The organism is Siccirubricoccus soli, from assembly GCF_024178315.1.
Classification (GTDB): Bacteria; Pseudomonadota; Alphaproteobacteria; order Acetobacterales; family Acetobacteraceae; genus Siccirubricoccus; species Siccirubricoccus soli.
This window is the reverse complement of sequence record NZ_JAMZIK010000016.1, coordinates 1-55851: the sequence shown is the minus strand read 5'-3', so window position 1 is coordinate 55851 and position 55851 is coordinate 1. Positions and strand designations below refer to the sequence as shown.

At 68.1% G+C, this 55851-nt stretch carries 55 protein-coding genes, 1 tRNA gene and 2 pseudogenes (1 of these 58 only partly in view); 30 read left to right on the top strand and 28 right to left on the bottom strand.

Annotated elements, in window-relative coordinates:
• Together NJ376_RS03145 and NJ376_RS03140 are read right to left on the bottom strand one after the other, a co-directional pair.
• Positions 1–837 carry the 5' portion of a phage terminase large subunit family protein gene (locus NJ376_RS03145; protein ID WP_252951776.1) on the bottom strand. Its footprint begins 1134 nt before the window's first position, so only the first 837 of its 1971 coding nucleotides appear in the window; its start codon is at positions 835–837; its stop codon lies off the left edge, out of view.
• The gene (locus NJ376_RS03140; RefSeq protein ID WP_252951775.1) at positions 837–1415 is read right to left on the bottom strand and encodes an elements of external origin; all 579 of its coding nucleotides are present in this window, start codon (positions 1413–1415) and stop codon (positions 837–839) included. Before NJ376_RS03140 ends, NJ376_RS03145 begins: the two co-directional genes overlap by 1 nt.
• A gap of 122 nt (positions 1416–1537) precedes the next feature.
• Here NJ376_RS03140 and NJ376_RS03135 point away from each other — a divergent pair, with 122 nt between their 5' ends.
• Both NJ376_RS03135 and NJ376_RS03130 read left to right on the top strand, forming a co-directional pair.
• A complete protein-coding gene (locus tag NJ376_RS03135; RefSeq protein WP_019015876.1) occupies positions 1538–1774 on the top strand; it encodes a hypothetical protein in 237 nt (78 codons plus the stop codon).
• Between the two features lie 98 nt (positions 1775–1872).
• Positions 1873–2727 (top strand): DUF3489 domain-containing protein, encoded by an 855-nt coding sequence (locus tag NJ376_RS03130; RefSeq protein ID WP_230450841.1) that lies wholly within the window; start codon positions 1873–1875, stop codon positions 2725–2727.
• Positions 2728–2742: 15 nt separating this feature from the next.
• On the opposite strand, the gene NJ376_RS03125 is transcribed toward NJ376_RS03130, so the two are convergent.
• The 17 genes from NJ376_RS03125 to NJ376_RS03045 all read right to left on the bottom strand — a co-directional run bounded on the left by NJ376_RS03125 (position 2743) and on the right by NJ376_RS03045 (position 18294).
• Positions 2743–4011, bottom strand: coding sequence for a site-specific DNA-methyltransferase (locus NJ376_RS03125; protein WP_230450840.1), 1269 nt, complete (start codon positions 4009–4011; stop codon positions 2743–2745).
• Positions 4001–5497: a site-specific DNA-methyltransferase gene (locus NJ376_RS03120; protein ID WP_252951774.1), complete on the bottom strand. Its 1497-nt coding sequence runs from the start codon at positions 5495–5497 to the stop codon at positions 4001–4003. Before NJ376_RS03120 ends, NJ376_RS03125 begins: the two co-directional genes overlap by 11 nt.
• A gap of 338 nt (positions 5498–5835) precedes the next feature.
• Positions 5836–6885 carry a DUF4917 family protein gene (locus NJ376_RS03115; RefSeq protein WP_252951773.1) on the bottom strand — a complete coding sequence of 350 codons (1050 nt, stop codon included), beginning with the start codon at positions 6883–6885 and terminating at the stop codon, positions 5836–5838.
• A 54-nt stretch (positions 6886–6939) separates the two neighbouring features.
• Positions 6940–7488, bottom strand: coding sequence for a hypothetical protein (locus NJ376_RS03110; protein ID WP_252951772.1), 549 nt, complete (start codon positions 7486–7488; stop codon positions 6940–6942).
• A 257-nt stretch (positions 7489–7745) separates the two neighbouring features.
• Positions 7746–8249: a Panacea domain-containing protein gene (locus tag NJ376_RS03105; RefSeq protein ID WP_252951771.1), complete on the bottom strand. Its 504-nt coding sequence runs from the start codon at positions 8247–8249 to the stop codon at positions 7746–7748.
• Positions 8246–8848 (bottom strand): hypothetical protein, encoded by a 603-nt coding sequence (locus NJ376_RS03100; protein WP_252951770.1) that lies wholly within the window; start codon positions 8846–8848, stop codon positions 8246–8248. The genes NJ376_RS03105 and NJ376_RS03100 overlap by 4 nt, the downstream gene beginning before the upstream one ends.
• Complete coding sequence (locus tag NJ376_RS03095; RefSeq protein ID WP_252951769.1) at positions 8838–9065, bottom strand: hypothetical protein; 228 nt, start codon at positions 9063–9065, stop codon at positions 8838–8840. The genes NJ376_RS03100 and NJ376_RS03095 overlap by 11 nt, the downstream gene beginning before the upstream one ends.
• On the bottom strand, positions 9062–9586 hold the full coding sequence (locus NJ376_RS03090) for a crossover junction endodeoxyribonuclease RuvC (protein WP_252951768.1): 525 nt from the start codon (positions 9584–9586) through the stop codon (positions 9062–9064). The genes NJ376_RS03095 and NJ376_RS03090 overlap by 4 nt, the downstream gene beginning before the upstream one ends.
• A 496-nt stretch (positions 9587–10082) precedes the next feature.
• The gene (locus NJ376_RS03085) at positions 10083–12716 is read right to left on the bottom strand and encodes a VapE domain-containing protein (RefSeq protein ID WP_252951767.1); all 2634 of its coding nucleotides are present in this window, start codon (positions 12714–12716) and stop codon (positions 10083–10085) included.
• On the bottom strand, positions 12713–14035 hold the full coding sequence (locus NJ376_RS03080; protein ID WP_252951766.1) for an ATP-dependent DNA helicase: 1323 nt from the start codon (positions 14033–14035) through the stop codon (positions 12713–12715). The genes NJ376_RS03085 and NJ376_RS03080 overlap by 4 nt, the downstream gene beginning before the upstream one ends.
• On the bottom strand, positions 14032–14808 hold the full coding sequence (locus NJ376_RS03075; RefSeq protein WP_252951765.1) for a hypothetical protein: 777 nt from the start codon (positions 14806–14808) through the stop codon (positions 14032–14034). The genes NJ376_RS03080 and NJ376_RS03075 overlap by 4 nt, the downstream gene beginning before the upstream one ends.
• A 7-nt stretch (positions 14809–14815) precedes the next feature.
• Positions 14816–15274, bottom strand: coding sequence for a DUF6511 domain-containing protein (locus tag NJ376_RS03070; protein WP_252951764.1), 459 nt, complete (start codon positions 15272–15274; stop codon positions 14816–14818).
• 7 nt (positions 15275–15281) lie between these two features.
• Complete coding sequence (locus tag NJ376_RS03065; RefSeq protein WP_252951763.1) at positions 15282–16013, bottom strand: hypothetical protein; 732 nt, start codon at positions 16011–16013, stop codon at positions 15282–15284.
• A 3-nt stretch (positions 16014–16016) separates the two neighbouring features.
• Entirely contained in the window at positions 16017–16853 is an 837-nt protein-coding gene (locus tag NJ376_RS03060) for an ATP-binding protein (protein WP_252951762.1), read from the bottom strand.
• Complete coding sequence (locus NJ376_RS03055; RefSeq protein WP_252951761.1) at positions 16853–17341, bottom strand: hypothetical protein; 489 nt, start codon at positions 17339–17341, stop codon at positions 16853–16855. The genes NJ376_RS03060 and NJ376_RS03055 overlap by 1 nt, the downstream gene beginning before the upstream one ends.
• Complete coding sequence (locus NJ376_RS03050) at positions 17341–17682, bottom strand: hypothetical protein (RefSeq protein WP_252951760.1); 342 nt, start codon at positions 17680–17682, stop codon at positions 17341–17343. The genes NJ376_RS03055 and NJ376_RS03050 overlap by 1 nt, the downstream gene beginning before the upstream one ends.
• Before the next feature lie 33 nt (positions 17683–17715).
• Positions 17716–18294, bottom strand: a complete 579-nt coding sequence (locus tag NJ376_RS03045) for a sigma factor (RefSeq protein WP_256476110.1) — start codon at positions 18292–18294, stop codon at positions 17716–17718.
• A gap of 300 nt (positions 18295–18594) precedes the next feature.
• Between NJ376_RS03045 and NJ376_RS03040 the strand changes: the two genes are divergently transcribed.
• The 6 genes from NJ376_RS03040 to NJ376_RS29120 all read left to right on the top strand — a co-directional run bounded on the left by NJ376_RS03040 (position 18595) and on the right by NJ376_RS29120 (position 22982).
• Positions 18595–19332 (top strand): ImmA/IrrE family metallo-endopeptidase, encoded by a 738-nt coding sequence (locus tag NJ376_RS03040; RefSeq protein ID WP_252951758.1) that lies wholly within the window; start codon positions 18595–18597, stop codon positions 19330–19332.
• Positions 19329–19610: a helix-turn-helix domain-containing protein gene (locus NJ376_RS03035; protein ID WP_252951757.1), complete on the top strand. Its 282-nt coding sequence runs from the start codon at positions 19329–19331 to the stop codon at positions 19608–19610. The genes NJ376_RS03040 and NJ376_RS03035 overlap by 4 nt, the downstream gene beginning before the upstream one ends.
• 5 nt (positions 19611–19615) lie before the next feature.
• Positions 19616–20287 carry a hypothetical protein gene (locus tag NJ376_RS03030; RefSeq protein WP_252951756.1) on the top strand — a complete coding sequence of 224 codons (672 nt, stop codon included), beginning with the start codon at positions 19616–19618 and terminating at the stop codon, positions 20285–20287.
• Between the two features lie 255 nt (positions 20288–20542).
• Positions 20543–21058: a DUF2924 domain-containing protein gene (locus NJ376_RS03025; protein WP_252951755.1), complete on the top strand. Its 516-nt coding sequence runs from the start codon at positions 20543–20545 to the stop codon at positions 21056–21058.
• On the top strand, positions 21055–22407 hold the full coding sequence (locus NJ376_RS03020) for a recombinase family protein (RefSeq protein WP_252951754.1): 1353 nt from the start codon (positions 21055–21057) through the stop codon (positions 22405–22407). Before NJ376_RS03025 ends, NJ376_RS03020 begins: the two co-directional genes overlap by 4 nt.
• The gene (locus NJ376_RS29120) at positions 22404–22982 is read left to right on the top strand and encodes a hypothetical protein (protein WP_370287798.1); all 579 of its coding nucleotides are present in this window, start codon (positions 22404–22406) and stop codon (positions 22980–22982) included. Before NJ376_RS03020 ends, NJ376_RS29120 begins: the two co-directional genes overlap by 4 nt.
• Here NJ376_RS29120 and NJ376_RS03010 read toward each other — a convergent pair.
• Positions 22883–23677, bottom strand: coding sequence for a hypothetical protein (locus tag NJ376_RS03010; RefSeq protein WP_252951753.1), 795 nt, complete (start codon positions 23675–23677; stop codon positions 22883–22885). The two genes, NJ376_RS29120 and NJ376_RS03010, sit on opposite strands and share 100 nt — an antisense overlap.
• Positions 23678–23766: 89 nt before the next feature.
• On the opposite strand from NJ376_RS03010, the gene NJ376_RS03005 reads away from it, so the two are divergent.
• From NJ376_RS03005 to NJ376_RS02990, 4 genes and pseudogenes are all read left to right on the top strand, one after another.
• Complete coding sequence (locus tag NJ376_RS03005) at positions 23767–26007, top strand: DNA methyltransferase (protein ID WP_256476113.1); 2241 nt, start codon at positions 23767–23769, stop codon at positions 26005–26007.
• On the top strand, positions 26000–27229 hold the full coding sequence (locus tag NJ376_RS03000; protein WP_252951751.1) for a DUF262 domain-containing protein: 1230 nt from the start codon (positions 26000–26002) through the stop codon (positions 27227–27229). The genes NJ376_RS03005 and NJ376_RS03000 overlap by 8 nt, the downstream gene beginning before the upstream one ends.
• A complete protein-coding gene (locus NJ376_RS02995) occupies positions 27226–28320 on the top strand; it encodes a HEPN domain-containing protein (RefSeq protein WP_252951750.1) in 1095 nt (364 codons plus the stop codon). The genes NJ376_RS03000 and NJ376_RS02995 overlap by 4 nt, the downstream gene beginning before the upstream one ends.
• Before the next feature lie 35 nt (positions 28321–28355).
• Positions 28356–28699: pseudogene (locus NJ376_RS02990) on the top strand (transposase); the annotation flags it as partial.
• Here the strand turns inward: NJ376_RS02990 and NJ376_RS02985 are convergent.
• Together NJ376_RS02985 and NJ376_RS02980 are read right to left on the bottom strand one after the other, a co-directional pair.
• A complete protein-coding gene (locus NJ376_RS02985; protein ID WP_252951749.1) occupies positions 28666–29772 on the bottom strand; it encodes a hypothetical protein in 1107 nt (368 codons plus the stop codon). The pseudogene NJ376_RS02990 and the gene NJ376_RS02985 overlap by 34 nt on opposite strands.
• A gap of 119 nt (positions 29773–29891) precedes the next feature.
• Entirely contained in the window at positions 29892–30584 is a 693-nt protein-coding gene (locus NJ376_RS02980) for a hypothetical protein (protein WP_252951748.1), read from the bottom strand.
• Positions 30585–31387: 803 nt separating this feature from the next.
• Between NJ376_RS02980 and NJ376_RS02975 the strand changes: the two genes are divergently transcribed.
• Positions 31388–34213, top strand: coding sequence for a hypothetical protein (locus NJ376_RS02975; RefSeq protein ID WP_252951747.1), 2826 nt, complete (start codon positions 31388–31390; stop codon positions 34211–34213).
• A 168-nt stretch (positions 34214–34381) separates the two neighbouring features.
• On the opposite strand, the gene NJ376_RS02970 is transcribed toward NJ376_RS02975, so the two are convergent.
• A complete protein-coding gene (locus NJ376_RS02970; RefSeq protein WP_252951746.1) occupies positions 34382–35080 on the bottom strand; it encodes a recombinase family protein in 699 nt (232 codons plus the stop codon).
• Between the two features lie 185 nt (positions 35081–35265).
• On the opposite strand from NJ376_RS02970, the gene NJ376_RS02965 reads away from it, so the two are divergent.
• The 8 genes from NJ376_RS02965 to NJ376_RS02930 all read left to right on the top strand — a co-directional run bounded on the left by NJ376_RS02965 (position 35266) and on the right by NJ376_RS02930 (position 42527).
• A complete protein-coding gene (locus tag NJ376_RS02965) occupies positions 35266–35613 on the top strand; it encodes a hypothetical protein (RefSeq protein ID WP_252951745.1) in 348 nt (115 codons plus the stop codon).
• The gene (locus NJ376_RS02960) at positions 35610–37031 is read left to right on the top strand and encodes a hypothetical protein (RefSeq protein ID WP_252951744.1); all 1422 of its coding nucleotides are present in this window, start codon (positions 35610–35612) and stop codon (positions 37029–37031) included. Before NJ376_RS02965 ends, NJ376_RS02960 begins: the two co-directional genes overlap by 4 nt.
• A gap of 328 nt (positions 37032–37359) precedes the next feature.
• Positions 37360–37539 (top strand): hypothetical protein, encoded by a 180-nt coding sequence (locus tag NJ376_RS02955; RefSeq protein WP_252951743.1) that lies wholly within the window; start codon positions 37360–37362, stop codon positions 37537–37539.
• Positions 37532–38194 carry a hypothetical protein gene (locus tag NJ376_RS02950; protein ID WP_252951742.1) on the top strand — a complete coding sequence of 221 codons (663 nt, stop codon included), beginning with the start codon at positions 37532–37534 and terminating at the stop codon, positions 38192–38194. Before NJ376_RS02955 ends, NJ376_RS02950 begins: the two co-directional genes overlap by 8 nt.
• Positions 38181–38765: a hypothetical protein gene (locus NJ376_RS02945; RefSeq protein WP_252951741.1), complete on the top strand. Its 585-nt coding sequence runs from the start codon at positions 38181–38183 to the stop codon at positions 38763–38765. Before NJ376_RS02950 ends, NJ376_RS02945 begins: the two co-directional genes overlap by 14 nt.
• Entirely contained in the window at positions 38765–38929 is a 165-nt protein-coding gene (locus NJ376_RS02940; RefSeq protein ID WP_252951740.1) for a hypothetical protein, read from the top strand. Before NJ376_RS02945 ends, NJ376_RS02940 begins: the two co-directional genes overlap by 1 nt.
• A gap of 47 nt (positions 38930–38976) precedes the next feature.
• The gene (locus NJ376_RS02935) at positions 38977–41292 is read left to right on the top strand and encodes a hypothetical protein (RefSeq protein WP_252951739.1); all 2316 of its coding nucleotides are present in this window, start codon (positions 38977–38979) and stop codon (positions 41290–41292) included.
• 659 nt (positions 41293–41951) lie between these two features.
• Entirely contained in the window at positions 41952–42527 is a 576-nt protein-coding gene (locus NJ376_RS02930) for a hypothetical protein (protein WP_252951738.1), read from the top strand.
• A 151-nt stretch (positions 42528–42678) separates the two neighbouring features.
• On the opposite strand, the gene NJ376_RS02925 is transcribed toward NJ376_RS02930, so the two are convergent.
• Positions 42679–44127: an ATP-dependent nuclease gene (locus NJ376_RS02925; protein WP_252951737.1), complete on the bottom strand. Its 1449-nt coding sequence runs from the start codon at positions 44125–44127 to the stop codon at positions 42679–42681.
• A 1461-nt stretch (positions 44128–45588) separates the two neighbouring features.
• Between NJ376_RS02925 and NJ376_RS02920 the strand changes: the two genes are divergently transcribed.
• The 4 genes and pseudogenes from NJ376_RS02920 to NJ376_RS29110 form a co-directional block, all read left to right on the top strand.
• A complete protein-coding gene (locus NJ376_RS02920) occupies positions 45589–46035 on the top strand; it encodes a hypothetical protein (protein WP_252951736.1) in 447 nt (148 codons plus the stop codon).
• Positions 46032–46472, top strand: coding sequence for a hypothetical protein (locus NJ376_RS02915; RefSeq protein ID WP_252951735.1), 441 nt, complete (start codon positions 46032–46034; stop codon positions 46470–46472). Before NJ376_RS02920 ends, NJ376_RS02915 begins: the two co-directional genes overlap by 4 nt.
• Positions 46469–47353, top strand: a complete 885-nt coding sequence (locus NJ376_RS29115; RefSeq protein ID WP_370287795.1) for a helix-turn-helix domain-containing protein — start codon at positions 46469–46471, stop codon at positions 47351–47353. The genes NJ376_RS02915 and NJ376_RS29115 overlap by 4 nt, the downstream gene beginning before the upstream one ends.
• Positions 47236–48147: pseudogene (locus NJ376_RS29110) on the top strand (tyrosine-type recombinase/integrase); the annotation flags it as partial. The gene NJ376_RS29115 and the pseudogene NJ376_RS29110, both read left to right, overlap by 118 nt.
• A gap of 170 nt (positions 48148–48317) precedes the next feature.
• Here the strand turns inward: NJ376_RS29110 and NJ376_RS02910 are convergent.
• Together NJ376_RS02910 and NJ376_RS02905 are read right to left on the bottom strand one after the other, a co-directional pair.
• A tRNA-Gly gene (locus tag NJ376_RS02910) sits at positions 48318–48392 on the bottom strand.
• 382 nt (positions 48393–48774) lie between these two features.
• Positions 48775–49053: a DUF6476 family protein gene (locus NJ376_RS02905; protein ID WP_252951734.1), complete on the bottom strand. Its 279-nt coding sequence runs from the start codon at positions 49051–49053 to the stop codon at positions 48775–48777.
• On the opposite strand from NJ376_RS02905, the gene NJ376_RS02900 reads away from it, so the two are divergent.
• From NJ376_RS02900 to NJ376_RS02885, 4 genes are all read left to right on the top strand, one after another.
• Positions 49028–50038 carry an RluA family pseudouridine synthase gene (locus NJ376_RS02900; RefSeq protein WP_252951733.1) on the top strand — a complete coding sequence of 337 codons (1011 nt, stop codon included), beginning with the start codon at positions 49028–49030 and terminating at the stop codon, positions 50036–50038. The genes NJ376_RS02905 and NJ376_RS02900 overlap by 26 nt on opposite strands.
• Positions 50039–50269: 231 nt before the next feature.
• Positions 50270–51151, top strand: coding sequence for an RNA polymerase sigma factor RpoH (gene rpoH / locus NJ376_RS02895; protein ID WP_252951732.1), 882 nt, complete (start codon positions 50270–50272; stop codon positions 51149–51151).
• A 172-nt stretch (positions 51152–51323) separates the two neighbouring features.
• Complete coding sequence (locus NJ376_RS02890) at positions 51324–51821, top strand: VOC family protein (protein WP_252951731.1); 498 nt, start codon at positions 51324–51326, stop codon at positions 51819–51821.
• A gap of 166 nt (positions 51822–51987) precedes the next feature.
• Positions 51988–53619, top strand: coding sequence for a peptide chain release factor 3 (locus NJ376_RS02885; RefSeq protein ID WP_252951730.1), 1632 nt, complete (start codon positions 51988–51990; stop codon positions 53617–53619).
• Here the strand turns inward: NJ376_RS02885 and NJ376_RS02880 are convergent.
• Positions 53582–54013 carry a DoxX family protein gene (locus tag NJ376_RS02880; protein ID WP_252951729.1) on the bottom strand — a complete coding sequence of 144 codons (432 nt, stop codon included), beginning with the start codon at positions 54011–54013 and terminating at the stop codon, positions 53582–53584. The two genes, NJ376_RS02885 and NJ376_RS02880, sit on opposite strands and share 38 nt — an antisense overlap.
• A gap of 194 nt (positions 54014–54207) precedes the next feature.
• Between NJ376_RS02880 and NJ376_RS02875 the strand changes: the two genes are divergently transcribed.
• Positions 54208–55269 (top strand): lipase family protein, encoded by a 1062-nt coding sequence (locus tag NJ376_RS02875; protein WP_252951728.1) that lies wholly within the window; start codon positions 54208–54210, stop codon positions 55267–55269.
• A gap of 52 nt (positions 55270–55321) precedes the next feature.
• Here the strand turns inward: NJ376_RS02875 and NJ376_RS02870 are convergent.
• Positions 55322–55851, bottom strand: a 530-nt coding sequence (locus NJ376_RS02870; RefSeq protein WP_305879959.1) for a Bug family tripartite tricarboxylate transporter substrate binding protein, incomplete at its 5' end; no start/stop codon positions are given.

The following is a 55851-nucleotide window of genomic DNA, read 5'->3' as shown; positions in this document are numbered from 1 at the left end:
GTCGCAGTCCTCGCAGAGGTAGCGCGCCGTCTCCGGGTGACCCTCCTCCCAGACCAGCCGCTCGAATCGGAGATGCTGGCCGTGGCCGCAATGCGGACAGGGCACGAAGTAGCGCCGTTGGTCTGTCGCCAGGTACTCACGCTCGATCCGCGACAGCCCGGCGATGGTCGGCGTGCTGACCAGCAGCATCTTGCGCCGCCAGCCGAAGGTCCGCGCGCGCGCCTCGGCCAGCGCGATCGGGTCGCCCTCGCCCTCGACGTCGCCGGGATAGGCGTCGATCTCGTCCAGAAACAGGAAGCGCGCCGACATCGACCGCAGGCCGACTGCGCTGTTGGCGCCGGTCATCACCAGTTGGCCGCCGGGGAACTCCTTCGAGAGCTGGCGATTGCCGCTGTCTCGCGAGCGGGCCGGCGCGACTCGCTCCCGGATCGCCGGTGTCTCCTCGACCAGCGGGTCGATGCGCTGGTCGGAGAAGCGCTTGGCGAGTTCCGTGGTCGGCTGCACCGCGAGCATCGGCCCCGGTGAGTGGTGGATGACGTAGCCGATCCAGTTGTTGCCGCACTCGGTGCCGCCGACCTGGGCGCCCTTCATGAAAACGACACGCCGAGCGGGATGCGCCGGCGACAGCGCGTCCATGATCTCGCGGAGGTAGGGCGTGCGCGCGGTGCGCCAGGGCCCCGGTTCGGCAGAGCCGCGGCTGCCGAGCAGGCGATGCCGGTCGGCCCATTCCGACACAAGCAGCGCCGGCTCCGGCGCCATGCCGTCACGCCACGCCTGCAGTATTTCGGCGTCGCCCTCGAAGCGGCCGAGTTCGTCCAGCAGATGCTCCCCGACCATCAGCCGACGCTCACCCGGACGTCGTGCCGCTCAGCGAGGTGCTGGCGCAGCCGCGTGTCCATCATGGTCTGCAGCCGGTGCGCATCGAGCCCGAGCTCGGCTGCCATCTCTGCGGCGACGCGGGCGGGCCAGGCGAGGATGGCGTCCCGCTCCTCCTTGGCGAGCCGGTGCACGAGCAGGAGCGCGCGGGCCTTGTCGACCAGCTTGCCCTTTCGTTCGTCGAGCCGCAGCCGACGCTCCTGCGCCTTCAGGACCTCGTTCGCCGTGCGCGCATCGTGGAAGGTGTTCTGGGCGGCGCGCGGCAGCGGATCGGCCGCAGGTGGCATCGCGGCGACAGGCGGCGGCGATGCGGGCCGGGGTGCTGCCACTGCTGGCTGCACCAGACTCGCGGTCTTCCGGACGGGATCGCTGCTGTCAGCGAGCCGCGCCCGGACCTTCTCCACGTCCCAGGCGCCATCCGCCTCCGGCGCGATGCGGCCTGCGCGCTGCGCCTTCTGCAGCGCCGTGTGGGAGATACCGAGGCGGCGCGCCACCTCGCGCTGCGAGGCCACGCGGCCAGGCTGCGCGGTGGCGATCATGATGTGATCGAGACCCCTCGAAGAAAGCAATCGCCGTCGTGCCGATGGCGCTTGGCTCAGCCCCCGCCGCAGCGCGAATGGTCTGTCACGCGCGGAGCACCGCGCGCCAGACGGAGACGAAGATGACCGACCGCGAAGCCCGCGCCGCCCGCAATCAGCAGAAGAGCCTCGAAGCCTTCCTGCAGCAGAAGGCCCGCTTCGACGCGATGGTCGCCGAGCTTCAGCAGATGAGCGCAGACCACTTCGGCGCGGACCCCGAGGACGTCCTCTGGGGCAAGGCCGCGACGCTCGAACACTGGAACAGCCGACTGGCGAGCGTGACCGATTGCTACTTCAAGCGCGGCGAATTCGCCGAGTAGTGCGCGGCACACCCCGCCGCGGCCCCGACCGGCGCGCGCCGGCGGGGCTCCGGGCAGTAGGGGCCGATGGTCGGCACCCGACACCGGAGACCACCACGATGACGAAGCTTTCCGACACCCAGCGCGTGATCCTCAGCGCCGCCGCGCAGCACGAGATGGGCCTCGCCCGCGCGCCGAAGACCCTGCCGGCCGCCGCCCGCAACGCGGTATTCCGCAGCCTGATCAAGAACAACCTGCTGACCGAGATCAACGCCCCGCGGGAGCATGTCGGGCTGGGCTGGCGGCAGGACGAGGACGGCACCTGGATCGTGGCGCGCATCACCGACGACGGGCTGCGGGCCATCGGCATCGACCCGAACACGGACGACGCGCGCGAGGAGGACGAGCAGAGCGCCGAGGCCATCGCGCGCCGCAACGCCGAGCGCCGCGCCGCCGCGGAGGCCGCTGCACCGGTGGCCGACACGGCGCCCACGGGCGGGGAGGACGCGACGGAGCGGGATGGCCCCGCGGAGGACGCCGAACCCGCCCAGGGCGCGACCACGCCCGCCCCGCGCGCAAGCCTGCGCTACGCCGCCGCGGCGGTCCTGGCCGCCTGGGACGCCAGCCCGGCGCAGGACGCGACCGACAACCCGATCAGCCGCGCCATCGAGACCCTCCGCGCCGCCCTGGCCGGCAAGCCGCCCCGCGCCGCGCGCGAGCCCGGCGCGCCGCGCAAGCCGCGCGAGGGGACGAAGCAGGAGACGGTCCTGGCGATGCTCCGCCGCGAGGAGGGCGCGACCATCGCGCACATCTGCGAGGCGACCGGCTGGCAGCAGCACACGGTTCGCGGGTTCTTCGCGGGCCTCAAGAAGCGCCAGGGGATCGAGGTGCAGGTGCTGGAGCGGGTGCGCCAGGTCGGCCCGAACAAGGAGGGCGCGAAGGGGTCCTACACGGTCTACCACCTGCCGGCCTGAGGCGCGCCGCACCGATCACGCCGCCGCCTGCATGCCGCGGGCGGCGGCGATGTCGTCGAAGACCCGCTCCTCCCCCGCCAGCACGGCCGCACGGCCCGTGAAGGCCTGCCACCGGCGCACCGCGACATCGACATAGCGGCGGTCGAGCTCCATCGCGTAGCAGATGCGACTAATGGTCTCCGCGGCGATGATGGTGCTGCCGCTGCCGCAGAACGGCTCGTAGACGACTTCGCCCGGAGCGCTGTTGTTCAGCATAGGCCGCCGCATGCACTCCACTGGCTTCTGTGTGCCGTGCACCGTCGCCGCGTCCTCGTCGCCTCCCGCGCTGATCGGCCAGAGCGTTGCCTGGTCGCGCGCGCCTTGCCAGTGGCCGGTCGCACCCTTGCGCACTGCATAGAGGCAGGGCTCGTGCTGCCAGTGGTAGTCGCCTCGCCCGAGCACGAAGCGCGACTTCGCCCAGACGATCTGGCTCCGCACCGCGAAGCCCGCCGCCTCGAGGCTCTCGATCACCGTGCGCGCGTGCACGCCCGCGTGCCAGACATAGGCGACGTCGCCTGGGAACAGCGCCCAGGCGTCGCGCCAGTCGGCGCGGTCGTCGTTCGCCACCTTGCCGGTGCGCATCGTGGCCGAGACGCCCGCCTCATTCCGCCACTCGGGATCGTAGTTCACACCGTAGGGCGGGTCCGTGATCATCAGGTGTGGCCGCGCGCCGTCGAGCAGCCGCGCGACGTCCGCAGCGGAGGTGGCGTCGCCACAGAGCAGCCGGTGCGGGCCGAGCAGCCACAGATCGCCAGGCTGCGTGATGGGAGCCTCGGGCGGCTCTGGCGCCGGAGCGTCGGGATCCCCGCCAGGTGCGGCCGGGGCGTCTGACGCCGCCTCGTCCAGCAGCCGGTCGAGCGTCGCCCCGTCGAAGCCGATCAGCCCGAGGTCGAACTCGTCGGTGCGCAGCGCGCGCAGCTCGGCGGCGAGCAGTCCCTCGTCCCAGGTGGAGTTGAGCGCCAGCTGGTTGTCCGCCAGCCGGAACGCCCGCGCCTGCGCCTCGGTCAGGTGCCCGAGCCGGATCGCCGGCACCTCATCGAGGCCGAGCGCCTTGGCGGCGAGCACGCGGCCATGGCCGGCGATCAGCACGCCGGCGTCATCCACCAGCACCGGCACGTTGAAGCCGAACTCCCCGATCGAGGCGGCGAGCTGCGCCACCTGCTCGGTGGGATGGAGCCGGGCGTTCGCGGCGTAGGGCGCGAGCGCCGCCACAGGCATCATCTCGACGCGGAGATCAGGCAGCATCGGCCGGCGCCTTACCGCCCTGCTCGGGCGTTGCCTGAGGGCTCGTGCGCGCCGCGGCGACCGTGTCGTGGTCTCGTCCGTCCTCGGCCAGCGTCACCGGCAGGTCTGGGTGCAGCATCCGCCAGCGGGCGATCGCCAGGTCGACATAGGCCGGCGCGAGCTCAATGGCGCGGACGCGCCGACCCGTGCGCTGGCCGGCGAGGATGGTCGTGCCCGAGCCGCCGAAGGGCTCGAACACGACGTCGCCCTCGTCCGTGTAGGCGCGCATCAGGAACTCCGGAAGCGCGACGGGGAACACCGCCGGGTGCTCGGTCTCGATCCCCCGCGCCTTGTGTCGCGTGATGCGCAGCACGCTGTCCGGGATGCGCATCTCCTGCACCGGCAGGCCGATATGGGTGTAGGCCTTCACCTCGCCGTCAGCGGCGCGCAGCCCGCTGCCCTTGTTCGGCGTGCCGGCCCACTTGCACGGCACGATCTTGTTCGCCTGCCGCGCCTCGCGGTTGAAGTGGAAGACCAGCTCGAAGGCCGGCGCGAGCCGCCCGTTCCAGTCGCCGGGCAGGCCGGGGCCCTGGTCCCAGGCGTAGAGCCCGAAGCGCCGCCAGCCCTGGCCACGCATCCAGTCCAGCCAGCCCTGCCAATACGGCTGCCATTCACCCTCGCGATGGATCAGCCCAAGATTCACCAGCACCTGAGCGTCGCGCCGGAGCGCGCCTTCGAGATGCCCGAACACGCCCTGCATCAGCGCGTCCCAATCGAACACGCCGCCGGTCGTATAGTCCCGCTGGTTCCCATAGGGCGGGCTGGTGAACAGCAGCGCGGCGCGATCCGCAGCCATGACGCGCGCGACTGTGCTTCGATTGGTGCTGTCGCCGCAGGCAAGGCGGTGCTCGCCCAGCAGCCAGATGTCGCCGACGCGTGCGACGGCCTGGCGTGGCGGCTCCGGCTCCGCATCCGCGGGGTCCTCTGCCGTCTCGGCGCCATCCGCGGCCGGCTGGTTGCCAGGAGCCGGATCCGCGCTGCTGGCAACCGCCGGCGCTGGCAGGTTGCCAGGCTCGGTTTCCAGCCCTGCCAGCAGCCGCTCGATCTCGGCGCCGTCGAAGCCAGTCAGCGCCAGGTCGACGCCGCCCATCTCCTGCAGCTTCGCGACCTCGGCCGCGAGCAGTGCCTCGTCCCAGCCGGCGTTCAGCGCGATGCGGTTGTCGGCGAGGCGGTACGCCGCTTTCTGCGCCTCGGTCAGGCCGGCGCGGACGATGGTCGGCACGCTGCCGAGGCCGAGGGACTTCGCAGCCAGCAGGCGGCCGTGGCCGGCGATGATCTCGCCACGCTCGTCCACCAGCACCGGCGCGACGAAGCCGAACTCGAGGATGCTGGCCGCGATCTGCGCCACCTGCTCGGCGGAATGCGTGCGCGCGTTGCCGGCATAGGGCAGCAGGGAGGCGACCGCGCGCGCCTCGACGGCGCTCGCAGACCATGGGGCCTGGGGCATCTGCACCTGCGTGATCGTGGAATGGTGGCCGCGGCGGCTGGCAACCGCGCGACGCTGGCAACCTGGCAACCTGGAAAACTGGCCTGGCGCTAGGAACCTTGCGCGCTTCCGCCCCCCGCATACGCCGGGTCCAGGAAGGACCCTGCGGCTCGCGAGCCACTGTGGCTGGCACGCGACTGCGGCTCAGGAGCCGCGGCGCGGGCGCTACTTCGCAAGGTCCGAGGAGGATATGCCGAACGGACTCCACGCCGCCACGGGGCGAATTGTAACAGGAGATCTTGGTGCCTGTTCGCTCCCATTCGCGATCCCCTGGGCCACGATCCTAACCGGTCGCGTCCCTAACCCCAGAGGCGCACGGACCCTGCGTCGTAGAAGGTGACCGACAATGGGAAGCGGCCACCGCGCCTCTCGTTGCGGAGTTTTACCAGGGCGTTCGCGTTCGCAACCGCCTCCTGGTTGGCCCGAGATCTGGGATCACCGTAAAGGCCGACGAGGACGTGCTCCATGCCTCCGCTGGCAATGCAGCGGAGGACATGGTTGTCGTTCTCCGCGAGAGAATGCCCGAAGATCACCAACGCGTTGCCGGCCGGTTTGCAGCACGACTCGAAGCTGCGGAGCGCTTTGTGGAGGTAAGCGTTGTGCAGGATGCGGGCCCGCTTGCTGGCGCTGGTGCCCTCCGCAACAAAAAGCGGGTACCGGTCTTCGTCGAGAGCCTTCCGGATCTGATCGACGATTGGGATGTCCGTCTTCGACCACGTGTACTTGGTGATCTCGGTTCCCCTGTCGAACAGGTGCAGTGCGCCATGCAGATAGTGGACGGTTGGTGAGTTCGCTTGCTGCCACGAGACGTAGGGCTGGTCGGGGTCGTCTTCGGGGTGGCGGAAGCCGTCGTCCGGGCGCAGCTTGAGATCGTCGACCTTGTCCTGCATCAAGGTCCAGTACAGGAGCACGTCGTAGTTCAGCGTGAATATGTGCTCGAAGCGCGCCAGGAAGCTGCGGCACGCGGCATACTGCGCAGGCTTTATGTCGTAGGGACGGTCTGGATGGCGGCGGGCCACCGCGGCGACCAGCGCATCCTTGATGGCGGCTGCATCACGCCTCAGGCTCGCTGCCAGCTTGGTCAGCTTCGGTCGGTACACCTCTACGACGGTCGCAGCGTCCTGCAGGTGGCGGATAACAATCTCGAAGTCCTGAGTTCTCAGTGCTTCAAACAGAGCCGGCACATGAGGCGCGGCGCTGAAGTCGGCGTTCTCGTAGAGGGAGCCGTAGGAGAAGATGTCAGGTTTCAGTGCGATGCTGAAGCCATTGCCAAGCAGCAGATGGCGATGTTTGGCGCGATCGATCTTCCGGATTGCGGTCTCGAAGCTAGCTACTTCAACCTTGGCCAAGGCCATGTCCCCACGAATCGGTGTGGAGACGCATCATACGCCCAGTATCCGCAGCTATGGGAACATGGTGCCTTGGCCCGGCGGCTCCCTGTGCCTGCGCGCGCGATGCTCAGCCCGTGTCTTGGCGAAGCCCTCCGCAACCAGCTGTGCGTGCGCGTCAGCGAAAATTTGCAGCATCGCTTCTGCTTCCGCCTCGTCCGGAATGTTGAGATCGCCGATCTCATAGGCACGGACAATGCGGCGACCATCCGCCGTTTCCCTGAGGTCGAGGATGGTCAGCCCGACGTCTTCGTAGTCGCTGTCCTTGGCCTTCAGCAGGAAGAGGCGCTGCAGCATGCCAAGCTGCGCAGCGGAGGGAGCACCGCCGCGCCGCGTCTGGAGCCACACGAGGCTGGCGCGGCCGTTCTCCACCGCCAGGAGGTCGGCCGCGATCCTCACCGCAAAGCCGGCGAGAAAGTCGAAATGCCATGTGGGTGCGTCGTGGGTCGCGATCGAACGACCTTCGGCGAAGTGCCACAGGGCTTCGACGACCTCGGCGTTGGCGTCCCTGCCGAGCGGCCGACTGCCGGCCCGGCACTGCCGGACCAGCACGTCGAGTGGCATCTCGCGGCTGAGCGCGAACCGGGCGGCCGCCCTAGCCGGGTCGTTGGAGAACGCCGCGGGGCCGCCGAGGAGCCAACGGCGGTAGCCTCGAGCCATGTCCGCCGTCGAGGTGCGGGGGAGCCGGACCAAGTCGTGTGCTGGGGGGACGGGGAATCGCTGCATGCATCATGCCATAGCACAGAGCCGCCGCCGTCGCGCAAGTTCATCCCGAAACGCCAACGAGGCGGAACGGAGATGCACTTGACGTCCGATTCGGTTCAAGCCTTCTGGTGGGAGGCGGCCACCTTTTGGAAGTGTTTCCGGATTGCGTCGTGGGGGATCCGCATGCCGAGCGTGACCTTGCGATTCGGCGCGTTCCAAACAGCGTCCCATGGGCCACCGGGGGCGTGCGTCATCTCCGACAGTTCGAAGGCGTGTATGTGTCCATAGGCGGACAGGATGTCGCCGAGGAAGCGGTGGTCATTGGCGTCCAGATTGGGCTTGACGACCTCCCGAACCTGCCTGACCGGGTCGAATCGAGTCGCGCGCTCTGTCACTGGCTTGGACCCGGCCTCTCGCAGGGACTCCCATACGAGTCGGAGCACGGGTCCGTCCTTCCACGCCTCGAACTCCTGGCGCACCAGCGGCTTTCCGTGCCGAGCGGAGTACCAGCCGTGCGCATAGTAGATGATCTTGTGGACAGCCATGTGGGTAAGCGGGATGCCCCGCTCGCCCGCTAGGTCGAGAAGGGCATTCGCTACCGCGCGCGCGTCGTACGTCACGGATGCCTCCCTCTCTCGGTCCCAAGCTCGGCGCCGGGGCGGTTGGCCGGTCCCGGCCTCCCTTTGTCAAGCCCATAGTGCCACGCCAAGACGCCGAGCGTCGCCACAAGGATGCCCTGCGCCTGGGAGTGCCCGACCAGCTTTCCTCCCCAGCCCTGCCGCGCCGCCCACTCCCGGACCGACGCCTCGCAGCCCAGCACGTGCCAGGCGCAGGAGCCGGCGGCGCTGTCCTGGCTCCCTAGAGCGTCCAGTGCCGCAGCCACCTTCCGGCGGGCATCAACGTTTCGCTCCGTGAGGGGATCACCTGTCCCGCCAGGGATGCGGATCAGCGGTGATGCCCGCACTGTGTCCAGCGCCGCTGCCCGGAACTGTGCTCGGAAGACCGCGCCGGCGTCGTGCATGGCCTGGGTGATGGTGCCGTTCGCCAGCATGGCGCCCAACGTGTCCACCGCGCGCCGGTGCGCGACGGGTGTCCCCGTCTCCGGGTCGTCCATGCGGACTGGCCCCTCGAAGCTACCGTGCTGCAGCCGCCACTTAGAAGGCTTCGACAGGTCCTCGTGCTGCGCAGTGGCGCGCTTCGGCTTGCGCTTACCGGCCATGCTGGCCCCCTCCGTGACGGCGTCCCCAGCGCCGGCTGGCTTCGTTGATGACGGCCTGGCGGAGCCAGGGATCGACGATATCCGCCACGGCCAAGGCGGCGACGCCGTGCCGGTGCCAGGCGGCGGCGCGCATGGCATCGAGCTCCACCGCGGTGGTCGGGCTGCGTGCCAGGTCCAGACACGACCGGGGCGGCTGCGGGGCACCGGGCAGCCTCATGTCCGGCTTCCCTGGCCGTTCGTGGCCCAGAGCAGCAGGGCGATGGCGTCGGCCTCGTTATCGTCCGCCGGCGCGAAGCCGCGCGCCCGCACGGCCGCGATCATGGCCGCCTTGTCAGCGTTGCCGCGGCCGGTCGCAAAGCGCTTGATGGTGCCGACTGGCACGCCCTCGTAGGCCACGCCGCGTTCCTCGCACCAGGCGGAGAGGTGCGCGAGGAAGCCGCCGTAGAGGTGCGCGGCATCGGTGCCTGCGTGGGAGCGCACCTCCTCGAAGGCGATCCGCGCGAGGCCGCCGGTGAGCCCGGCTAGTTCGCCGAGCCAGCCGCGGAAGCGCAGGTATCGCATGCCGCCGCCCTCGAACCGGCTGGGCCGGAAGGTGACCGTGCCGGAGGTGATGCCGCCGTCCTGGCCGCGCAGCGCCCATCCAGTCGTGGTGCCGAGGTCAAGGGCGAGGACGGCGGCGCGTCCGATAGCGAGCGGGAGTGGCGCCGCGGGCGGGGCGCTTGCGCCGGCGGCGGGCATGGGGAGAGTCAGGGGAGCCATGGGGTCTCCGAGAGGGGATCGTCGTGGTGAGGGCGGTGACGGCGCGGTTCTTGGCGGAGCTCGCCGTCGCTACCCGGCTATGGGGTGCCGGCTGCTCTGACCGGCGGTCCGGTGCCGGGCGGGCCGTGCCTGCCGCCGCACCACCCTGGTTGCCCGATGGGCCGACCCATCCCCTGTCCCAACCCGACCCAACCTGCCGAATGGGTAGGAGCAAGATTGCGCAGCAAAATCAGTGGTTTGCGCGAGCGTGTCCCAACGTCCCAACGTCCAACCGCTTCCCATACCCCTATAGGGAAAATGTATGTCCTCCCCATCCCACCCCTTTCGCATTGGGGTTTCAGACCCGTTGGGACGGTTGGGACGTTGGGACAAAAGCTCGGAAACGACTGAATTTGCTGCCTATTCTTCTGTCCCAACCTCACGGTGCAAGTTGGGACAGAGCCGGGGCGTTGGGACAGGATCACGGCGGGACGCGTCATGACCGGTTCCCCGGCTGCGGCGCCCGGTAGCGCCATTCCCGCGCGGCGCCGTCCCTGGCCGAGCCGCTGGTCTTGTACCGCTCCCATTTCCGGCTCTTCAGGAAGGACGAGACGCGCATCTGGTCGGCGCGATTCCACTTCGCCGGCTCGATGCCGAGCGCCTGCTCCAGCACCTCACCGATGGAGACATCGGTGAGCGGTGTCCGCCGCGGGACGTACTGGTCCTGCCAGTCCTCGTAGCTACCGGAGCCCATGTTCACGCTGCGCTTCTCGCAGGCGAGCCAGCGCTCGATCCGCGCGTCCCAGGCATCAGCTTCGTAGCGCGCCTCCTGCTCGGCAGTGGCGGCCGCGACCAGCTCCCGATCCTCGATCCACCACGCCGCCCCGGCCCGGAAACGCGCCACCGCCTCGGCCCAGAGCTGGTCGCGGTTCCCGCGCAGGGCCTCGAGGTCGATCTCGCCGCAGCGCAGCGGCCAGAAGCGCCGGTTGCCGGTCTCGTCGCGCAGGTAGGTGTCGGGATTCACGCTGCCAGCGAATACGCACTGCCGCGGCACGGTGACCACGTAGCGCTCATAGGGTGGGCGGTAGCGGTCCGTCGTGCGGGTGAGGAAGGCCTTGATGCGCGACACCTCGGCCCGGCCGATGGCGTCGAGTTCCGCCATCTCAATGATCCACACGCCCCGCATCTGCTGCGCCGCGTCCTTCGAGCCGATCTCGGCGAGCTCGTCGGTGAACCAGGGCTCGGAGGCGAGGACCTTCAGGGCGGTGGATTTCCGGATTCCCTGCGGCCCCTCCAGGATCAGCATGTGGTCGGCCTTGCAGCCGGGCTGCATGATCCGGGCTACGGCCGAGATCATCCACAGCGACGCCATGGCCCGGTTCAGCCGGGTGTCGGCGGCGCCGAGATAGGTCACGGCCCAGGCATCGAGCCGTGGCGTTCCGTCCCAGGCCAGGGCGGTCAGGTAGTCGCGCACCGGGTGGATGCGGGTGTTCCGCGCCGCGGCGACGACGCTGCGCCCCACCACGGCGGGCGGGACATTGACCTCGCGCCGCTGCAGCCATTCGGCGCAGCGCACGTCATCCGCCTCGCCCCAGGGGCGGGGAATGGCCGTGCCGACGGCGTCCCAGGGCAGCGCGCGGGTGACCACGATTTCCTGTGCGAATTCGTCGAAGACCAACGCGCCGGCGAAGGCCGCGTCGTTTGTCAGCGCGGTCAGCACGTTGGCCTCGTTGCGCTCGGGCGTGCCGCCCGCGTCGAGCCGCAGCAGCCCCGCCCAAGGCGGCCGGATCGGCGGCTGCCGGAGGTCGCCGGTGGCGTTCAGCCGGCGCCGCAGCTCGACCAGCTGCTTCTCCAGGATGGAGACGGCGATGCCGGTGGCCGTCTTGACGGCGGCCAGCACCTGCCGCTCCGGGAGCGGCTCCAGCCGGGCGGTGACGAGGCGCCCGAGCAGATCCGACAGCGGCGCCAGGTCGGGCGGGTTGGTCAGCGCCGCGGCGGCGGCGACCAGCTCCTGCACCGTTGTGGAGGCTGGACCCGCCACAGCCTGGCCCCCCGGCTCGGACGGGAGATAGTCAGCAGCGGTGGCCCCCTGCCGCAGGTCGTCATTGAAGTCGTCGCCATGCCGCGGCGCGACGATGCTGGAGGGGATGTCGGCCGCGTTCAGCCGGTCCGCCAGTCCGGCCGCCGCCTGCATGCCGGCCTCGCCGGCGTCAGCGAAGATGGTGACGTGGGTGGTGCCGGCCGGCCATTGCCAGCGACGCAGGCCATCGGCCGACAGCGCCGCCATGGTGGGCACCCCGAAGATCGCCTGCGCCGAAAGCGCCGTCTCGATCCCCTCGGCGACGCCGATGTGCCCGTCCCCGGGGAATCGGGCCAGCCGAACGCTGCCGCCAGCGACCGGGCCGAGCATCTTCTTGCCGGGCGGTGCCTTCCCCGAGCCGTCGTCCAGCAGGAAGGTGCGGTGGATGCCGCCGGTGGGGGCGCCGGCGCCGTCGCGCACCACCGCCATCATCCCCACCCAGCCGCGCCGCGTCTCGAAGTCGGTGAGGTCCGGGTGGAACAGCAAGTCGGGGCTGTCCGGCGGTTCCAGCCCGCGGCTCCGCAAATAGGCCTCCGCGGGCGTGCCCGCCAACGGCTCGCAGCCCTCCAGGATGCGTGCGATCTCGCGGCCATGGTCCGGCCTCGGCTCGGGCGCGCGTGCCGGCGGCGCCGGCCGATCCATGCCGGCCCAGCGGGCGGCCTCCTCGAACAGCCGCGCCTCCGTCAGGCCCGTTGCATGGTAGATCATGTCGATCGGCCCGGCGCTCTCGCCGGTGGCGTGGTCGAAGCCCCAGCCAGCGAAGCGCCCCTCCATGTGGAGGACGCAGGATCCCTCGCCACGCGGTGGCCGGCCGGAGAGGTCGGCGCAGCGCAGGGTCTTCCGGTCACGCGAGCGGACCGCCTGCGGGAACAGGGCTGGCAGCCAGTCGCGGGCGGTGTCCGCGAGGCGGCGGCGCACCTCGGCGAGGTCGTGGCGCACCGGCGCCAAGGCGACCTCGTTGAGGTCGATCACCACTTCCGGGGAGAAGGGTGTGGCGGTCGCCGGCAGGCCAGCGCCGGCGGGCGGGCGGGGATGCGGCTCGGCGTTCATGCCAGGATCACCAGCCCCTGCTCGGCGCGGGTGATGACCGTGTAGAGCCAGCGGCGCCGGTCGAGCTCCGTCCGGCCGAGGCCGTCGTCCCAGACCACCACGTTCTCCCACTGCGAGCCCTGGCTCTTGTGCCCGGTGATGGCCCAGCCGAAACTCGCCTCGGTCAGCCCCTTCTTCAGCTTCCAGTCGCGATCGTGGCGCTGCTTGTCGAAGGAGACGTGGTCCTCGAAGTGGCCCTTGTAGATGCGGAGCCGCCCGCGGCTGCCGTCCGCCTGGGGGGCGCCGATGCGGTTGCCATCCTCGTCGGTGACCACTGCCGAGAAGTAGTGGCTGCCCTCATCGACGATGTCCGAGAGGCTGAGGAACATGCCGTTGATCAGGCCGAGATCGTTCTGGTTCTTCAGGCAGATGATCTTCTCGCCCGGCCCGGTGGGCAGGCAGCCCCCCTCGAAGCCGGCGGCCCGGCGCATGGCGTTGTTCAGCTGCAGCCGGGTCGCGTTCATGCCGCAGATCACCTGGCCGCCGCGCAGCGCCTGCGCCGGCGTGACATCGAGCTTGCGCATCTTCCAGACGTGGTCGTCGTACCGCCCAAAGCCGATCGGCTCGCCCTGGCGTGCCATGGTGGCGAGGCGGATGATGGCGCTCTCCGCCGCTTGGCGGTGGATCTCCGTCAGCATGATGTCGGGCGCGTCCTTGGTGAACGCGCCTTCGCCCTGGATCGGCGGCAACTGGCCGGGGTCGCCAAGCACGAGGATCGGCTTTCCGAAGCTCAGAAGATCGCGCGCCATCTCCTCGCCGACCATGGAGACCTCGTCGAGCACGATCAGCTTCGCGTGCGCGGCGTCGCTCTTGGGGTTCAGCGCGAAGCGCGGGCGCTTCATGTCGGCGACGCCCTGGCGCATCGCCTCGATCGTCGCTTCCGCCGCGGTGCGCTCGAAGCCGGTGAGGCCCCGCGCCCGCGCGACCGCCTCCTCGATCTTCTTCTCGGCAGCCTCGACCTCCTCCTCCGTGGCCTCGATGACGGAGTAGATCAGGCTGTGGATGGTGCGCGCCGGCGTGCCTTTGCGGCGCAGCACCAGCGCGGCCTTGCCGGTGAAGGTGGCGGTGACCACGCCGGGCGCGCAGGGCTCGCCATCGCCGCCGCCCCGGTGGTGCTCGAGGCCGAGCTCCTCCAGCGCGAAGCGCAGCACGGTGGACTTGCCGGTGCCGGCATAGCCGAAGAGGCGGTACACCTGCTTGCGGTCGGCCTCGTTCTGGAACCAGTGCTTGATCGCGGCGATCGCCCGGTGCTGGGTGTCGGAGGGCGTGATGTCGCTCATGCGAGCGTCTCCCAGCAGCGCGTGGCGTAGGGACAGAGGCGACAGAGATAAAAGTCGGCGGCTTGCGCAATGCGCGGCGGCAAATCGCCCGCATCGGCAGCGCGCAGGATGTCGACGGCATGGTCAGAGAGCCGCTGCGCCTCCGCCGCGTCGAAGGGCACCGCCTCGTGGTGCAGCGCCAGCGTGTCACGGTTCAGCGCCGTCAGCAGCGCTACCTCGAGCTCGAGGTAGGCCATGTAGAGCTGCACCTGCGCGAAGTAGATCGGCTTCGACAGGCGCAGTCCGCGCTTGACCAGATCCGTCCAGGATTTCTGCCCGAGCGCTTTGTGCTCCCACAGCGCGGGCCAGCTGATGCCGACATCGGGACCAGCGGCGATCACGCCATCAGCGTGGCCCCGCAGCCTCCCGCCCGCCGCGACGAAGCCAATCTGACCGCCATCCGGGCCACGGTCGCGCAGGTCGAAACCGGCAAGCCGGAGCCAGCGGATGGACAGCGCCTCGAACTGGTGGCCGGCGTCGAAGACCCGGAGGATGTCAGCATCGAAGTCACGGTCCTTCGGCGCGTGGGTGATCTCGTAGACGAGCTTGCGGGCGCAGGGTTCGCCGACGCGGCTGCCACCGAGATAGTCGCGCGGCACCTGCCGGCGATGCCGCGCCAGCAGCGCCGCGTTGATCGCGGCGTTCACACGCGCCGTGACGGCGACGGCGCCTTCGCGGCCGTGTACGGGACGCCCGTAGACGGCGCCGGAGCCGTGGTTCAGGTCGAGCAGCACCGTCACCTCAGAAGGGGATAGGGTCGTCGAGCGGATCACGCTCGGCGGCCTGGCGCTGCATCGAGGCCTGGAAGCCGTCGACACAGGCCTCGATGATGCGGTCGATCTCAGCCGCGCTGCGGTTGTGGAAGGGGCCGAGCAGCCCGAGCTCCTGCAGCACCTCGGCGAGGGGCCGGCGCGCGTCCTTGATCGCGCGCGCCTCCATCGGCGTCTTGTCGATCAAGCCGTTCGACCTCCGCGCGAGGGCACTGCCCGCTTTGCAGCAGGCCATGCTGCAGAACCGGTAATGCTGGAACTCGCCGAAGCGCAGTCCGTGCACATAACCGAAGCCCTTCGCCTCGCGGCCGCACAGCCCACAGACCAGGTGCCGGACCTGGTCCTCGGGCGTGCAGCGGGGCAGCAGCGGCGCCGATGCTGCGGCGGGCGCTGGGCGCTGCCGGGGCTGGCTCCAGCGGCGTCGTGCCATCCCGCCATCAGCCGTTTAGCCAGGTCGGGCCGCCGGCCAGCGGGGCCTGGGCGGGCGGTGCCGGGGGCTGAGCGGGCGGCGTCGGGGCGGGGCGCTCCCAGACCCGGGCCGCAGGCGCGGGGGATGCTGGCGCACCAGTGCCACCCCAGGCCGATGGCGTGTTGCCGGTCGCCGGCTGTCGCGCCGCGCGCTGGCTCGGCTGCGGCGCCAGCGCCTCGCCCGCCATGATGCGCGGGTATTCCGCCTCGCCCGGCAGCACCACCCGGTCAATCCGGTTGTTGTCGCCGTAGCGGGGATCGTTGGCCGGCTCGATGCGGAGTTTCGCGGCGAAGGTGATGCCGTTGAGGTCGGCGAGGCCGCGCAGGATCCGCTTGGCCTTCGCGGCCTCGCCCATGTCGTGCGGATCGAGGCCGAGCGCGCTGTCGATCATCGCGCGGAACATCCCCTTCGAGATCTTCCAGCCGATGGAGACGCCCTGCTCGTCGACCTTGCCGCCGGCGACGGTGAAGCTCTGCCAGAGCTTCCGCTTGCTATGCGGGCCCGCCACCACGGTGAACTCGCAGTCGAGCATGCGCACGTCGCTGCCGGGCGTTTTCGCCGCCTTGAGCAGCTCCCGGTCGAAGGGGCTGGCACCGTCGATGCCGCCCTTGCGGATCTCCATGCGCAGCTTCACGAAGCTGCCGTCCGGGATGAGGTCGGTGCCGCGCGGCAGCTCGGCGTTGTTCATGTCGAAAGTCATGCGTCAGCTCCTGGGGGCGAGGTTGATCTTGCGGAGGAGGGCGGCGAGGTCGGGCGACTCTGTCTCATCCAGCCGGCCCGAACGGTCCTTGGCCGGAAGGCCGAAGCTGTTCGCCGTGCGGCAGACGAGGCGGCGCTCCGTGCCGCGCTCCGGGTCGTGCACGGGCGCGCCCTGTGCATCGCGCGAGAACAGCGCCATCGAGACCATCTGGTCGACGATGCCGGGGAGTTCGCGGCCGGCCTTGCCGCCTTCCATCTGCGGCTGCCAGGAGACGCGGCCGAGGTCGTCGGTCACGCGCTCCAGGATGCCAACCATGATCAGGCTCTTGCCCGGCGCGTGCTGCAGGTGCTTGAGCAGCCCGATCACCTCGCGCGCCATCAACCCGTAGGCGCCGCGCGTGTCAGGCTTGCCGGTGCGGTCGGAGAAGGCCTCCGGCCGGGTCTTCGCCCAGGCCATGGCCTGCCGGGTCAGGTCGGTGATGCTGTCGAGGAAGACGATGCTCTTGCCGGCGAGCAGCCGGACCAGGTCGGGATGCGCGGCGACCAGATGCTGGTGGTGCGCGGCGGAGAAGTAGCCGCTCGGGTCGGCGGCCGGGTTCACGCCGCCGATCAGGCAGGCGAGGTCGATCGCGTCCTCGAAGCAGCGGATCGGGATGCTGTCGCCGCGCCAGTCCTGGACGGACTTCATACCGGCCTCGAGATCCACGCAGAGCGTGGTCTCGTGCGGCAGCGTCTTGACCAGCGTGGTCTTGCCGACGCCGCTCGGGCCGAACAGCGCCATCGTGGTCTTATTCGCGGCGGCGGAGAGACGCTCGTCAGCGGTGACGATGCGCAGCGGCATCAGGTGCCTCCCGCCTTGAGGGTGAGCCGGAAGGTCTGCCGTCCGGTGCGGACCGTGCGCGCCGGCTCGAAGGCCTTGCGGATGCGCTCGGGCCAGGCGACGTAGGCGCGCTCCGGCACTTTGAAGCTGACCTCGAGGTACTCGCTGGGGTCCTCGCCGCCGGCGCGGATCTGCTCGGCGAGCGCGGCGAGGCAGCGGCCGTCCCACTCCACGCGCTTCGGGAGCTCGACCGCGACCTCCACCGCGCCGTCCTGGAACCGCACCGTGCCGGTGTCCTTGCCGGCCGCGGCGCGGGCGCCGATGGCGCGCTGCTCGTAGCGCAGCGCCACCGCAGCCTCGATCCAGTCCTGCAGGCGCTTCGCGGCCTCGACCGCCTCGCGCGCGTCGGCCTGCAGCAGAGCGAGGTGCTCGGCCGGCAGCGCGATGACCTCGCCCACCGGCAGGTGACGGACGCTGTCGAGCGTCGGCCGATTGCTGCGCGCGTCCATCAGGCGGCCTCCGCCAGCAGGAGCGGCAGGACCGCGGGCGCGATGCGGCGCGGACGGCGGCGGGCGACGAGGATGTACTCGTAGTCCTCGAAGCCGCGGCGACGCTGCACGAGGTCGGCGAGGCCCGCCTCCGCCAGCTTCCAGGCGCGGTTTGCGAGCCGCGCAAGGGCGGCGCGCTGCTCGATGGGCAGGCAGCCGAGCTGCGGGCAGAGCTGCCGCGCCAGGGCGCCGCGGTGGTAGACGAGGGCGTCGCCGGGGCCGGCGGCGCCGAGCCAGGCGCAGAGCGCCGCTTCGCTGAGCGGGCGCTGCGCGGTCGGGGTGTCGGGGATGCGCGTGTCCATACTCGGCCCTACCCAGGCTCTCGCCGATCCGTCTCAGGCCGCCGCGGCGATGCCGGCGGCGAGGAGCCGGAGGCGCATCTCCGCGATGCGGCGGTAGAGCACCGAGCGGGGGAGCGGGCCGCGTCGGCCGAGCTCGTGCGGGGTGTGCTCGACCAGGGCCGCGCAGATCGGATGGTCGCGCCCGTCGAGCGCGGCGCTGGCCCGGTCCAGATCGAGCCGTCGCTCGACCGCGGCCACGGCATCGGTCTGCTGACCGCACCAGGCGGCATAGCCCTCCGATTCCGGGATCACCTCCGCCAGGGTGAGGTGCTCCTTGCCGGTGCCGAGCAGCGGGTCGTCGAGGCCGCGGTCGTCGCGCGCGGCGCGCTCGCGACGGAAGCGCTCGGCGAGCCGGATGCCGCGGTGCCGGAAGCAGACCGTGGCAAAGGCCTCGAGCGAGCCTCGGGACGGGTCGAAGGCGGCGATCCGGCCGAGCAGGTCGAGCAGCATCTCCTGCTGCACGTCCTCCCGCTCCTGCGTGGGCATCCGCGCGATCCGGCAGACACGACGCGCCTCCCGGGCTGCGATGGGGTGGAGGCGCGAGAGATCGGCGAGCGAGAGGGGCTGCGGCATCGGCGGGAGGGCTCCGGGTGGCTGGGCTGTAGCGTCCCGAAGCAATCACACCGCGGAGCCGGGGGTGGAGGCGCAAAGGGGCGGAATGGGGAATTGGACCCCGCGTCGATCTATTCCCCTCTGCCTCATCAGTGACTTAGGCCGTACACCCTGACACCGGCGAATGAGTATCGCTCCTCCAAACCCCCGTGGCGGTTCTCCGAAAGCCGGGCTGTGGGAATGGTGGATATCGGGGAGAATCGAACATCTCGCGAACATCGTCGTTGACGAATCGCGCAACGATCTGCCACGCCTTTGGGCATGACGATCGTCGTGCAGTACCCGCACCACGCTGCCTCGGGCGCGCCCCGACCGCTCTCGGCCGAGGCGCTCTGGGCCGTCGCCGCCCAGGTGCGCCGCCAGGCCATGGCCGGGTGTGAAGGCTTCGCGCTGGGCGCCGAGGCCCTGGTCGCCGCGGCGAGCGAGGTCCGTGCCAATGGGCGCGCGGTCGCCGTGGCCTGGGATCTGGCGCACCCGGTGCATGACGAGGCGGGAGTGCCCGTGCTCGGCGTGTGCGAGACCGATCCCGAGCTGCCGGACACCGCGCTAGTATCGGTGAACGCCCGCATGGTGGCCGGACGTCCCGACCTCGCCGCCAGCACCGCGGCGCACGAACTCGGCCACGTGCTGTTCGACGTGCCCGCCGCGCTCGGGACGCCGGCGCGCCGCTACCGCTCCGTCACCGCGGCCCCGGACGCGCTCCTCGAGCGTGTCACGGCCGCCTCCGAGCGGCGGGCCAACGAGTTCATGGGGGCGCTGCTCGCCCCGCCGGTGCCGCTGCACCTTCGGCTCCTGGTGCACGCCCGCGCCGAGGGGTTGCGCACCGTCCATGCGCCGCACCACGGCCGCCAGGGCAGCCGCGTGCTCGCGGCGGACAACCCGCCCGACGCCGTGGCGGGCGTGGTCGCCGCGGTCGCCGGCGATTTTGGGATCTCGGAGCAGTTCGTGCGGGTGCGCGTTGCGCGCTACCGCCTGGTGCAGGGAGGGCTGCTGCCGTGAGCTTCGGGTCGGTCGTGCGCGAGCGCCGCACCGCGCTCGGCATCGGGCTCAACGACTTCGCCGAGCGGCTCGGCATCTCGCCGGCCTACTGGTCGCGCATCGAGCGCGACCACGAGAAGCCGCCGCGCGACGAGCTGATCGAGCGCGCCGCCGCCATCCTCGGCGTGCGCATGGACGACCTGTTCGTCGAGGCGCAGCGCCTGCCGCCCGACATGCGCAAGGACATGGCCAAGGTGGTGCTCGCGTACCGGCGGATGCGGGCCGTCAACAAGGGGTGACTGCGGTGGCGCCGAGGATCCTGAGGAAGCCTTGCTATGGGCTGGCGGAGCTGTGCCAGCGCTGGTCGGTGACTGAGCTCGACATCGCGAACTTCGCCATCGCGGGCGAGCTGACGCTATCGGTCGTGGTGGTCAGGCTGCCGCTGGAGGAGGGCTCCGTCGAAGAGGTGGACGACGGGCACTTCATCGACATCCCCGAGCGGCAGCACTGGTTCACGGGCACCCTCGACCTGTGGCCGCACGACGTCTGGCAAGCGATGACCGCCGGTAGTCATGACGTCACGTCGTTCAGAGCGGAGCACGGCCGCTATCGGAGTCTCTGGTCGCGCGATGCCGAAGCGGGAGCTTTCACCGTACCGCGCGACAGGCTCGTCGTTCGCCACGCGGAACTCGAGCGCTTCGAGGCGGCGCAGGAGGCGGGGCCACCCGACCGCACTGTTGCCGTGCGCGTCGGGTCCCGCGGTGCCCTGCCGAAGTACGACTGGGACGAGTTCTGGTGCGAGGTCGCCGTGTCGATGCAGATCGACGGCATGCCGGCGAGCCAGGCCGCGATGGTCCGGCGCATGGAGGACTGGTTCGCCACGCGCGACCAGCATCCCGACCGCAGCACCGTGAAGAAGAAGATCGCCCTGCTCTGGCGTCGGCACCAGGAGGCGCTTGCCCGCCTGCCGGCCTGAGCGGTGGGACGGATTAACGGGTCGGCGGGTAGGTCCGTGTGTGAGCATCCGATCGAAGCCGCCCACGAACCTCCACCTGCCGCCCCACCTCCGCGAGGTCTGCGCCCTCCTGGCCGCGGGGCTGCTGCGGCTGCGCAGCCGCGCTGCCGAGGATCTCGCCCGCGACGCCGAGGAGGCCCGGGAGCCGGGAGAGGTTCGCCTACACTCCACCGCCCGCCAGCGCCGTCATGCGAACCCCAAGAGAGAGGGAGTCGCATGACCCGACGGTCGATCAACAAGGCACAGCGGCAGGACCCAGCGCCGCCGGCGCCCACCGTCCCGAAGATCCCGCCCGCGCAGGTGCTGCCGCGCCTCGCCGCGCTGCAAACCGCGACGGCGGCCGAGCTGAAGGATCAGTGGCGGGCGCTGTTCGGCAAGGAGCCGCCGCCCTTCAACCGCCCCTACCTGGTCAGCCGGCTCGCCTACCGCATCCAGGAGCTGGCCTATGGCGGTCTGAAGCCTGAGACCCGGGCCCGGCTGGAGGCGCTCGGCGAGCAGCTCGACGGCGGCAATGTGGTACTGCGTCGGGTCCGCGCCGACAGCCGACCACTGCCTGGCACGCGGCTGGTGCGCGAATACGACGGCGTGCAGCACGTGGTCACGGTGCGCGCCGACGACTTCGAGTACGAGGGGCGGCCGTATCGATCGCTCTCCGCCATCGCGCGCCACATCACCGGCACGCGGTGGAACGGCTGGACATTCTTCGGGCTGAAGGGGAGGCCCGGCGCATGAGCCGGAAAAAGCTGGTCGAGCCCGTGATGCCGGCGACGGTGAAGAAGCTTCGCTGCGCCGTCTACACGCGGAAATCCACGGACGAGGGGTTGGACAAGGAGTTCAACACGCTCGACGCGCAGCGCGAGGCCTGCGAGGCCTACGTCGCCAGCCAGCGGGCCGAGGGCTGGGTGCTGGTCCGCGACCGCTATGACGATGGCGGGTTCTCGGGCGGCACGCTGGAGCGGCCGGCGCTGAAGCGGCTGCTGGCCGACATCGAGCAGGGGCTGATCGACGTCATCGTCGTTTACAAAATTGACCGGCTTAGCCGCTCGCTGATGGACTTCGCCAAGCTGGTGGAAACCTTCGAGGCGCACCGGGTGACCTTCGTCTCGGTGACGCAGTCCTTCAACACCACGACCAGCATGGGTCGGCTGACGCTGAACATCCTGCTGAGCTTCGCCCAATTTGAAAGGGAGGTTATCGGGGAGCGGATCCGGGACAAGGTGGCCGCGTCGAAAGCGCGCGGCATGTGGATGGGCGGTAAGGTGCCGCTCGGCTACGACGTCGCCAACCGCAAGCTGGTGGTGAACGAGGCCGAGGCGGCGCGGGTCCGGCGGGTGTTCGAGCTGTTCGTCGAGACCGGCTCCGGCGTCGAGACGGTGCGCCGCCTGCAGGCCGAGGGCGTCGCCAGCAAGTCCGGCCGGCCGCTGGACAAGGGCGACGTCTACAAGATCCTGAACCTGCGGACCTACATCGGCGAGGTCACGCACAAGGGGAACATCTACCGCGGCGAGCAGCAGGCGATCGTGCCGCGGGACCTGTGGGACCGGGCGCACGCGATCCTGCAGGTCAGCCCGCGCACCAGGGCAGCGCAGAACCGGCAGCATGCGCCGGCGCTGCTGAAGGGGCTGATCTTCGGCATGGATGGGCGGGCGCTGTCGCCAACCCACTGCGTGAAGAAGGGGCGGCAGTATCGGTATTACGTCGCGCAGACGGTGCTGCGCAATGCCGACACTCAGGGCTCCGACATCGTCCGGCGCGTCTCCGCGGCCGAGATCGAGGCGGCGGTGGTGGACCAGGTCCGGGCGCTGCTGCGCCAGCCCGAGGTGGTGGTGGGCACCTGGCTTGCGGCGCGGACCGAAGCGCCGGACCTGAAGGAGAGTGAAGTCCGGGAGGCTCTGGCCCGGCTCGACCCGCTGTGGGGCGAGCTGTTCCCTGCGGAGCAGGCGCGAATTGTCCGAGCCCTGGTGGAGCGGGTGGTGGTCGGGCCCGCAGGAGCCGACATCCGGCTCCGGCTAGAGGGGCTGGCCAGCTTGGTTCGGGACCTCGGTGCCATAGGGCGAGCACCCGAGAGGGCGGTCGCATGACCCTGCCCACCAGCATCACGGTCCGGGTGCCGCTGAAGATCCGCCGGCGGGCGGGGCGGAAGACGGTGGTGACGCCGGCACGGGAGGGTGCACCAGCTATAGTGACGCGCGCCGATCCGGCGCTGGTGAAGGCGCTGGCCCGGGCGTTCCGGTACCAGCGGCTGCTGGACGAGGGGCGGTACGCCTCGATCAGCGAGATGGCGGCGGCGGAGAAGATCGAGCGAGGCTATCTCGGCACGCTGCTGCGGCTGACCCTATTGACGCCGGATCTCATCGAGGCGATCCTGGACGGCCGGCAGCCGGAGGGGCTGACGCTGCCGGCGCTGATGGAGCCATTACCGACCGAGTGGACCGCTCAGCACATGGCAATCGATAACGGCACCCCCCCCGTCTCGGAAGGACGGCGCGACCCACGCCGCCCCCGCGCCCGATGGGCAAGGCTGAGGCGCACGGCGCAGGGAAGGGTACCCGCACCCTATTCGTCGTCGTCGCTCTCCGCGGCCTCGAGCTCAGCCAGGATCTGGCGGCGATCACGCATCCGAACCGAGGAAACTGGATCACCCTCAAGACGGTAGGCGACAAAGCGGTGCTCCCGCCCGGCGTTGGGATTCGGCAGCTTCCGAGTCGTGAGTTCGTTGGTTCTCAAGTCGAATGCATAGGCCACGACGACCTCGTCTATCTCACGCCTGACCAGGTCGCCGACCTTCACCAGGCCGGGCGAGCTTGCTTCGGAAGCCGGGAGTATTAGGGTCCGGTGATGCGCAGTGCCTTCGGCAAGGGCGAACGGTGTAGGGGCCACATACATCTTCCTATCCCGCACCAGGATGTCGCCGTAGCTGCCGAACCCGCGGAAGGACTTGTTCTTGTGAACGTAGGTGTCGTCGGCGTTCAGGAAGCTGCCGTGACAGAGGACCAGGTCGATGACCGGATAGGAGTTGCCGTCCGGCCTGGCAGGGTAGCGCCCGAAGACGTAGTAGACATCCCGCCCATTGTGGTGGCCGCAGGGGACCTGGGAATTGCAGTCATAATCGGCCTCGCGTCCCGGGTAAGCGAGCCCCTTCAGCTCGTAGCCTTCGGTGAACTGGACCAGCCTGAAATCGGGGTAGGAGTTCCGGCCGCCCTCCTCGAAGTTGGTGCCAAGGGCACAAAGGCGACGTTTGAACCAATTCTGGAAATGAAACTCCTTGTCCTTGGCCCCCTCCCGGTGGATCAGTTCCCCTCGGCGGATGGCTGTGACACAGATCTCGAACAGGGCAGCGGCGTGCGACACGAAGCAATCTTTCAAGTAACGGTGGGAACGTGGCGCAGATTTTCGCGCACTGCGCCGGGTCTTGCAAAGGAGTCCTGCACGTGGACGGCATGAGCGGAGCCGCACCCAAGGCGAAGAGGGGCCGCGCGGCCGCCGCAGATGCCCAGCTCGCCCTTGATGTAACCGTGGCGCCTCGCGCCGCGCCCGTCTTCATCGCCCCCGCCGGGGCGCGAGCCATTGAGGACGAGTCTTTTCCTTTCGAAGTCCTAAGCGACATCGCCGAGGCGGAGAGCTGGCGGAAGGAAATCCATCGTCCGATTCACTACGTTCACAAATGGTGGGCGCGGCGGCTCGGGACGGTGTTCCGCGCCATCGTGGCGGGCACCCTGGCCCCCTCGGGTAAAGACGTGATGCAGATGCTCTATGAGCCGACCCGCTTCCCTGGGGCTGTGGTGCTCGACCCTTTTATGGGAAGCGGCGTCACGCTCGGTGAGGCCCTGAAGCTCGGGGCACGGGCCATCGGCCGCGACATCAATCCGGTGGCCTACTTCCTGGTCAGAAATGCCTTGGCGAGGCACGACCGCGCAGCCGTCAAGGCTGCTTTCGAACACCTTGAGCGCGAGGTCGCGCCCCAGATCCGGCACTATTACCGCGCCAGGCTGCCCGATGGCCGGGAAGGAGAGACCCTCTACTACTTCTGGGTCAAGCAGCTGCCCTGCCCCTCCTGCGGGAACAGCGTCGACCTCTTCTCCTCTCGGGTTTTCTCGCAGAACGCCTACCCCAAGAAGGTCCCGCGCGCCCAGGCGACCTGCCCGGGCTGCGGCGAAGTCAACGAGGTGCGCTACGACGCAGCGGAGGCGACCTGCCACGACTGCGGCGAGTGCTTCAACCCGCAGTCCGGCCCAGCGAGCGGCCAGCGGGCATGCTGCCCATCCTGCTCGCACAAGTTCAGCATTGCGAAAGCGGTGCGGGATCGAGGCGAGCCGCCGTCCCACAGGCTCTACGCGAAGCTCGTGCTGACGCCCGAGAACGAGAAGGTCTACCTCCGACCGGACGCCCTGGACTTCGCGCTTTACGCCGAGGCCGAGGCGGCGCTCGCCGCGCGCAGAGATCCTTACCCTCTGGCCGAGATCGCCCCCGGGTATAACACCGACCAGGCACTCGGCTACAATTACAAGTTCTGGCATCAGTTCTTCAATTCTCGCCAGCTCCTTTGCCTGTCGCTGCTGGCGGACGGCATCCGTGCCATCGCGGACGCCGCGACCCGCGAGCTGATGGCTTGTCTGTTCTCGGGTGCCCTCGAATTCAACAACATGTTCACCAGCTTTAAGGGCGAGGGCACGGGCGCCGTCAGGCATATGTTCTCGCACCACATCTTGAAGCCAGAGCGCGTGCCACTGGAGGCGAACTTGTGGGGCACTCCGGCAAGCAGCGGATCCTTCTCCGGCCTGTTCGACAGCCGCATTCTGCGTGCTCTGAAATATGCTGAGGAACCTACCGAGATCCGCCTTGCGGCCCCGCGCGCCAAGGCAGAGAAGGTCGGTGGCCTGTCTGACCCGATCGGCTTCGTGCCAGCTCGGAACTTTACCGAATTCCGGGACACGGGCGCACGCCTCTATCTATCCTGCGGGAACTCCGCACAGACCGACATCGACGATGCCAGCGTCGACGTCGTGGTCACTGACCCGCCGTTCTTCGACAACGTGCACTACAGCCAGCTCGCCGACTTCTTCCACGTCTGGCAGCGGCACATCCTTGGCGGCGAGGGTGAGCGGACCGCACCAACGACACGGGCGTCCGGCGAGGTGCAGGACGAGGACGGAGACAAGTTTGCCAAAAAGCTAGGGGACGTCCTCACGGAATGCCGGAGGGTGCTGCGCCCGGACGGGCTGCTCGCCTTCTCCTACCATCACTCCCGAGACGAGGGTTGGTCCGCGGTCCTCGAGGCGCTCATGCGCGCCGGGTTCCACATAACCGCGGCGCACCCCGTGAAAGCCGAGATGTCAGTGGCGCAGCCGAAGGCGCTGGCGAAGGAACCCATCGACCTCGACATCATCTTGGCCTGCCGCAAGAATGGACGCGCAAGGCCGGTCTGGAACGAGGCTGGCCTCTGGCAGGCAGTCGAGGCGACTGCCGGGCTTCAGGTCCGGCGTCTCGTCGAGCGGGGCCGCAAGCTGAGCCGCAACGACGTGCGGGTGATCGTCATGGCTCAAGCCCTTCGCCGTTTGTCCGCAGCCCCCTCAGCCGAAGCAGCACTCAAGCATCTTGTTGACGGCGAGGCGGGGGCAATCATCGATCGCCTGCATCACCTCAGCGCAGCAGGAGTACCGGAGGTGGACCTCGATGTCTGAGACCACCCTATTGCCCGGTGAGCAACTCGCGTTTGATCTGCCCGAGCAGGCACCGCAGGCCGAGGTGCCCGACACGACTATCAACGAGAAGTACGTTCGAGGCGAGGTGCGGATTGTCACCGAGCAAGCGCGCTATCCGCTAAACACAGTGGCTAGCATGGTGGACAGCCCCTCCTACGCCCTCTCGCCCGAGTACCAGCGCCGACATCGCTGGTCCGTGGTCCGGCAGTCGCGACTGATCGAGTCCCTGATCATGAACGTGCCCGTCCCGCCGATCTTCCTCTACGAGTACGAGTTTTCGAAGTATGAGGTCATGGACGGTCAACAGCGCCTCACCGCGATCCATGACTTTTACCGGAACAAGTTTGCTCTAGCGGGTTTGGCTCAATGGCCAGAGCTGAATGGGCGGACCTACGAGCGTCTGCCCGACAAAATCCGAGAGGGAATAGATCGCCGTTATCTCTCCTCCGTCATTCTGCTGAAGGAGACTGCCAGAACTTCGGAGGAAGCACAGCGGCTTAAGCAGCTTGTTTTCGAGAGACTCAACAGCGGCGGCGCTCAGCTAGAGCCGCAGGAGATGCGTAACGCGATCTACGATGGGCCGCTCAACCAGCTTTGCATACGCCTGTCTAAGACTCCTTCTCTGTGTCGGCTCTGGGATATCCCAGAGCCCGAACCCGAAGAGCTCGCGGGGGGGGCGGCTTCCGACGCTCGTGTTCAGAACGAGTATTTCCGACGCATGGAGGACGTCGAGCTTGTCCTACGCTTCTTCGCCTATCGTCAAAAGCACCAGCTGCACCGAAGCGGCGTACCGCTGTCCCGGTATCTCGACAGCTTCCTGCGTCACGGGAACAGCTTCAGCCAGGCACTGCTGGAAGAGCTCGCACAGATCTTCACCACGACGATCGAGCTAGCTGAAGCAGTGTTCAGCGAGAAAGCCTTTTGGCTGTATCGCCGAAGAGGGCGCGGCGGACGAGAGAGCTGGAATTGGCTGTCGCGGCCGACGACGGCCGTCTACGACCCGATGATGCTTGTGCTCAGCCGGAACCTCTACCGCGCCGATGAGCTGCGCGCGCGCGCGGAGCGGTTTCAATCGCTTATCGAGCCTTTCTATCAGGAGCACTACGACACCTTCGGCGGCCGCGACGTCAATCCGAATACCCTGCGTGAGCGCGAAGGCCGGTTTGAAAGCCTTGTCGAGGCAGTCATCACCCGCACATGAAAGTTGCACTGCAGAGCTTCCTTGCGGGGACCACGGAGCTTGAGCGGTTCCTAGACAGCTCAGCGAAGGAGGCGGCGCTATTGAGCTTGTTGCTGCCCGAAGAGCGCCGCGGGCAAATGGAGCGAGAGGAGCGCGCCCTCCTCGATCATCTCGCAGGCGCGGTCACGGATCGACGGCGCTACATCTACGCAGTTGCAATTGTGTCGCTCTACGGTCTGCTCGAGCGATACATAGACGGTCTCATCGCAGACTACATCGAGCGCTTCTCCTCGCTCGTGCCGTCCTTTGGGGACATGCCTGAGGCGATACGGAAGAACCATTTCGATCTATCCATCGAGTTGGCGAGGCTGGCAGCAGACGACCGGTATCGCCTCGACCTAAGAAAAGAAGAGATCATTATGAACCTCCACGGCTGCCTCTCTGGCGCCGTGCCTTTCCAGCTGAACAGTGCCGCCTTTGCTATCCACCGCGGCAACGTGAATCTTCAGCGGATTGGGGACTTCCTCTCCAGGCTTGGCGTAGCACCGCACTTGCCGAAGGTTTTCCGCGCCTGCACCATGCAAACCTATCTTCGAAGCCGGGATCCCGATCGCGACTACAGTCGAATCTCTGACAGCGACCTCGAGGCCGTGCTTCAGCCGATCGATGACTTGGTTGCGCGACGGAACGAGGTTTCGCACGGGGTAGTCAACGTCGACAACTTAGAATCCATTGATCTTCTCCATGAGAGATGCCGCTTCGTGGCGGCCTACGGCACTTCGCTGCACGAAGTGCTGATGCAGGAAGTGATTGAGCGACAGATTGGGCTGCCGGACGCGACGGCTCTGGGCAGAGCGCTAAAGGTCTTCAACCGCACCATCGTCTGCTTCAAACATAGCCAGTGTAGGATCAAGGTCGGCGACATCCTCGTGGCACGGACAGGGGACCCAATCATGCCCTTTCGCTTCGCGCCCATAGACAGCATCCAAATCGATGGCGAGAATCGAGACGAAATCACGCTCACCGAGGACACGCAGTTCGCAATGAAAACGTCGCTGCGCGCGAGCGAGAGCTTTGAGTATGTCGTGCTGCCGGCAGCCGACGCTGCCTAATTTACAGGTTCATGATTGTTGCGCCTTGACCGCACGACGGGCTGATCAACGGCATCGCCTTCCATGCCTATGTCACCAGGTGCTGGTGCCGGAGCTGCGGCCCTGCGACGCAGCCGTCATGGACAATCTCGGCAGCCACAAGGGCCTGGGCGTGCGCGCCGCCATCGAGGCCGCCGGTGCGACGCTGCGCTAGCAGCCGCCGTACAGCCCCGACTTCAACCCTATCGTGAACGCCTTCGCTTAGCTGAAAGCCCTGCTGCGCAAGGTAGCCCAGCGCAGAGTCGAAGACCTCTGGGGCGGCATCGGGCGCATCGCCGATCTCTTCACCCCAACCGAATGCGCCAACTACTTTACCCACGCTGGCCATGACGCTTGGTGATTGGAAAATGCTCTAAAGGCGCGGCTGTAAAGCGCCTGGGCGATCTCGCGGGCAAAGTCGTTGAGGCGGAGGCTGTGACGATAGGTGATGTTGATCTCGCGTAGGTCGATGTCGGGGAAGTCCCAAGCAAGATCGTCGCGCGACCCAGCGCCTCCATCTCGGCCTGCGGCGGGATGCGTTCTTTCAACCACGCCAAGATCTTCGCCGTGCGGGGTTCGGGCCTCAGTCGCCGACGCGCCGCCTGCGCGGGCGGCGCGCTTCACGGTGCGGGCGTAGGCGGCGAATGCGCTCGCAGCGGAGGCACTGGGCGCTACCGCGACATCGCCCTCGTCATTCTCGTCCTCATCCGTCTCGTCAGCTTCCTCCTGCTCCGCCGCGGTGCCATCGTCGACGCGAGCGAGGTAGGCGGCAAACTCGTCAAGGAAACCCTTGTTGCACGAGAGCGCGGTGTTGACGGCCTTTCGGGGTATGCCGTCCACGTGCTTGCCGATGGCTTCCAGCTGATCCTGAAGCCCACCGCCGACATCGAGCAAGACCGGCACCGCGGGATCCGTGCCTGCTGCGCCGGGGGCAAGCAGCCGTTCCAGCCTCTGTCCCGTGCTACGGATGCTGCCATCATCTTGTGCGGCGAGGCGCTTCGCGCCTTCCCGCAGATCCGCCCAGAACCTGCGGCGCTGCCACGAATCGAAGGCCTCGAACCAGGCGATCGAGCGTTCCAGAGCCTCTTGCTGCACAATGTCCAGGTGCGGCCACAACACGAAGACGCCGCGGCCCGGAACAGACCGTAGGATCCGCAGATGATCCCGGCCCAGCTCCATTCGGAATGTGGCCCAGGTCTGGATCCGGTCGTCCGGCGCCAGGATGCCTTCCTGGTTGAAGGCATCCTTCACGTAGACCTTTAGTAGGTCGGTAGGCGAAAACATCAGCCAGCTGGTCCGATGCCCCTCCAGCCCGGCGATGCTGGCGCGCACAAGGCGCGTATCGTCCTCCTCCTGGTCGAGCAGACTGAGGTCCAGCTTCTGGCCGAGCCGCTTGGTCAGCGTTGCCGTCTTGCCGCTGCCGGGCGGGCCCATCAGCACGATGCGTGCTGGACATCGGCAGGCGGAACACCTCATCCTGGAAGCGGTCGAGAATCGGGTTCTCCCGCAACGTCATGCTGCGCAGGAGATCACGTTTGAACCCCTCGACGACGTCAACAGCGGCAACTTCGCCCGCGATCAGCCTGCTGAGGAAATCCTCCTCCTCCTCGGCCACCGATGCGCCGCCGAGCAAGGCGCGCAGGGACTGGATCGTCAACGCACCGCGTTCGAGCACCTCCACGCGCATCGCGGGCATCCAACTCGCCAGACCCTTGTTCAGGACGAAAGGCCGCGCGCTCAATTATCTCGAAGCCACGCCGACCCCGCGGCGCCATGATCGTCTCGTAGCCGCCGACCGGCAGCGAAGCCAGGCGGCCGAGCGGAGCGCGATAGCTGAGGAGGGAAGCGTCCGCGATCCTTGAAAGGACCGGCGATACACGGGAGACAAAAAAGATTCGCTGGGTACCATCGTCCTCCATGGCGACGATGCGAGCCACCACCGGCTCGCTGCACTGCCGGCGGTAGTCTTCCTGGTTCTGCAGTTGCAGCGCCCCGAGGTTGATGGCGGCCATCTGCTGGTTGACGGTGTTCACCTGCGTGAACACGTCCGGCACGTCGCCGCTCGGACGCCCCAGGAGCGATCGCGCCTTGTCAGCGACGGTCGAGAGCACCTGCAGAGTCTCCGCCGCCATTGTAACCAGTTCCCCCGGGTCGACAGTCGGCTTGGCGGGCACCTGGTCATTCGTCGGATGTCTGGCCTCGGCATGCGGCGCCCGCATCGAACAGGCCGTATCGGTTACGAACAAGGGGCTGCGATGATGGTCTGGGTCACAGGACCCCAGAGCAATTAAAACAGCGATCCGACTCTGTGCCAGCGAGGCTATTGCCGAGCAATCGCCTCGCTAAATTTCATCAAGGTCCGCGGCGTCAAGGTCGAGGAAAAACAAAGCCCTAAACCTTGTTGGCTAAATCGGCCAACCCTCAAGGTCCGGAGAGTCTCCGGCATTTCGGAGAGAAAACCCGCCCTCGTTCCGCCTACCCACCCTCAAGGTCGCGGCCGAAAATCGCGGGAAACCTGCGCCTCAGCACAGCGCCGCTACGACAGAGAATGTTCTGGGAGAGACCGACTGGAGCGGGCGAAGGGATTCGAACCCTCGACCCCAACCTTGGCAAGGTTGGAAAAGACTAACTAATCCAGTGTCTTAGGCAGTCAAAAGCGCGCAGATCGTAGCACGCTAACTCAATGGGTTAGCAGAAGATGCGTGCTAGTTGCGTGTTAGACATTCAGAAGTCGCACCTGGTGATCCGGCTTGGCCGCGAGGCCTGCGCAGGGGATGCGCATCCGCCAGAGCCAGGGCGCGCCGACGGTCGCGTCCGCTCGCCCGTCGTTCACTGCACCGCCTGACAAGGAAAAGCCGCGCCACCCCGGCCAGGGCGACGCGGCTGATATTCAGTGTCGAGCGGCGACATAATAGGGGCGCCAGCCGGCCCGCGCAAGGCGGTCGGTTGGCCTCAGGTGGGGCACGCGGAGCGCGGCCTTCGGCTCAATGCCGTCCTGGCTACGCAAACGAATCGTTCACCCTGGCCCGAGCCAGGCGCGGTAGAACGCTTGCTGCGCGTCTACGCGAGACGCCTGCGGGCCGGCGAGACTACCCTCAAAACTGCAATCCTGGCGCTCGCCGACGCCGAATGGCGGGAGGCCGAACGCGCAGGCCACATCGCCCTGCATCCGGTGCACAAAACACCCGTCCTCGCGGAAGGGGTGCAGCTACGCGACGACGATGCGCTGATCGACGCCTTGCTCCGGGCCATGGATGTGCTCGACAGCGGCGGCGGCGCTGCACTCTGGCCAGAGATGTCCCCGCAGCCGGGCGCGGTCGAAAGACTCACGCGGACATATGCGCGCCGCGTAAGCGTCGGAGCGACTTCCGTTGAAGCTGCGGTGCTGGCGCTCGCCGACGCCGAATGGCGGGAGGCGGAACGCGCCGGCCACGTCACGCGGCTACGCGACAAGGCCGAGCTGACCGCCGCCCTGCTCCGCGCGATTGACGTGCTCAAGATTGGCGGCGCCGCAGCGCTCTGGCCCGAGGTATCTCCACCGCTTCGGCCCCTCCACCCGCTGCCGACCGCTACCGCAAGCGAGGCCCGGGCGCAGGTCCGGCACCACGTCCGCGGCTTCCTTGATCGCTCGCTCGCGTGGCATGCGACGGCGGAAGACGAGCGCCAGGCTGCCGAGGTCGCTGCCCTGGCGGTGGAAGTTGGAGCCGGGAAGACCAGCATCACCGCCGCCGAACTTCCCCGCTTCATCGCCCGCGCAAAGGCCGACGGCCTGCCGTACCGCGTTCTCTTCACCGTCCCGACGCACCGCCTGGGCGCGGAAATCACCGACCGCATCGCTGCCCTCGGCCTGAGCGTGGCGACCTGGCGCGGACGCGAAGCCGAGGACCCCGAAACCGGCGCTTCGATGTGCATGGACCTGCCGGCGGTCCGCGACGCCATGGCCGCTCACCAGGACATTGAATCCGCGGTGTGCGGATCTTCCGGCGGCGCCCGCTGCCCGTTCGCCGGCCGCTGCGGATACCAACTGCAGAAGGCCGCCGTCGCCGAGGCGGACTTGATTGTCGCAGCCCATGAAATCCTGCTGGTGAGGAGGCTGCCTGCCGGCTTCAGCACCGGCCTCGCCCTGGTCGTCGCCGATGAAGGCTGGACCTTCGACGGCGCGGAGACCCGTACCCTCGGCGCCGAGACGCTCCGGGCCGGGGAAGCCGAGCATCCGGTTCCGCTCCGCGGCGATCCGATGCGGCGCGATGAGGAAGCCACCGCGGATTTGCACTTCCTGCGCCGACGCTTGGCGGACGCGATTGATGCCTCGCCTGATGGGTATCTTACCCGCGCCGCACTGGTCGCCGCGACGCTCACCGCCGAGGGCTGCGCAAAGGCGGCCCGCCTGGAATGGCGACGCAAGATCACGGGGGCGATGCGGCCCGGCATGACGGCCGAGGCCCGCAAGATGGCTGTGGAACTCTGCGCCGGAAACGCCGCCATTCCGCGCCTGGCCGCGCTCTGGAGGTCCGCGGCCGAGTTGCTGCAGAGCGATGCCGAGGCAACCGGCCGCGTGGAATTGGGCCGCCGGGAGGGCGCCGAGGGGTCGCAGCGGGTCATCATGCTGCACACGGTCCGCCAGGTCTCGGAAGCCGTCCAGGCGCTGCCCTTTCTGCAGTTGGACGCCACCCTTGCGCCCGACCTGCTGCGGCACCGCCTGCCGAGCCTGGGAGTGCTGGCAGAGGTCCGCGCCGCGGCGCCGCACATGCGCGTCCACCAGGTGCTGGGCGGCTTCGGCAAATCGTCCATCGTCCCGGATCCCAAGCCGGAGAAGCGCGCCGACCCAACGAAGCGCGGAAAGGAGAACCAACGCCGCCTGAACCGCATCGCCGAGCTCCGCGACTGGATCCGGCTTGTTACCAACGGCGCCCGCACCCTGGTCGTCACCTATGAAGCCCTAGAGCCGTATTTCGCGGACCTGCCTGGGGTGGAGACGGCCCACTTCGGCGCGGTCGAGGGCCGAGACGAGTGGGGGCCGCGGCCCGGCCGGCCCGGAATCCGGCATCTCTTCCAGATCGGTCGGCCCATGGCCTCGCCGGAGGCAACCCGCCAGCTTACCGCCGCGCAGACCGGCCGACCTGTGCCGGCGGAGACGCCGGGCCTGGTGACACGCGGCGCCACTATGCGCGATGGCACCGCGGCCCCGATCGAGGTCCGCGCCTTCGCCGATCCCGACCTTGAAGCCGTCCGCGCCGCAATCACTGACGCCGCCACAGTGCAGGTCTTCGGGCGGGGGAGGGGCATCAACCGCACCGCCGCCGATCCCTTGGACGTTTGGTTGCTGGCCGGCGACGTGATCGCCCCGCTGCCCCTGGACACCTTGAGCGAATGGCAGGCCCCCGGCCCCTCGGCCCGCATGGCCGCCCAGGGCGTGGTGCTGGCCAGCCCAGCCGACGCGGCCCGCGCCTACCCGACGCTGTTCCCGACACCGGAGGCCGCGAAGAAAGCCCTGCAGCGGGACAAGCCTCCGGCGGAACACGGGGACAAACCCCTATGGATGACTCCCATAGGGAAATGTCCCCGTGTTCCGGCCTGGGTTCGCGTCGAGTACCGCCCGGCGCTCCCCAAGGCGAAGACCCGAACCGCATGGGCCCATCCCGACCGCCTGCCGACGCTCCGCGCCTGGCTGGAAGCCGTCACCGGGGCGGAACTCGCCCTCTATGAGCCCGAGATACCGCCGCCTTCCGTAGCAGCGCCCCCAAAGCCGACCATCGTCGTGCGCCATGCGGTCATGCTCGCTCCGCCGGCCCAGACCGCGAGTGCAGTGGTCGTCCGGGCCCCCGTGCCGCGGATCCCGTACCCGCGCGGCATCGCCGCAGGGCTCTCGCCGTGACGAGAGTGGGGGAGGAGCTTCGCGAAAAATCCGCGTCGCATTAGAATTCCCATGCGTCAGCACGGAAACGGCGAGCGGGACACCTCGCGCATTGGCACTGCGCTACGCTGTCGTGTCCCCAAAGGGTTACGCGCGTGCGTTAGCCATTGGCGTTCGGTGCGGGATGACTTAGGCGGCGGCCTGTTGGCGGGCCAAAACGTTTTTCACGGCGGTCGCGGTCCATGCGCCGCCCCGCGCCGTCCTGATGCCACGGGCCGCGAGGGCGTCGGCAATCTGGCGCAGGCTCTGGCCTTCATCGCGCAGCTGTTGGGCGATCGGCGCAACGACTGCGGCGAAGCTATCGGCCTTGGCCTTCACTGCGGCGGCGCCGGCCTCGGCATCGGGCAGGTAGCCAGGGGTGCCGGGCTTGCGGCCGAGCACCTTGCCGCGGGCCTTGGCAGCCTGCAGCGCGGCCTTTGTGCGGGCCGAAATCAGGCCCGCCTCTAGCTCGGCGACCGCGGCCATCTGCTGCACGAGGAATTTGCCCACGGGCCCGGCCGGGACGTTCGGCAGGTCGCAGAAGACCACGCCACCTTCGCCGCTGCCCTCGTACACGGACATGAGGAACGCTTGATTGCGGGCTAGGCGGTCCAGTTTTGCGACGACCAGGGTTGCGCCGGTCAGCCGGCAATGCGCCAGGGCCTTCGCCAAGTCCGGCCGGTCGCTGCGCTTGCCGCTCTCGGTCTCGACGTATTCCGCCTGCAGAGTCCAGGCGCCGCCATTCAGGAAGGCCGCGACGGCTTCGCGCTGCGCTTCCAGGCCGAGGCCGCTGCGGCCCTGCTTATCCGTGCTGACACGCAGGTACGAAACGAAGCGGCCGGTCGCCATGTCCAAAGCCCCCAAACGAGCGTCTAGGGAATTTATACGGACTGAAGGCGCCGCCGGTCAACCGACGAATTCCGCTCCACCCGGCGCCGGGTGAGTGAAATTCGCTCCGCAATCAGCCATAGATGAAGATTCTGCCCAGATAGACGCCATATAATGGCGAGAAACACCAATGATAGGCGGAGAACTTGACCGAGATCGGCCCCTACTCCCGCCCTGCCGCGCTTCGCGCGATCGACGGCCGTCGCCGGGAGGCGCGGCTGATGGCGGCAGTGCGGCGCGACCTGACCGCGCATGTCGGCGGGGCCCCTTCAGCGACGCAGCGTCTCCTGATCGACCGATGCGCCCAGCTTTCGTTGCACTTGGCGCTCATGGACTCAGAACTCGCGGCAGGAAAAGCCTTGGGGGAAGCCGCTGGGCGCCAGTATTTGGCTTGGACTAACAGCCTGTCCCGTGCCCTCCGCCAGCTGGGTCTCAAGGAAGCCCCTCGCCCCTCGAAGACCCTCCAGCAGCACATCGCCGAGCGCCGCCAGTGAACATCCTCGAAGCCCTCGACGACAAAGAGATCTTCGCCTCCTTCTTCCGGGAGACGAGCTGGCAGCCCTGGCGCGCATTCCTCAAGGCCTGGGCCGGCCTGGGGGAAACGATGAGTGACGAGGAACTGGAGGTCTTCAGAAAACACACGGGCCGCACCACGCCGCCGACGGTGCCCTTCATTGAAAGCACGCTGATCGTCGGTCGCCGGGCCGGAAAGTCCCGAATTCTGGCGACGATTGCCGTGTATCTCGCCGCGTTCCGTGACTATGAGCCGCACCTTGCTCCCGGCGAGCGAGCCACTGTGGCCATCATAGCAACGGACCGGCGCCAAGCACGGGTGATCTTCCGCTACGTCGCCGGGCTGCTGAAGGCGGTGCCGTTATTGGCGGATCTGGTGGAGGCCGAGACATCCGACACGGTGGAGCTCTCTAACCGCGTTACGATCGAAATCGCCACGGCGAGCTGGCGCGTGACTCGCGGCTACACCTTCGCCGCCGTACTCGCGGACGAAGCCGCTTTCTGGCGGGATGAGAACAGCGCCAACCCCGCTGACGAGATCCTGCGCGCCATCCGGCCGGGCCTCGCCAGCATCCGGGGAGCCTGCTTGCTAAAGGCGTCGAGCCCCTACGGCCGCAAGGGCATACTTTACAATGATTACAGGCGTTTCCACGGCAAGGACGATGCGCGGGTGCTTGTTTGGCAGGCCGCCACCCGGGACATGAACCCAAGCATTCCATTGGAGGTGGTGGAAGAAGCCTTGGAGGAGGACCCTGCTGCCGCGGCGGCCGAGTGGCTCGGCCAGTTCCGGGACGACCTTTCGGATTTCGTTGGCCGCGAGGTCGTCGAGGCGTGCGTCGTCGATGGCCGGCACGAGCTCCCGCCCGTTGCTGGCACGGACTACGTGGCATTTTGCGACCCTTCGGGCGGCTCGTCGGACTCGATGACGCTGGCCATTGCCCATCAGGAAGGCGACGTGGCCGTCCTGGACCTGGTTCGTGAGGTCCGAGCGCCCTTCAGCCCGGATGCCGTCGTTCAGGATTTCGCCGCGGTCCTCGGCAACTATGGCCTTCGGCGGGTCACCGGGGACCGCTATGCCGGCCATTGGCCGGCCGAGCGCTTCGCCGCCCACGGCGTCAGCTATGAATCGTCGGAGCTCGTCAAATCTGAGATCTACCTCAACCTTCTCCCGACACTGATGTCTCGCCGGATCGAGCTCCTCGAGTGGCCGCGCCTGGTTCAGCAGCTGGCGACCCTGGAGCGCCGCACGGCCCGCGGCGGCCGGGATAGAGTTGACCATCCCATGGGCGGCCACGATGACGTGGCGAATGCCGCTGCTGGCGCGCTGCTCGCGGCGTCGCGGGGCGCCGCTGGCGGTTACGATCTCATGGCCCTGGTAGGCATGCAGCCCGGCGACTGACGGGGCGACGGGGGCGGCCAGGCGACCGCCCCCTCCTGCCGCAAAAAAAGACCCGAAGGTCATCGCCAGGATGGCCCCCCGGAGGCTCGACGGCCCGCCGGAGGGCATGCGCGGAGTCTAATGGGCCTGGCGCGCTCGACGCCAGAGAAAATCGCTAAGCCACGCTGAACGTTTGCCGCAGCCCCGTTCGCTTTCTTGCGAAGCGCGCAGTCGAACTCGAAAGCTGGACTTTCTTTTGTGAGATTTCTCTAATGATTCCGGCGAATATTCTTGGAATCACAAGTCGTACAGCCTACTGTATTACAGTAACCCGGTTCAGGAGGGGCGCGTGCCAGCCGCCGAACTCGTTTCGACCACCGTCAAACTGCCTGCGGAAGACCTGCGGCTGCTGCGGGTCGCCGCCGCGCGGCGCGCAATCTCCGAGGGGGCGGCCGTGTCCGTGTCGGCGCTGCTCCGCGACATCGTCGCGCGTAGCCGCTCGGAGTTGGAGATCGCCGGCAATGACTGACGACACCCCTGAGCCGGAGATTGTCACGCGCTTGGTCGATCGCACCGGCATCCAGGCCGCGGAGGCCGAGCTCGAAGACGCGAAGGAAACCCTGCACAGTGCGGTCGCCTCAGTCGAGAAGGCGAGGCGCTTGATCGATGAACTCCGCGGGCTGTTGCCGGGCATGATCGAGCGGGCAGCGGCCGGCGCGGCAATTTCCGGCGAGGAAGTCGCCGGCCACCACCGCGCTGTGCGCGAGGCCGAGGAGATCGCGGAGTTCAAGGCCGCGGTGGCGAAGCGCTTGGAGACGCCGGTGGCGCTTGCCGAGAAAGCCCTTGAGGACGCCCGGCATGAGGCGATGCTGCCGCTGGTGGACTACGCCGTCGGCATCGCCATCTCAGCGGCGCGTAAGTGCGATCGCGCGCTGGCCCTCACAATCAACTCAAGCGATCCGGCTGTGGCGACGGCAGCTGATCGCGTCCGGGCGATCGCCAGGGCGGAATGGGACCAGGCGGATGCGCTCCTGCAGCTTGCCAAGGCGAAAGGCTACCGCTGGCCTTGGCACTACCCGAATGAGAATTTGCTGCACTCGTGGCCGCCGAGCGAGGACGGACTGCGCCGGTATTGGAGCCGGCCGAGGACTGCCGAGGAGATGGTGGCCGATGCGACCGCATAGCCCCCTCGATCTCGTGGTCCTGGACCGCAGGACCTACCGCCTTCGCTCCGCTGATGCGCGGCGGGTGCGCTCGCTGCACGCCTCGAACCCGATGGCCGCCCATGATCTCGCGGCGAAGATCGAGGCTGGAACGGCGGCCGATGGCGAGTCCGTGTCGGTCCCTCTGCTTCTGATGGACGCCGCTCGGAACAGCGGGCAGCCGGATCGGCTGCTGCGCACGAAGGGGGGCCAGTCATTCACCCGGACCGACATCACCAGGCTCATCTCTGATGCAGGAGGTTTCTCACCCGTGGCAACGAAGACCATCACGCTGCGCGACGGCCGCAGCGTCACCACCGACGCGGCCGCGGCCGACCTGATCGCGGCGCTGTCCGGACAGATCGATGCGCTGCAGGATACCGTCGCCGGCCGGAATGCGCAGGACAGCCTGCCCCTAGAAGCGCGCCGGCAGGCGATTGCGGACGCCGCACGCGCCTCACTACAGGACGCTGAGCGTGTGCGCTATTCGAACGAAACCGCGTGGGGCAGGAATACGGCGGCGATGTCCAACGCGTGGCGCGGCACCACCTGATGACGCCCGGCCAGGAGCTGCCGCCGGCGGTGGATCGCCTGGCCTGCGAGCTGGTCGCGCTCCGCATCGAACTGGAGATCAGGATGCGCGAGATCGAGCACCTGCTCCACCTGGTCGAGCGGATTCTTCCTCCCCCGGCCGTAGGCCCCGGCGCCGTGCACTAACCGTTCCCAGCGCGCGGCACTGGGCCTGAAACAAGGGACTGGCTTATATGTCGGGCAGCGCCTCCTACACCGTATTCGCGCGCCTACAGATCACCGGCAACGCGCATGCGGTGCTGCGGCAGCTTGGGCGCGAGCTCACCTCGCTCAATGCCCGGATCACCGCGGTCGAGCGGAACGCGCAGAAGCTGGTCGGGACGCTGGGCCAGCTCGGCACATCGTCCGGCATGCTTGGGCGGGTGACGGGCAGTCTCGGCCAGGTCCGCAGCGCCACGCAGGGGGTGTCCAGCGCGACGCAGGGCGCGACGCGGGCGATCAACAGCCAGACCGCTGCCATGCAGCGGAATCTGGCCGCGGCCCGGCAGATCACCACCGCTGCGCAGCAGGCGGCGGCCGCCATGCAGCGCTTGTCGGCCGTGCCTCCCCCACCCCGCTTGCCCGCTCCGTCTCGTGCGGGCGCTGGTGGTGGCGGCAGCAGTGGCGCAGCGGAAGGCGGGCGTGTCTTCCGGCGGCCCAGCCTGTTCGAGGCCTATTACGGGGCCCGCGCTGCCCTGAGCGGCCCCATGGCGGCGCTGGAAGCCGGCGGAGGCGAGCAGCAGGCCGAGACCATGATGACGGCCCGCGGCATGTCCGCGGAAGAGCGGCAGCGGGTGATGGGAGCCGCCCGGACCATGGTTCGGGAGGTGCCGGGGAGCTCCGTCACGGATGCCGTCGGCGCCGTGATGGAAGCACGCTCCGCGATTGGCGGCAGCAATACCGAAGGCGCTCTGCAACTCGCCCCCCACCTGCTTCGGGCCGCTCGGCTGAGTGCCACGGTCACCGACCGCAGCACGGCCGAAGGGTTGCGGCCCATCGCTCGCTCCCTGGCCATCCGTGGCAGCTTCACCGATGAGACGGGCCGCCTCAACATCGAGCAGGGCGCCCGAGAGATTCGGGAGCTCGAGAACGCGATCATCGCCTTCAGCACCTCGCAAGGCGAGGGCGTCGATCCGAACGAGTGGCAGAACTTCTTCAAGCAGGCCGGCACCGCTGGCCGCCGCATGTCGATCCAGTCGGTCGTTGGGCCGATGGGGTCTCTCATCCAGGAAGTCGGCGGCATGCGCGCCGGCACGATGGCGACCGCCTTCAACGATCAGGTCGTCTCCGGCGTAATGTCGCAGGAGCGGGAGGGCAAGTGGCGAGAAGCCGGCCTCCTGGTGCGGCCCGGTCAGGAGCGGCGGGCAGCAGCGCAGGACGAGGCGACGCTGCAACGGCTGGTGAGCGAAGGGAAGCTCTCCCCGGAGGAAGCGAACACCGCGCGGGAGCGTGCGCGCACTGCGCCGCAGGGTGAGCGTGCCATCGGTCGCGGCCTCGCCACTGTCCGGCCCGACCTGTGGATGCAGGAGGTCTTTGCTGAGCGTGCTCGGGCCAAAGGCAGGACGACCGAGGACGCCATGCTCGACTGGTGGGACGAGCTCGGGTCGCGCGCCACCGGCCGTCGCTTCGGCATGTCCATGCTTCAGACCCGCGAGGTTCAGGGCGACATCGGCCTCGTCGATGCTCCGCGCCGGATGCGCGCCGCGGGCCAGGACCCGACCGCCATCATCTTGAGCCAGGGCTACGCAAATTCCCTCGCCAACCTGCAGTCCGGCTTCACCAACCTGCTGACCGCCCTCGGCAACGCCCCCTCCGTCATCGGCCTGCTGAACGATACCGCGAAGTCCTTCAATGACCTGGCCGAGTTGGTCCGCGACAACCCCTCTTTTATGGAGGGCGTGGTGGTGGAGCTCCGGAGATTGCTCAGCGACGCGCGTGTCGTGGCCGAAGGGCTGGGTGAGGTCGTCGGCCGCGTGGCCGGTTTCATCCGCTTCCTGCGGGGCGAACCCATCCCGGCTGTCCCCGGTGCCCCTGGCGCGGCGCCGGGCGGGCCGAACCAGCCGCCGGGGCCTCTCGGCGGGTCGATCCTCGGCCGGGCAGCGCCGGGAGGGTCGATCATGCGACAGACGGTGCCGGGGCGAGCGCTCGAGCTGGGCCGGACGGGTGCCGAGGCTGCGGGCGAGGCGGCGGGCGCTGTCCGACGGTTCCTGAACCGGGGCATCAGGGTCCGGCCGATGGAGCAGGGGCCGGAAGCGGCGCCGCCCTCCTGGGGTGGGCCGCAGCCGCGCAGGTCGCCCACGCCCACCGCGTCCGGCGCCAGCCCGGCCGCCTTCAACCCCATGCCGCCGCGTGGCGACGTGGTGCTGCGGACGCAGATCAACCTCGACGGGCGGGTGCTTGGCGAAGCTGTCACCCGGCACCAGGCGCGCCTGCTCAGCGGCCCGCCGGTCGCCGCGCCTCGGCCTGACCCGCGCCGCGCGCCGTTCATCCCAGGGGGCGCCACGACTTGACGGCGCCGTCGCTGCCGCCCATCCGCCTGTTGGAGTGGAAGCCGTTTCCTCGGGGCGATTTCCGAGGATGGGCAACCGTTGAGCTGTCTGTCGTGCTACCGGACGGCAGCCTCGCGGGGCTGAAGATCACGGATGTGATGATATATCAACAGCGTCGGGGGCAGCATCCGCCTTGGGCTTCTTTTCCGCGGCGGCCCGTTCTGGATCGCCACGGCAATGGGCGCCGGAGCCCACTCCGAGGAAATCTGCTTTTTTCGGAGATCCTTCGGTGGAGTTCCCGCGAGGCGGTTTTCGCGTTCAGCGACGCCGTGATTGCGCAGGTTCAGGCGCTCTATCCGGAGACGCTCGGTGTCTAATAAGCCTGTCTCTGTGCCGCTCAATCCGCCTCCGCCGCGCTGCACACAGGGCCGTTTGACACGAGTGAGACCTCCGTCGAACATGTTCGCACTCTGATGCGCTTGCCGCACTCGTAAGTGCGGAATGTAGCGCTCGGGAGTTTAGGCGCTCGAGTATCCAGTAAACTCTGGAGGCAATGAATGGGCCAAGCGAAGCGGAAGCGGGAAGCTGTGCCCCCAACAGTTTATCACCACACGAGCACTCTTCGGACAAATCTGCTTTGGATGTCCGGTGTGGTTGATGTGGAGGGGAGGTCGGCATCGGTGATCCATCCACAGTTGGGGGAGATCAGGACGGACGCCAACCTCCGTCGCACGATGCGGGACTTCCCGCCGCTTGCTTGGTTTACCACGAAGATTGACGTCCCAAGGACTCTGCTTCACTCAAGCTTCCTGCTGGAAGATAAGATCACCGGGCAGCTTCGCGAGGTCACTCGTGATCCACGCTTGGTGAATGCAATCGCTCTCAACCGGGTCGCCCTCGGCTTCCCCATCGCCAGCATTCCCGTCATTCCTTGGCGCAATCATCCGGGATACGGCACTGGGGAAGGGAGGGAACTCAACACGACTGCCCGCGACGCTGGCGACAATCCCGACGACTGGTACGTCTCGGAGACTCCGGTCGACATCCTTGCTGCAAGCGAGATCTGGACATCCTCCTCCATCATGTCTCCAAAGCTCAAACGGTTGCCCGAATATCTTCTGCACGTGCGGCTGATGGTGCAGAAATGCCGAGATAAGCCGGGCACCTTTATTCCTCCAACGTGGATGAAAGTTGAGCAGCAACTCGAGCTAGCCCGGCGAGCAGGCGTGCAAGTGTTCGACCCGTCTTCCCCTTAACCTAGAGGTTGGACCCGCAGTCCCGGGAAGGGACTTGGTTGCAGCGGCGCCCTGCAGGAAGGACAGGCCGCCCGCGCCCGGGATGTGAAACCGGCACAGCGGGCGGGAATTGCTATGGAGGCGGCTGCGACGGCGCGCTGGAGGAGGAGGTCTAGAGATCCTCCAATACGTCTCTCACTGGCACGACCAAGGCCTTTTTATCAGCAGTGGACGCGCAACGCTTCACCCAAGCGGCGCACATCACCTGCCATAGTTGTGTTGATGTAACGAATAGAGCCTCACTCGCACTACCTACCCAGTCGTGATGGTTGGAGAGCGTCATGGCCCTGCCCATCGCCTCTTTGATCTGGTGCTTCTGCCGTCCGAGCCGCTCTGGCATTTCGGGCCAATCGGCTTGCTCCAACGCTTCGAACACCACGCGTTCAGGCGCATCCTCGCCAGGCAGCAGGTGGACGCCTGGCGCTCGGTCTTGGTCGCCATCCAGGAACACCACGGACTTCCGAGGGAAGCGATTCTGTTTGACCATTAGGCCCAAACTGATACCGACCGAAGCTGCTCCAAACGGGATAATTTGAACGCGGCCAATCATGTCGCGCTCTTCTGCCACAATTGCCTCCCGCATCAGTGCCGCTGCCGCGTCGTCCTCCACATACACATCGCACTCAGGATGACTCTCTTCGTCCATCCTGGACATGGCGAACTCCGGGCTGACGCCAGTGACGGTGGTCTTCCCTGCGTCAGTCTCGACAATGCAGATGCGGCCCTTAGCTGGAAGTTCCTCCAGCACGTACGGTGAGTGTGTGGAGATGATGAACTGTATTTCCTTTTCTCGAGCCAGTTCCGCAAGATCCCGTATCAAACGCCTTTGCGCGCGTGGATGAAGTGATGATTCGATCTCGTCGATGATGACCAGGGAGTATTTTTCGAATTCATTGCTCAACAACTCAGCGGCTGTTAGCTCGCCTGCTCCCTGATGGAAACCAGAGTACGAATTGCCCCTTCGCTTCACTACGGGAACCAAACGCTTAGTGTCGAGCTGCGTGCTCGCCATGCTGGCCGCGTCGTAGGAGTGACCCATGATCTTCGAGAGCCGCTGCACAACCTCCAAAGCGAAATTCCGAGCCTTCCCCAGCCTGACCGTTGCCTTGGCCAATCTGAGGTAACCCGCCCTGGCGGAGAGCGGCTGAATACGGCTCAGGTCAATGTAGTAGGTGCGTCGCTCACGACGCTCCGGATTGCCCCGCCACCGTTTGTCAGGTTTGCGGACGCTATCCTGCACGGACGTTGCACCTTCGCGGACGGAATAGGTGATTCGGGCGTCCTTGATTTGATCCCAAGGGGTGTCGGGAAAGAAATCCGACGCGAACTTCATCCGCTTGGACCGGCCGGGGCTACGATAACTGGCGGCTGCCGCTTGGAGGATGGTGCTTTTCCCTGACCCATTCTCGCCGACGATGGCGACGATGGGGAATGCAAATTCTACCCGGTGGCCGTTCCATCCGCGCAGATTTATCAGCTCCATCCATTCGAGGCGCTTAGGCCAAGCCGAATTGGTCAGCCACTTGGCGTCCAACCGGCGCATTTCGCGTGACAGTGCCAAGGCGGCGCCTCCAGTGCTCAGGAGCCACAAAAGGCGGCTCAATTTCAGAATGGAGCCACCTTGATCCTTGTCGTTTCAGAAATCAAGGCCGCTAACCGTCCCAATGGGAATGGACTTAGCCTTGGCAGAGCAACCCGGACTGATCCGACTTCGCGCAATCCGGTCCGGGAAGGCACGAATTCGAGAAGCACGGCTGCCGATCCGACCAAGTGCGCGCCCATGGCAAAGGCGAGCTGCCTATGCCGCTGCGGACTTCTTCGAAACTGCTATGGGGATCTCCGAACCCTGGGCGGCTAGCTGTTCCCGCCGCTCCGCTGTTTCGGCCAGTGGCAAAGGCTAGGCCGGTATCCTTCGCACCCGGCACCGGTGCCTCCTGCGTGTTTTGGGCCACTGCCTTCGGGCGACCCGTAGGGCGACGGGCGGCACCACTGGCCCGTCGCTCCTTGTCTCGGCGCACCTTCTACCAGGTCTTGCGCACCAGCTCTGCCGAAGGCGCCTTGCCCTCGCTATCCACGAAACCCTTGGCGGCCAGTCGCATCGCCAAGTCCTCCCAGTCGGGCCGTCGGGGCGGATCAAGGTGATCGGTGAGGCGGTCGTGGAAGGCCCACAGCCCTTCATAGACGGACGAGCGGGCACCGCGCTTGTCGTAGCGGCAGGCGTATCGGCAATCGTCGCGGGCAGCGTAGCGGCCAGCGTCGCTGTCCCGGCTTTATCCCAGGCTGATCCCGCTATTGCCTCGGCTTTGGGTCGCGTTCGTGCCGCCTGAAGGGTGGACGCAAGCGGAATGAGGTGAGGGCAGACCAAGTCACCGCTCACGCGGTGATGTCGCCCTGCGGCGAGTGGCCACGGTCGCTGAGTTAGGCGCCTTGCCGGTGTCGTAGCCGCACCCCGACACCTCCCCCGTTCTCGTCGATAAGCTCGATCCCAGCGGCCTCAAGTGCGGCCAGGATCGCCTGCTTGTTTGCAGGCATCATCTTCACCTCTCCCTCGGACACCTCAGCCCGCTGCACCGTGGCCCAGTGGACTCCGGCGGCGCTCGCAAGGTCTGCGACCTTCCAGCCCAACAAGGCGCGCGCAGCCCGAAGCTGTTTGCCGTGAAGCATTCTGACTTGCACCTGCTATTTCGTATTGCACGATACGGCGATATGCTACATGATATAGCCTATGCGATGCAAAATTGCAACGTGTTCCGCTGGCTTTCGCCGGCTGAAGCGCGGAAGGAGGCACCAGGATGGCTGAGCAGCAGGCAGCTTCAGGCGGGCTAGCGCCGCTGGCGTGTCAGGTCTGCCCCCGGCTTAAGAACCCTTGCCCGTTTGTACCCTGGGACAAGAACACCATACCGGTTCGACACGTTTGCCCCACCCACCCGCCTCGGCGCTTCGAGCGCGAGGTTTACGCCGCCGCGAAGCGGAACGGCTCCAAACCGCAATATATCGAAGCCAGACGATTCCTAGGCCGGTCATGAAGCGCCGCGCCCTCCTGAGCCTGACCGTCCCGCCGCTCTATGCCAGCACCTCGCCGCATGCGGTTGCATCGGCAGGGCCCGACGTAACGGCCACCGCAGCGGGCGCCTTCGGTAGCCGAAGCGGTTCTGATGGTCTGCTACTCGACCTGGCCTTCTCCTTCCGGAAGCTTGGAGAGCAGGCGAAAGCGATCGACGCCGAGTTGGACGAGCTGTGCGGCTCCGTCTACGAGGAGCGCGAGCAGGAATATTACGCTGTCCGCGAGGCGCAGGATCGAATCCTCGACCGCATGGCCAAGCTGCGCCCGGCCTCGCTCAGCGGCTTGCAGGCCGTGGCAGGTGTCTGCCGCGAGGAGCTAGCCGACCAAGGGCCCGGCGCGCCGGAGCCGTACCAGCCGCTTCTCCTCGCGCTGGTGGATGGGCTGCTGGCCTTGAGGCCGGCATGAGCGTGGACGCCTCCCGCAGGGACCGCCTGCTCGCCGGAGCTGCCCTGCCACTTCGGCTCCGGCCAGGCCCCGTGCCCAGCGGCACTGGCTCTGACAGCGGTCCCGCAAGGCTCGGCGTCGAAGAACTCTGCCAGCACTTCCACCACGCGCGCAGGGCCCTGCCATCTGCGGACGAGGCCCTCCGCCAGGCGATGGCGTTGGTCGCGGATCTTCAGGCCGAGGTCCATCGCCTCGAGGATGCGCCAAGCCGTGCCGTCACGGCATTGGAGACCATGCCAGCGCAGACCGTCGCGGAGGCGGAAGCGAAGGTGGCAGTGGGAAGGATCCTGGTCGCCGAGGGGCGGGATCCAGAACGCCACACGTTCCTGGCGGCGGCCGAGGCCGAGCTCGCGGCGCTGAAAGGAGGTTGCCCGACGCTTGGCGGCATGACCCCGTGAGGGGTCACTTGGTCTGTGTGAAATTCGATTCCGCAAATCCCCCTCAGAAGTCCTGCAAAGCCGCGACGAAAGTGGCGCAAATCCGAGGCAAAAGCGGGACTGATCCGGGACAAAGCTGGGACAGACGTCCCGACTGCGATGCTTGCCGATACGCTTACCGCGACGGTTGCCGATACGGCCGTCGATACAGCAAGCGCGGCGCACTGAGCGCGTCACGCTCGCGGCTATGGTTTGGCGGCGCCAGCGCACATCGGCCCGATTCGCTACCGCCGCCCGCCGATAACGAACTTGCGGCCTTTGAAACGCAAAGTCTGACTTACGAATGTGCCGGCACATTCGTAAGCGCGGCTTGCGTTCTTCAGGTGCATGGCATTTGCCGCACGCAATTGCCTTCTCGTGCACCGGATGTGCTGCTTATTGAGAGGCCGAGCGAGGCGCTGGAGGCCTTTGTGACAGAAGCGATCGACAATTTAGCCGAGACGCGCCTGATTGCTGCGGCCGCCTCCAATGCCGGTGAGCATGCTCCGACGCCGTTCACTGAGGCGGAGGGAGCGAGGCGGCTGGGCGTCTCGAAAGCCACGCTTCAGCGCGAGCGGAAGCGTGGCCGCATCCGCTTCATGATGATCGGTGGCCGTCCTCGGTACACCCTGGCGTTCCTGGCCGAATACATGGCTTCACGGGAGGTGGCGCCATGCGCCGAAGCGGACCGAAGCGCCTCGGGGAAATCGCCGGCTACTGGCTCAGCCAGCGGAAGGGCAGCGCCATGTGGTGCCGGACCTGGTTCGACGCAGCTACCCGCCAAACTTGCCGAGCATCACTCGGCACTGCAGATCTTCGGGAAGCCGAAATCGCGCTCGCAGAGTGGGTCACCCGCAACGTAGCTACGAAGCAAGCCAGTCCTGACGACGTGACCATCGCACGCATCTTCGCCCGCTATTTCGAGCGCCACGGGCAGCATGTGATAGGTGACGGAGCGCAGCGCGTCAGCCTGGGCCTAATGCTGAGATACCTTCCAGCGGGGATCACTGCCGGTGAGCTCATTGCTGACAGGCAGCGTGAGGCAATGCGCACAATGAGGGCCGATGGCTACGACATCTGGACCATCCGTCGCGCTTTCGGTGCTGCCAAGGCCGCTATCAACTGGGCCCACCTGAACAGAGAACTCGCCAGCCCAATTCCCTTCATCAGGCTGCCGGAAGGGAAAGGCCGCAGTCGGGTCCTCACTGTCCAGGAACTAGCTCGCCTCTGGGACGCGGATATGCCTGAACACCTGAGGTGGTTCTTGGCCATCCTCATCGGCACCGCAGCTCGCCCAGCGGCCGCGCTTCAGCTCACACGCGACCGGTGCAGCCTGGAAGATTCGGTCATTGATCTCAACCCGGTGGGGCGCGACGAGACAAACAAGCGGCGGCCCGTGCTGCCGATGCCGAAGTGGCTAGTTCCGTGGGTAACCGCGGCCGATGGCTATCTGGTCAGTTTCCGCGGCAAGCCAGTAGCGAAGGTCTCGGGTGCCTTTCAGGCCTTGCGGGACGCAGCCGGCTTCGGAACGGATGTCGTTCCCTATACGATCAGGCACACCATAGCCACGACGCTCAAGAAGCGGGGTGTGGACCCAGATCAGATCGAAGTTTTGCTGGGGCACCGCCTGCCGGGCAGTCCAACCACAAGGAGATACATCCATGTAGACCCGGATTACCTTGCGAAGGCTTGCGAGGCTCTGGACGAGATCGCAAACGACATCGCCCGGGCGGCAACCCGGGCGATGGTACCAACAACCATGCGTGCTAGCTGCGTGCTAGAGACTGGGCGGAAGGACGGCAATCCGACCGCTAAGCCTTTGATAACTGGAGCGGGCGAAGGGATTCGAACCCTCGACCCCAACCTTGGCAAGGTTGTGCTCTACCCCTGAGCTACGCCCGCGCTCCGTGTGGAGGCTTCTAGCAAAGTCTGGCCGTAACACAACTCCCCCTTTCAGACTTTGTAGCGGGTCTGTCATGCTTCACTGCGACGTCAGCCCCCTTGCCAAGGCGGCGGATAGGGGAGTGTCAGGAATTTCGTGGTGAACCGCGATGCTCGGGTGGCGAAGCGATCCTTGAACAGAATGACGAACTGCGCTTTTGCAACGGTCCATCCCTGCGGGCCGAGCCAGCGCCGTCCCGCGAATTCGGCTCGGGGTGGTGCTTCTGGCATCTCCTGGCCTTCGCCCGTCCTGACACCATCCGCCCAGCCCGACGCCGAAGCGGACGCTTGATGCGAATTCTGAGTGAGCCCCGCCGCCCCTCTTCCAGCCTCGCTGCCGGTCCTATCGCCCCAGCCGGATCTCCCCCACCACCCGCCCGCGCTTCGGGTCCACAACCACTACCCGCTCGCCATCCGGCCGCTGCAGCAGCACCGCCGCCCCATCCCCGGCCGCGGCCACGCCGGCGATGCGCGAGCCCTCCGGCGCCTCCAGTGCCAGTTCCCACTGCCCGCCCGCGCCCATGCCGCCGCCGGCGCGCTGGACGAGCAGCACGACCAGCGTCACGGTGCCCGCCAGGATCAGCACCCCCATCCCGATGACCAGAGCCTTGAGCGCGCCCACCGATTCCCCCCCTGTCGCCGAAACCATCACCGTCACCGCCGGCCCGGAGGCGGCGGGCGAGCGCGCCGACCGCTTCCTCGCGGCGGCGATAGGCTCGCTCTCCCGCTCCCGCGTCAAGGCGCTGATCGCCGCCGGCGCCGCCACCCGGGACGGCGCCCCGCTGCGCGATGCCTCAGAAGCCATCCGCCCCGGCGCCACCTATGCCCTTGCCATCCCCGCCGCCATCCCGGCCCTGCCGGTGGCCCAGGACATTCCCCTCACCATCCTCTTCGAGGATGCCGAGCTGATCGTGCTGGACAAGCCGGCCGGCCTCGTCGTCCACCCCGCCCCCGGCAACCAGGACGGCACGCTGGTGAACGCCTTGCTGGCCCATGCGGGGGAGGATCTGCCGGGTATCAACGGGGAGAAGCGCCCCGGCATCGTCCACCGGCTGGACAAGGATACCTCCGGCGTCATGGTGGTGGCGAAGACGGAACGGGCGCTGCGCGCGCTCTCCGAGGCCTTCGCCACCCGCGACCTGGACCGGGAATACATCGCCCTCGCCTGGGGCCTGCCGCAGCCGCCGGCGGGGGAGATCGAGGCGCCGATCGGCCGCCACCCGGCCGACCGCAAGCGCATGGCCGTCGTCGCCCGTGGGGGCAAGCCAGCGCTCACCCGCTACGCCACCACCCGCGCCTGGGGTGCCGCCTGCGCCCTGCTGCGCTGCCGCCTCGCCACCGGCCGTACCCATCAGATCCGGGTCCACCTGGCCGAGCGCGGTCACCCTTTGATAGGGGACCCGGTGTATCTCCGCCGCACTCCGGCCGCCGCCCGCCTGCTGCCCGGCCCGGTGCGGGAGGGGCTGCTGAGCTTCCCCCGCCAGGCGCTGCATGCCGCGACCCTTGGCTTCCGCCACCCGGTCAGCGGCGCCGCCCTGCGCTTCGAAAGCCCGCTGCCGCCGGATCTCGCCGGGCTGCTGCAGTTACTGAACGGTAACGCCGAGTAACCGACCCCGATACTCGGTTTTTATGGACAGCCCGGCCCAAAGGCGGTACAAACTCCCCGAAGGCAGCGCCCCCCAGGTGCCGCTAAGGCCCGATTTGCAGCTTGCTCGCCCTGTCGTGACCGGGGCATGCGTGTCGGCTGGGCCTGAGGGGCGTTCGAACTGCCAGCAATTCGCGCCGGCCGGGCCCCGCCGTCACGGGGAGGCCCTTCGACGCAGGAGGCAGATATCCCTATGGCTTCCAGCTCCATCATCCCCATCGCCCCTGAGGGCAACCTCTCCCGCTACCTGCAGGAGATCCGCAAGTTCCCCATGCTCTCCGCGGAGGAAGAGCTCGAACTCGCCAAGCGCTGGCGCGACCACAGCGACGAGCGTGCGGCTCACAAGCTCGTAACCTCGCACCTTCGGCTCGTGGCCAAGATCGCTATGGGCTATCGCGGCTATGGCCTGCCCGTCGGCGAACTGATCTCCGAAGGCAATGTCGGCATGATGCAGGCGGTGAAGCGGTTCGACCCGGACCGCGGCTTCCGCCTGGCCACCTACGCTATGTGGTGGATCCGCGCCGCAATCCAAGAGTACATCCTGCACTCCTGGTCACTTGTGAAGATGGGCACCACCGCCGCCCAGAAGAAGCTGTTCTTCAACCTGCGGCGGCTGAAGGCCCAGATGTCCGCGCTGGAGGATGGCGACCTGCAGGCCGAGCAGGTGGAGAAGATCGCCCACGCCCTGCAGGTGCCGGAACAGGACGTGGTTTCCATGAACCGCCGTCTGGCCAGCCCCGACCATTCCCTGAACGCCCCGGTGCGGGCGGACAGCGAGGGCGAGTGGCAGGACTGGCTGGTGGATGAGCAGGAGACCCAGGAAAGCACCCTGGCGGACCGGGAGGACCTCTCCAACCGCCGCGCCCTGCTGGGGGAGGCGCTGAAGACGCTGAACGAGCGCGAGCGCCACATCCTGATCGAGCGCCGGCTGAAGGACGAGCCGACCACCCTCGAGGAGCTCTCCCAGCAATACAATATCAGCCGGGAGCGGGTGCGGCAGATCGAGGTCCGCGCCTTCGAGAAGCTGCAGAAGAGCATGAAGCAGCAGGTGGTCGAGCGAAGGCTCGCGGTCTGAGGCCTGCGAGGGCTCGCGGTCCAAGACCAGCGCCTGCGACAGGGTGAACAGGGGGCGGCCGGGGGGACCCGGCCGCCCTTCTCATTTCCGGAGTGGATCACCGGCATCCCGCAAGATGATTGGATCGGAGCCCGCCACCGGCCCAGCTAGGGGGAGGAACAGGAGCAACACCATGTCCATCCACCCCGAGGCCCGCATCGGCCATGTCCATCTGAAGGTCGCCGACCTCGACCGCGCCCTCGCCTTCTGGCGGGACGTGATCGGGCTGGAGGAGCAGGCGCGCATGGGCAACCGGGCCGTCTTCCTCTCGGCCGGCGGCTACCACCACCATATCGCCCTGAACACCTGGGAAAGCGCGGGCGGGGAGCCGCCGCCCCGCGGCAGCACCGGCCTCTACCATGTGGCCCTGGTCTATCCCGACCGGGCGGCGCTGGGGGCGGCGCTGCTCAAGGTGATCCAGGCGGGGGTGGAGCTGGAAGGCGCCTCCGACCATGGCGTTTCGGAAGCCGTCTATCTGCGGGACCCGGACGGCAACGGGGTGGAGCTCTACCGCGACCGCCCGCGGATCGAATGGCCCCGGGATGCCGAAGGCAACCTTCATATGACCAACCGGCCGCTGGATCTGCAGGCGCTGCTGGCGGAGGGGATCGCGGCGACAGCGGCGGCCTGAGCCGCGTGCCGGGGCCCCGTCCGGGCCACGCCCCCGCGGCAGGTCGGCCCGTCCCGCGCCCGGATCCTCGCATCTCCGGGGCGGACCCCAGCCTCCGCCGGGGCGCATGGGGCGGGACCCTCGCAACCCTGGCGCCGCCTGCTGCCCTGCCTTACATGGCGGCATCATGGACGTGACCCTCACCGCCCCGGCCGACGCCGCCGCCAGCGAGGTCGCCGCCGAGGCGGCGCGCCGCCGCACCTTCGCCATCATCGCGCATCCGGACGCCGGCAAGACCACGCTGACGGAAAAGCTGCTGCTGAAGGGCGGCGCCATCCAGCTCGCCGGCGCGGTGCGGGCCAAGGGCAATGCCCGGCGGACCCGCTCGGACTGGATGAAGATCGAGCAGGATCGCGGCATCTCGGTCGCCACCTCCGTCATGACCTTCGAGCGCGGCGGCCTGGTCTTCAACCTGCTCGACACGCCCGGCCACGAGGATTTCTCCGAGGACACCTACCGGACCCTCACCGCCGTCGATGCCGCGGTGATGGTGCTGGACGCGGCGAAGGGCATCGAGAGCCAGACCCGCAAGCTCTTCGAGGTTTGCCGGCTGCGCGACATCCCGATCATCACCTTCGTGAACAAGATGGACCGGGAAGCGCGCGACCCCTTCGAGCTGATCGACGAGATCGAGAAGACGCTCGCCCTGGATGCCGCCCCGGTCGCCTGGCCGGTCGGCCGCGCCAGCGAGTTCGCCGGCACCTGGGACCTGCTGGAGAAGCATTTCCTGCCGGTCGATGCCGATGACGCCAGCGCCATTGCGCTCTCCGGCCTCGGCGATCCGAAGCTGGACCAGCTCGTCGGGCCCGAACGCGCCGCGGCGCTGCGCGAGGAGGCGGAGCTCGCCGAGGGCGCCTGCCCGGCCTTCGACCTGGAGGCCTTCCGCCAGGGCACGCTGACGCCGGTCTTCTTCGGCTCCGCGCTGCGCGATTTCGGCGTCGGCCACCTGCTGGACGGCCTCGCCCGCTACGCCCCGCCCCCCGGGGCGCGGGAGGGCGACCCACGCGCCGTGGCGCCGGAGGAGCCGAAGCTCACCGGCTTCGTCTTCAAGGTCCAGGCCAATATGGACCCCAACCACCGCGACCGCGTCGCCTTCGTCCGGCTCTGCTCCGGCAAGCTGGTGAAGGGCATGCGGCTACGCCAGGTGCGCACCGGCAAGCAGGTGCCGGTGAACGCGCCGCTCTTCTTCTTCGCCAAGGACCGCCAGGTGGCGGAGGAAGCCTGGCCCGGCGATGTGGTGGGCGTCGCCAACCACGGCACGCTGCGCATCGGCGACACGCTGACGGAAGGCGAGGATCTGCATTTCCGCGGCGTGCCGAGCTTCGCGCCGGAAATTCTCCGCCATGTGCGGCTGGAGGATCCGATGCTGGCGAAGAAGCTGAAGACGGCGCTCGACCAGCTCGCGGAGGAAGGCGTCGTGCAGCTCTTCCGCCCGCTGGATGGGTCACTGCCGGTGGTCGGCGTGGTCGGGCAGCTTCAGCTCGACGTGCTGCAATCCCGGCTGAAGGTGGAGTACGGCGTCCCCGCCGGCTTCCAGGACACCATCTGGTCGATGATGCGCTGGGTCACCGGCGAGGACAAGGCGGCGCTGGAACGCTTCGCGCAGCAGAACCGGCGCGACGCCGGCGAGGACCATGACGGCGCGCTGGTGGCGTTCTTCGGTTCCGATTGGCGCCGCAAGCGCGCCGAGGAGGAATGGCCGATGCTGCGCTTCCACGCCGTCAGGGAGCAGCACGGTCTGGTGGCAGCGCGGAAATAGGCCCCGGTTCCCGCCCCAGCTTGATGTCGATCGCCCAGGCACCCGGCCCCGCGGCGACGAAGTAGAGGAAGACGAAGCAGTAGAGGATGGCGGCGTCGCCGCCATTCAGTGCCGGAAAGAAACTGCGCGGCGCGTGGAACATCCAGTAGGCGAAGGCCATCTCGCCCGCCAGCAGGAAGGCGACCGGGCGGGTGAAGAGGCCGAGCATCAGCAGCACGCCGCCCACCAGCTCCAGCACGCCGCCGATCCACAGCAGCGAGAAGGCCGCCGGCAAGGCACCCGTGGGTGGCGGGAAGCCGAACAGCTTCTGCGTGCCGTGTTCCAGGAAGATCAGCGCCGCCACGATGCGCAGCACGGCCCGCATGCGCGGTGCTATCACCACCATATCCCACATGGATCACGCCTCCCTGCCGAAGCGGCCGGCATGACGGAGCAGGCCGCATTGCGCGTGTAAAGATTTCCCGCACGCCTGGCCATCGCAATCGGCAGCGGCGGAACTCCGGCCAATGGCAAGGTGTTTTTCACCCCACAGCGCATGGCGCACAGAGCAGCGCCGGCCACGGGCTCGGCGCGCCAAGGGAGACATACATGAGCATTGCAACGGACGCGCAATTGGCGCAGCTCTCTTCTGCGGCCTATTCCGACACGGCCCTCGGGCTGCCGCCCGGATTCACGCCTCTTGCCATCGACTCGCTGCCGATCGACCCCGCCACCGGCGCGAGTTTCGCGAACGGCATCTTCCACAACGGCAACGCCGCGGCGCTGGTGACGAGCGCCGAGCTGGACGGCCAGACCTCGCTCGTCGTCGCGTTCCGCGGCAGCGATGATGGCATCGACAGCCAGCACAGTCTCAGCGGCATCAACCAGGATTACGCGCTCTTCGCGCCGCTGGTCGCCGCGGTGGATGCGGCGGCGGCGAGCGGCCTCTACGACCAGGTCGTCGTCACCGGCCACAGCATGGGCGGCGCCATGGCGCAGCTCTACATGGCGGAGCATCCGGACCAGCCGGGCGGCGTCGCGCATGATGCCGTGACCTTCGGTTCCCCCGGCGCCGTGCTGCCGCCGGGCGGCGATGCGCGGCCGATCAATTACGTCGTCGCCGATGATCCCGCCGTGTTCCTCGGCGCGCATCGCGCCGAGATCGGCGAGGTGCTGCGCGCCGACAACCATCTGGCGGAGGCCGCGGCCACCCGGATCGCCGAGGAGATGCCGGGGCTGACCAAGGAGGCGGCGCTGGCGACGCTCGGCACGCTGACGGTGAATTACGAGAATCGCGGCGACATCGTGCTGCTGCCGACGGCGGAGGGCGAGCTCTCGCCGGCGGCGGATGTCGCGGCGCTGGCGCAGCTCGACCCCGCGCGCCACGACATCGACACCTATATTGCCGGAATGCAGGTGGCGGCTGCCGGCGGCGGCACCATTCTCGTGCCGACTGCGCCGCAGGACAATCCGGGCCTCGCCTTCCTGCGCGACGTCTACAACAGCGACCCGCCGCCGCCGAGCGCCGAGGCCGCGGGCGCGGTGTGGGAGCAGGTGCTGCAGGGCTGGGCAGACGATCTCCGCGACGACGTGCTGCCCGGGCTGAACGACGCCTTCACCACGGTGCGCGACGGGCTGGCCGGGATCGGCCAGGACTTGCATCTCATCTGAGGACGCAGCCGGGCCGGTCCTCGGGGCCGGCCCTTGGCGGGGAGAGGGCGGCCTATTCCGCCCGGATCCCCGCCCGCTCCGCCGTCTCCCGCGTCCGCGCGCGTTCCGCCCGCAGCCAATCGGCGAGCCCTTCCGGGCTGCGCACCGCCTCCTCCGAGAGTTGCGCCCCCACCTCCTCCTGCCGCGCGCGGTAGCCGGGCTCCGCCAGCGCCGCCATGGCCGCCGCGTGCAGCGCGCGGATCGCCGCCGCCGGGCTGCCGCCCGTTGTCGCCAGCGCGGCCCAGGAGCCGCCGGAGAGGCCGGGGAAGCCCTGCTCGATCAGCGTCGGGATGTCCGGGGCGAGGGGCGAGCGCGTCGGGCCGGTGGTGGCCAGGATGCGCGTCAGCCCGCCCCGCCAGGTGGGCACCACGGTGGAGATCTCGCCCATCACCACCTGCACGTTGCCGGCGATGAGATCCGGCACGGACTGGCTGCTGCCGCGATAGGGCACATGCGTCAGGCGGATGCCGGCGGCGGCCATGAGTTGCTCGATGAGGAAATGCGTGGCGCTGCCCTGGCCGGAGGAGCCGATGGTGAGGTCCC

Excerpts from the sequence above, each read along its gene's own strand:
- NJ376_RS29120 (WP_370287798.1), top strand. The coding sequence starts at position 22,404 with ATGACCCTGCCCACCAGCATCACGGTCCGGGTGCCGCTGAAGATCCGC.
- NJ376_RS03125 (WP_230450840.1), bottom strand. The coding sequence starts at position 4,011 with ATGCTGCCTGATCTCCGCGTCGAGATGATGCCTGTGGCGGCGCTCGCG.
- NJ376_RS03090 (WP_252951768.1), bottom strand. The coding sequence starts at position 9,586 with ATGCCCGCCGCCGGCGCAAGCGCCCCGCCCGCGGCGCCACTCCCGCTC.
- NJ376_RS03100 (WP_252951770.1), bottom strand. The coding sequence starts at position 8,848 with ATGGCCGGTAAGCGCAAGCCGAAGCGCGCCACTGCGCAGCACGAGGAC.
- NJ376_RS03055 (WP_252951761.1), bottom strand. The coding sequence starts at position 17,341 with ATGGACGCGCGCAGCAATCGGCCGACGCTCGACAGCGTCCGTCACCTG.
- NJ376_RS03110 (WP_252951772.1), bottom strand. The coding sequence starts at position 7,488 with ATGCCACTCGACGTGCTGGTCCGGCAGTGCCGGGCCGGCAGTCGGCCG.
- NJ376_RS02950 (WP_252951742.1), top strand. The coding sequence starts at position 37,532 with ATGACTGACGACACCCCTGAGCCGGAGATTGTCACGCGCTTGGTCGAT.
- NJ376_RS03060 (WP_252951762.1), bottom strand. The coding sequence starts at position 16,853 with ATGCCGCTGCGCATCGTCACCGCTGACGAGCGTCTCTCCGCCGCCGCG.
- NJ376_RS03005 (WP_256476113.1), top strand. The coding sequence starts at position 23,767 with ATGAGCGGAGCCGCACCCAAGGCGAAGAGGGGCCGCGCGGCCGCCGCA.
- NJ376_RS02985 (WP_252951749.1), bottom strand. The coding sequence starts at position 29,772 with ATGGGCCCGCCCGGCAGCGGCAAGACGGCAACGCTGACCAAGCGGCTC.
- NJ376_RS02875 (WP_252951728.1), top strand. The coding sequence starts at position 54,208 with ATGAGCATTGCAACGGACGCGCAATTGGCGCAGCTCTCTTCTGCGGCC.
- NJ376_RS03020 (WP_252951754.1), top strand. The coding sequence starts at position 21,055 with ATGAGCCGGAAAAAGCTGGTCGAGCCCGTGATGCCGGCGACGGTGAAG.
- NJ376_RS03120 (WP_252951774.1), bottom strand. The coding sequence starts at position 5,497 with ATGCCCCAGGCCCCATGGTCTGCGAGCGCCGTCGAGGCGCGCGCGGTC.
- NJ376_RS03065 (WP_252951763.1), bottom strand. The coding sequence starts at position 16,013 with ATGACTTTCGACATGAACAACGCCGAGCTGCCGCGCGGCACCGACCTC.
- NJ376_RS03040 (WP_252951758.1), top strand. The coding sequence starts at position 18,595 with ATGACGATCGTCGTGCAGTACCCGCACCACGCTGCCTCGGGCGCGCCC.
- NJ376_RS02915 (WP_252951735.1), top strand. The coding sequence starts at position 46,032 with ATGAGCGTGGACGCCTCCCGCAGGGACCGCCTGCTCGCCGGAGCTGCC.
- NJ376_RS03070 (WP_252951764.1), bottom strand. The coding sequence starts at position 15,274 with ATGGCACGACGCCGCTGGAGCCAGCCCCGGCAGCGCCCAGCGCCCGCC.
- NJ376_RS03000 (WP_252951751.1), top strand. The coding sequence starts at position 26,000 with ATGTCTGAGACCACCCTATTGCCCGGTGAGCAACTCGCGTTTGATCTG.
- NJ376_RS02970 (WP_252951746.1), bottom strand. The coding sequence starts at position 35,080 with ATGGCGACCGGCCGCTTCGTTTCGTACCTGCGTGTCAGCACGGATAAG.
- NJ376_RS03080 (WP_252951766.1), bottom strand. The coding sequence starts at position 14,035 with ATGAGCGACATCACGCCCTCCGACACCCAGCACCGGGCGATCGCCGCG.
- NJ376_RS03025 (WP_252951755.1), top strand. The coding sequence starts at position 20,543 with ATGACCCGACGGTCGATCAACAAGGCACAGCGGCAGGACCCAGCGCCG.
- NJ376_RS03130 (WP_230450841.1), top strand. The coding sequence starts at position 1,873 with ATGACGAAGCTTTCCGACACCCAGCGCGTGATCCTCAGCGCCGCCGCG.
- NJ376_RS02890 (WP_252951731.1), top strand. The coding sequence starts at position 51,324 with ATGTCCATCCACCCCGAGGCCCGCATCGGCCATGTCCATCTGAAGGTC.
- NJ376_RS02920 (WP_252951736.1), top strand. The coding sequence starts at position 45,589 with ATGAAGCGCCGCGCCCTCCTGAGCCTGACCGTCCCGCCGCTCTATGCC.
- NJ376_RS02880 (WP_252951729.1), bottom strand. The coding sequence starts at position 54,013 with ATGTGGGATATGGTGGTGATAGCACCGCGCATGCGGGCCGTGCTGCGC.
- NJ376_RS03140 (WP_252951775.1), bottom strand. The coding sequence starts at position 1,415 with ATGATCGCCACCGCGCAGCCTGGCCGCGTGGCCTCGCAGCGCGAGGTG.
- NJ376_RS02935 (WP_252951739.1), top strand. The coding sequence starts at position 38,977 with ATGTCGGGCAGCGCCTCCTACACCGTATTCGCGCGCCTACAGATCACC.
- NJ376_RS02900 (WP_252951733.1), top strand. The coding sequence starts at position 49,028 with ATGACCAGAGCCTTGAGCGCGCCCACCGATTCCCCCCCTGTCGCCGAA.
- NJ376_RS02995 (WP_252951750.1), top strand. The coding sequence starts at position 27,226 with ATGAAAGTTGCACTGCAGAGCTTCCTTGCGGGGACCACGGAGCTTGAG.
- rpoH (WP_252951732.1), top strand. The coding sequence starts at position 50,270 with ATGGCTTCCAGCTCCATCATCCCCATCGCCCCTGAGGGCAACCTCTCC.
- NJ376_RS03045 (WP_256476110.1), bottom strand. The coding sequence starts at position 18,294 with ATGCCGCAGCCCCTCTCGCTCGCCGATCTCTCGCGCCTCCACCCCATC.
- NJ376_RS03050 (WP_252951760.1), bottom strand. The coding sequence starts at position 17,682 with ATGGACACGCGCATCCCCGACACCCCGACCGCGCAGCGCCCGCTCAGC.
- NJ376_RS02945 (WP_252951741.1), top strand. The coding sequence starts at position 38,181 with ATGCGACCGCATAGCCCCCTCGATCTCGTGGTCCTGGACCGCAGGACC.
- NJ376_RS03085 (WP_252951767.1), bottom strand. The coding sequence starts at position 12,716 with ATGAACGCCGAGCCGCATCCCCGCCCGCCCGCCGGCGCTGGCCTGCCG.
- NJ376_RS02885 (WP_252951730.1), top strand. The coding sequence starts at position 51,988 with ATGGACGTGACCCTCACCGCCCCGGCCGACGCCGCCGCCAGCGAGGTC.
- NJ376_RS03095 (WP_252951769.1), bottom strand. The coding sequence starts at position 9,065 with ATGAGGCTGCCCGGTGCCCCGCAGCCGCCCCGGTCGTGTCTGGACCTG.
- NJ376_RS03135 (WP_019015876.1), top strand. The coding sequence starts at position 1,538 with ATGACCGACCGCGAAGCCCGCGCCGCCCGCAATCAGCAGAAGAGCCTC.
- NJ376_RS02940 (WP_252951740.1), top strand. The coding sequence starts at position 38,765 with ATGACGCCCGGCCAGGAGCTGCCGCCGGCGGTGGATCGCCTGGCCTGC.